60 protein-coding genes and 1 tRNA gene (1 of these 61 running past the window's edge) are annotated in these 54,341 nt (G+C 65.4%); 43 read left to right on the top strand and 18 right to left on the bottom strand.

Annotated features, from left to right (window positions below):
- The 3 genes from C0456_RS13965 to C0456_RS13975 all read right to left on the bottom strand — a co-directional run.
- On the bottom strand, positions 1–2,463 hold a 2,463-nt coding region (locus C0456_RS13965; RefSeq protein ID WP_291053264.1), incomplete at its 3' end, for an ankyrin repeat domain-containing protein.
- 118 nt (positions 2,464–2,581) lie between these two features.
- Complete coding sequence (locus C0456_RS13970; protein WP_291053268.1) at positions 2,582–3,199, bottom strand: hypothetical protein; 618 nt, start codon at positions 3,197–3,199, stop codon at positions 2,582–2,584.
- Positions 3,196–4,080: a ParA family protein gene (locus tag C0456_RS13975; protein ID WP_291053271.1), complete on the bottom strand. Its 885-nt coding sequence runs from the start codon at positions 4,078–4,080 to the stop codon at positions 3,196–3,198. The genes C0456_RS13970 and C0456_RS13975 overlap by 4 nt, the downstream gene beginning before the upstream one ends.
- A 290-nt stretch (positions 4,081–4,370) precedes the next feature.
- Between C0456_RS13975 and C0456_RS13980 the strand changes: the two genes are divergently transcribed.
- The 22 genes from C0456_RS13980 to C0456_RS14085 all read left to right on the top strand — a co-directional run bounded on the left by C0456_RS13980 (position 4,371) and on the right by C0456_RS14085 (position 21,884).
- Positions 4,371–5,450, top strand: a complete 1,080-nt coding sequence (locus C0456_RS13980) for a phage portal protein (protein ID WP_291053274.1) — start codon at positions 4,371–4,373, stop codon at positions 5,448–5,450.
- Positions 5,447–5,680, top strand: a complete 234-nt coding sequence (locus C0456_RS13985; RefSeq protein WP_291053277.1) for a hypothetical protein — start codon at positions 5,447–5,449, stop codon at positions 5,678–5,680. Before C0456_RS13980 ends, C0456_RS13985 begins: the two co-directional genes overlap by 4 nt.
- Positions 5,670–6,089 carry an HK97 family phage prohead protease gene (locus tag C0456_RS13990; protein WP_291053280.1) on the top strand — a complete coding sequence of 140 codons (420 nt, stop codon included), beginning with the start codon at positions 5,670–5,672 and terminating at the stop codon, positions 6,087–6,089. The genes C0456_RS13985 and C0456_RS13990 overlap by 11 nt, the downstream gene beginning before the upstream one ends.
- A gap of 42 nt (positions 6,090–6,131) precedes the next feature.
- The gene (locus tag C0456_RS13995) at positions 6,132–7,298 is read left to right on the top strand and encodes a phage major capsid protein (protein ID WP_291053283.1); all 1,167 of its coding nucleotides are present in this window, start codon (positions 6,132–6,134) and stop codon (positions 7,296–7,298) included.
- Between the two features lie 124 nt (positions 7,299–7,422).
- The gene (locus C0456_RS14000) at positions 7,423–7,626 is read left to right on the top strand and encodes a hypothetical protein (RefSeq protein WP_291053286.1); all 204 of its coding nucleotides are present in this window, start codon (positions 7,423–7,425) and stop codon (positions 7,624–7,626) included.
- Between the two features lie 66 nt (positions 7,627–7,692).
- Positions 7,693–8,250, top strand: a complete 558-nt coding sequence (locus C0456_RS14005) for a phage head-tail connector protein (protein ID WP_291053289.1) — start codon at positions 7,693–7,695, stop codon at positions 8,248–8,250.
- Complete coding sequence (locus tag C0456_RS14010) at positions 8,247–8,660, top strand: DUF3168 domain-containing protein (protein WP_291053292.1); 414 nt, start codon at positions 8,247–8,249, stop codon at positions 8,658–8,660. Before C0456_RS14005 ends, C0456_RS14010 begins: the two co-directional genes overlap by 4 nt.
- The gene (locus C0456_RS14015) at positions 8,660–9,073 is read left to right on the top strand and encodes a phage major tail protein, TP901-1 family (RefSeq protein ID WP_291053295.1); all 414 of its coding nucleotides are present in this window, start codon (positions 8,660–8,662) and stop codon (positions 9,071–9,073) included. The genes C0456_RS14010 and C0456_RS14015 overlap by 1 nt, the downstream gene beginning before the upstream one ends.
- Complete coding sequence (locus C0456_RS14020) at positions 9,070–9,363, top strand: GTA-gp10 family protein (protein ID WP_291053298.1); 294 nt, start codon at positions 9,070–9,072, stop codon at positions 9,361–9,363. The genes C0456_RS14015 and C0456_RS14020 overlap by 4 nt, the downstream gene beginning before the upstream one ends.
- Positions 9,363–9,548 (top strand): phage tail assembly chaperone, encoded by a 186-nt coding sequence (locus C0456_RS14025; RefSeq protein ID WP_291053439.1) that lies wholly within the window; start codon positions 9,363–9,365, stop codon positions 9,546–9,548. The genes C0456_RS14020 and C0456_RS14025 overlap by 1 nt, the downstream gene beginning before the upstream one ends.
- Positions 9,535–9,906 (top strand): phage tail tape measure C-terminal domain-containing protein, encoded by a 372-nt coding sequence (locus C0456_RS14030; RefSeq protein WP_291053301.1) that lies wholly within the window; start codon positions 9,535–9,537, stop codon positions 9,904–9,906. Before C0456_RS14025 ends, C0456_RS14030 begins: the two co-directional genes overlap by 14 nt.
- Positions 9,903–10,520 (top strand): DUF2460 domain-containing protein, encoded by a 618-nt coding sequence (locus C0456_RS14035; RefSeq protein ID WP_291053304.1) that lies wholly within the window; start codon positions 9,903–9,905, stop codon positions 10,518–10,520. The genes C0456_RS14030 and C0456_RS14035 overlap by 4 nt, the downstream gene beginning before the upstream one ends.
- A gap of 4 nt (positions 10,521–10,524) precedes the next feature.
- A complete protein-coding gene (locus C0456_RS14040; protein WP_291053307.1) occupies positions 10,525–11,172 on the top strand; it encodes a DUF2163 domain-containing protein in 648 nt (215 codons plus the stop codon).
- On the top strand, positions 11,169–11,600 hold the full coding sequence (locus tag C0456_RS14045) for an NlpC/P60 family protein (protein WP_291053310.1): 432 nt from the start codon (positions 11,169–11,171) through the stop codon (positions 11,598–11,600). The genes C0456_RS14040 and C0456_RS14045 overlap by 4 nt, the downstream gene beginning before the upstream one ends.
- A 3-nt stretch (positions 11,601–11,603) precedes the next feature.
- A complete protein-coding gene (locus C0456_RS14050) occupies positions 11,604–15,227 on the top strand; it encodes a glycoside hydrolase/phage tail family protein (protein ID WP_291053313.1) in 3,624 nt (1,207 codons plus the stop codon).
- Between the two features lie 38 nt (positions 15,228–15,265).
- On the top strand, positions 15,266–16,135 hold the full coding sequence (locus C0456_RS14055; RefSeq protein WP_291053316.1) for a DnaJ C-terminal domain-containing protein: 870 nt from the start codon (positions 15,266–15,268) through the stop codon (positions 16,133–16,135).
- A 123-nt stretch (positions 16,136–16,258) separates the two neighbouring features.
- A complete protein-coding gene (locus C0456_RS14060; RefSeq protein WP_291053319.1) occupies positions 16,259–16,585 on the top strand; it encodes a PepSY domain-containing protein in 327 nt (108 codons plus the stop codon).
- Positions 16,586–16,614: 29 nt separating this feature from the next.
- Positions 16,615–17,298: a response regulator transcription factor gene (locus tag C0456_RS14065; protein ID WP_011646324.1), complete on the top strand. Its 684-nt coding sequence runs from the start codon at positions 16,615–16,617 to the stop codon at positions 17,296–17,298.
- Positions 17,299–17,323: 25 nt separating this feature from the next.
- Positions 17,324–18,751 carry an ATP-binding protein gene (locus C0456_RS14070; protein WP_291053326.1) on the top strand — a complete coding sequence of 476 codons (1,428 nt, stop codon included), beginning with the start codon at positions 17,324–17,326 and terminating at the stop codon, positions 18,749–18,751.
- Positions 18,748–19,332, top strand: coding sequence for a tetratricopeptide repeat protein (locus C0456_RS14075; RefSeq protein WP_291053329.1), 585 nt, complete (start codon positions 18,748–18,750; stop codon positions 19,330–19,332). The genes C0456_RS14070 and C0456_RS14075 overlap by 4 nt, the downstream gene beginning before the upstream one ends.
- Before the next feature lie 222 nt (positions 19,333–19,554).
- Positions 19,555–19,980 carry a cytochrome c maturation protein CcmE gene (locus C0456_RS14080; RefSeq protein WP_291053331.1) on the top strand — a complete coding sequence of 142 codons (426 nt, stop codon included), beginning with the start codon at positions 19,555–19,557 and terminating at the stop codon, positions 19,978–19,980.
- Positions 19,977–21,884, top strand: a complete 1,908-nt coding sequence (locus C0456_RS14085) for a heme lyase CcmF/NrfE family subunit (RefSeq protein ID WP_291053333.1) — start codon at positions 19,977–19,979, stop codon at positions 21,882–21,884. The genes C0456_RS14080 and C0456_RS14085 overlap by 4 nt, the downstream gene beginning before the upstream one ends.
- On the opposite strand, the gene C0456_RS14090 is transcribed toward C0456_RS14085, so the two are convergent.
- From C0456_RS14090 to C0456_RS14110, 5 genes are all read right to left on the bottom strand, one after another.
- A complete protein-coding gene (locus C0456_RS14090) occupies positions 21,859–23,412 on the bottom strand; it encodes a HAMP domain-containing sensor histidine kinase (RefSeq protein WP_291053336.1) in 1,554 nt (517 codons plus the stop codon). The genes C0456_RS14085 and C0456_RS14090 overlap by 26 nt on opposite strands.
- Positions 23,413–23,445: 33 nt before the next feature.
- Entirely contained in the window at positions 23,446–24,174 is a 729-nt protein-coding gene (locus C0456_RS14095; protein WP_290920383.1) for a response regulator transcription factor, read from the bottom strand.
- Positions 24,175–24,184: 10 nt separating this feature from the next.
- Positions 24,185–25,723 (bottom strand): Do family serine endopeptidase, encoded by a 1,539-nt coding sequence (locus C0456_RS14100; protein WP_291053339.1) that lies wholly within the window; start codon positions 25,721–25,723, stop codon positions 24,185–24,187.
- 154 nt (positions 25,724–25,877) lie between these two features.
- On the bottom strand, positions 25,878–26,276 hold the full coding sequence (locus C0456_RS14105; protein ID WP_291053342.1) for a cytochrome c-type biogenesis protein CcmH: 399 nt from the start codon (positions 26,274–26,276) through the stop codon (positions 25,878–25,880).
- A 78-nt stretch (positions 26,277–26,354) separates the two neighbouring features.
- Entirely contained in the window at positions 26,355–26,786 is a 432-nt protein-coding gene (locus C0456_RS14110) for a hypothetical protein (protein WP_291053344.1), read from the bottom strand.
- A 147-nt stretch (positions 26,787–26,933) separates the two neighbouring features.
- Between C0456_RS14110 and C0456_RS14115 the strand changes: the two genes are divergently transcribed.
- The 5 genes from C0456_RS14115 to C0456_RS14135 all read left to right on the top strand — a co-directional run bounded on the left by C0456_RS14115 (position 26,934) and on the right by C0456_RS14135 (position 31,926).
- A complete protein-coding gene (locus tag C0456_RS14115) occupies positions 26,934–29,645 on the top strand; it encodes a bifunctional [glutamine synthetase] adenylyltransferase/[glutamine synthetase]-adenylyl-L-tyrosine phosphorylase (protein ID WP_291053347.1) in 2,712 nt (903 codons plus the stop codon).
- A 47-nt stretch (positions 29,646–29,692) separates the two neighbouring features.
- Positions 29,693–30,292 (top strand): EF-hand domain-containing protein, encoded by a 600-nt coding sequence (locus C0456_RS14120; protein WP_291053350.1) that lies wholly within the window; start codon positions 29,693–29,695, stop codon positions 30,290–30,292.
- A 103-nt stretch (positions 30,293–30,395) separates the two neighbouring features.
- Positions 30,396–30,938, top strand: a complete 543-nt coding sequence (locus C0456_RS14125; protein WP_291053353.1) for an RNA polymerase sigma factor — start codon at positions 30,396–30,398, stop codon at positions 30,936–30,938.
- Complete coding sequence (locus C0456_RS14130; protein ID WP_291053355.1) at positions 30,938–31,393, top strand: hypothetical protein; 456 nt, start codon at positions 30,938–30,940, stop codon at positions 31,391–31,393. The genes C0456_RS14125 and C0456_RS14130 overlap by 1 nt, the downstream gene beginning before the upstream one ends.
- On the top strand, positions 31,390–31,926 hold the full coding sequence (locus tag C0456_RS14135) for a periplasmic heavy metal sensor (RefSeq protein WP_291053358.1): 537 nt from the start codon (positions 31,390–31,392) through the stop codon (positions 31,924–31,926). Before C0456_RS14130 ends, C0456_RS14135 begins: the two co-directional genes overlap by 4 nt.
- On the opposite strand, the gene C0456_RS14140 is transcribed toward C0456_RS14135, so the two are convergent.
- On the bottom strand, positions 31,923–32,357 hold the full coding sequence (locus C0456_RS14140; protein ID WP_291053361.1) for a GFA family protein: 435 nt from the start codon (positions 32,355–32,357) through the stop codon (positions 31,923–31,925). The two genes, C0456_RS14135 and C0456_RS14140, sit on opposite strands and share 4 nt — an antisense overlap.
- Entirely contained in the window at positions 32,321–33,769 is a 1,449-nt protein-coding gene (locus C0456_RS14145) for an amidase (protein ID WP_291053363.1), read from the bottom strand. Before C0456_RS14145 ends, C0456_RS14140 begins: the two co-directional genes overlap by 37 nt.
- Positions 33,770–34,011: 242 nt before the next feature.
- Here C0456_RS14145 and C0456_RS14150 point away from each other — a divergent pair, with 242 nt between their 5' ends.
- The gene (locus C0456_RS14150; RefSeq protein WP_291053366.1) at positions 34,012–35,385 is read left to right on the top strand and encodes a TrkH family potassium uptake protein; all 1,374 of its coding nucleotides are present in this window, start codon (positions 34,012–34,014) and stop codon (positions 35,383–35,385) included.
- Between the two features lie 6 nt (positions 35,386–35,391).
- On the opposite strand, the gene C0456_RS14155 is transcribed toward C0456_RS14150, so the two are convergent.
- Genes C0456_RS14155 through C0456_RS14170 form a run of 4 tightly spaced genes read right to left on the bottom strand, consistent with a single transcriptional unit; the run spans position 35,392 to position 40,212 of the window.
- Entirely contained in the window at positions 35,392–35,796 is a 405-nt protein-coding gene (locus tag C0456_RS14155; RefSeq protein WP_291053369.1) for a metallopeptidase family protein, read from the bottom strand.
- Positions 35,793–36,113, bottom strand: a complete 321-nt coding sequence (locus C0456_RS14160) for a YbjQ family protein (RefSeq protein WP_291053371.1) — start codon at positions 36,111–36,113, stop codon at positions 35,793–35,795. The genes C0456_RS14155 and C0456_RS14160 overlap by 4 nt, the downstream gene beginning before the upstream one ends.
- 20 nt (positions 36,114–36,133) lie before the next feature.
- Positions 36,134–38,296, bottom strand: coding sequence for a methylmalonyl-CoA mutase (gene scpA, locus C0456_RS14165; RefSeq protein WP_291053374.1), 2,163 nt, complete (start codon positions 38,294–38,296; stop codon positions 36,134–36,136).
- A complete protein-coding gene (locus tag C0456_RS14170; protein ID WP_291053376.1) occupies positions 38,293–40,212 on the bottom strand; it encodes a methylmalonyl-CoA mutase family protein in 1,920 nt (639 codons plus the stop codon). The genes scpA and C0456_RS14170 overlap by 4 nt, the downstream gene beginning before the upstream one ends.
- 232 nt (positions 40,213–40,444) lie before the next feature.
- Here C0456_RS14170 and C0456_RS14175 point away from each other — a divergent pair, with 232 nt between their 5' ends.
- From C0456_RS14175 to C0456_RS14190, 4 genes are all read left to right on the top strand, one after another.
- Positions 40,445–40,666 (top strand): hypothetical protein, encoded by a 222-nt coding sequence (locus C0456_RS14175; RefSeq protein ID WP_291053379.1) that lies wholly within the window; start codon positions 40,445–40,447, stop codon positions 40,664–40,666.
- Positions 40,667–41,114: 448 nt separating this feature from the next.
- Positions 41,115–42,113, top strand: a complete 999-nt coding sequence (locus tag C0456_RS14180) for a nitronate monooxygenase family protein (RefSeq protein ID WP_291053382.1) — start codon at positions 41,115–41,117, stop codon at positions 42,111–42,113.
- 257 nt (positions 42,114–42,370) lie between these two features.
- Positions 42,371–42,784, top strand: a complete 414-nt coding sequence (locus C0456_RS14185) for a D-Ala-D-Ala carboxypeptidase family metallohydrolase (RefSeq protein WP_291053383.1) — start codon at positions 42,371–42,373, stop codon at positions 42,782–42,784.
- Complete coding sequence (locus C0456_RS14190) at positions 42,781–43,242, top strand: hypothetical protein (protein WP_291053386.1); 462 nt, start codon at positions 42,781–42,783, stop codon at positions 43,240–43,242. The genes C0456_RS14185 and C0456_RS14190 overlap by 4 nt, the downstream gene beginning before the upstream one ends.
- 312 nt (positions 43,243–43,554) lie before the next feature.
- On the opposite strand, the gene map is transcribed toward C0456_RS14190, so the two are convergent.
- Positions 43,555–44,346 carry a type I methionyl aminopeptidase gene (gene map / locus C0456_RS14195; protein ID WP_291053389.1) on the bottom strand — a complete coding sequence of 264 codons (792 nt, stop codon included), beginning with the start codon at positions 44,344–44,346 and terminating at the stop codon, positions 43,555–43,557.
- Complete coding sequence (locus tag C0456_RS14200) at positions 44,343–44,555, bottom strand: ParD-like family protein (RefSeq protein WP_291053393.1); 213 nt, start codon at positions 44,553–44,555, stop codon at positions 44,343–44,345. The genes map and C0456_RS14200 overlap by 4 nt, the downstream gene beginning before the upstream one ends.
- A gap of 121 nt (positions 44,556–44,676) precedes the next feature.
- Here C0456_RS14200 and C0456_RS14205 point away from each other — a divergent pair, with 121 nt between their 5' ends.
- The 7 genes from C0456_RS14205 to C0456_RS14235 all read left to right on the top strand — a co-directional run bounded on the left by C0456_RS14205 (position 44,677) and on the right by C0456_RS14235 (position 50,383).
- Positions 44,677–46,041, top strand: a complete 1,365-nt coding sequence (locus tag C0456_RS14205) for an amidase family protein (protein ID WP_291053396.1) — start codon at positions 44,677–44,679, stop codon at positions 46,039–46,041.
- 28 nt (positions 46,042–46,069) lie between these two features.
- The gene (glpK, locus tag C0456_RS14210) at positions 46,070–47,551 is read left to right on the top strand and encodes a glycerol kinase GlpK (RefSeq protein WP_291053399.1); all 1,482 of its coding nucleotides are present in this window, start codon (positions 46,070–46,072) and stop codon (positions 47,549–47,551) included.
- 3 nt (positions 47,552–47,554) lie between these two features.
- Positions 47,555–48,874 (top strand): APC family permease, encoded by a 1,320-nt coding sequence (locus tag C0456_RS14215; protein ID WP_291053401.1) that lies wholly within the window; start codon positions 47,555–47,557, stop codon positions 48,872–48,874.
- Between the two features lie 95 nt (positions 48,875–48,969).
- On the top strand, positions 48,970–49,200 hold the full coding sequence (locus tag C0456_RS14220) for a hypothetical protein (protein ID WP_291053404.1): 231 nt from the start codon (positions 48,970–48,972) through the stop codon (positions 49,198–49,200).
- Entirely contained in the window at positions 49,200–49,523 is a 324-nt protein-coding gene (locus C0456_RS14225; protein WP_291053407.1) for an HPF/RaiA family ribosome-associated protein, read from the top strand. The genes C0456_RS14220 and C0456_RS14225 overlap by 1 nt, the downstream gene beginning before the upstream one ends.
- Positions 49,524–49,704: 181 nt before the next feature.
- A complete protein-coding gene (locus C0456_RS14230; protein ID WP_291053410.1) occupies positions 49,705–49,968 on the top strand; it encodes a helix-turn-helix transcriptional regulator in 264 nt (87 codons plus the stop codon).
- A gap of 37 nt (positions 49,969–50,005) precedes the next feature.
- The gene (locus C0456_RS14235; protein WP_291053413.1) at positions 50,006–50,383 is read left to right on the top strand and encodes a hypothetical protein; all 378 of its coding nucleotides are present in this window, start codon (positions 50,006–50,008) and stop codon (positions 50,381–50,383) included.
- 17 nt (positions 50,384–50,400) lie between these two features.
- Here C0456_RS14235 and C0456_RS14240 read toward each other — a convergent pair.
- Positions 50,401–50,475: transfer RNA gene (locus C0456_RS14240), tRNA-Thr, on the bottom strand.
- A 68-nt stretch (positions 50,476–50,543) separates the two neighbouring features.
- Here C0456_RS14240 and C0456_RS14245 point away from each other — a divergent pair.
- The 3 genes from C0456_RS14245 (at position 50,544) to C0456_RS14255 (ending at position 52,734) form a co-directional block, all read left to right on the top strand.
- Positions 50,544–50,690, top strand: a complete 147-nt coding sequence (locus C0456_RS14245) for a hypothetical protein (protein ID WP_291053416.1) — start codon at positions 50,544–50,546, stop codon at positions 50,688–50,690.
- A gap of 102 nt (positions 50,691–50,792) precedes the next feature.
- Complete coding sequence (gene murA, locus C0456_RS14250) at positions 50,793–52,073, top strand: UDP-N-acetylglucosamine 1-carboxyvinyltransferase (RefSeq protein ID WP_291053418.1); 1,281 nt, start codon at positions 50,793–50,795, stop codon at positions 52,071–52,073.
- A gap of 166 nt (positions 52,074–52,239) precedes the next feature.
- Positions 52,240–52,734 (top strand): DUF2948 family protein, encoded by a 495-nt coding sequence (locus C0456_RS14255; protein WP_291053421.1) that lies wholly within the window; start codon positions 52,240–52,242, stop codon positions 52,732–52,734.
- Between the two features lie 99 nt (positions 52,735–52,833).
- Here the strand turns inward: C0456_RS14255 and C0456_RS14260 are convergent, their stop codons facing one another.
- On the bottom strand, positions 52,834–53,535 hold the full coding sequence (locus C0456_RS14260) for a dienelactone hydrolase family protein (protein ID WP_291053424.1): 702 nt from the start codon (positions 53,533–53,535) through the stop codon (positions 52,834–52,836).
- A 141-nt stretch (positions 53,536–53,676) separates the two neighbouring features.
- Between C0456_RS14260 and C0456_RS14265 the strand changes: the two genes are divergently transcribed.
- Positions 53,677–54,341: the 5' portion of a phasin family protein gene (locus tag C0456_RS14265; RefSeq protein ID WP_291053426.1), read on the top strand. Its footprint extends 157 nt past the window's final position; only the first 665 of its 822 coding nucleotides appear in the window; it begins with the start codon at positions 53,677–53,679; its stop codon lies beyond the right edge, outside the window.

The following is a 54,341-nucleotide window of genomic DNA, read 5'->3' on the forward strand; positions in this document are numbered from 1 at the left end:
GAAGGTACCGTTGCTTTGGTTTTCCCTGTTTGGGTCAGCGCCTTTGTCCAGGAGGGCCGCGACGATGTCCCCATGGCCGTTCTGAGCGGCAAACAGGAGGGGAAAGGCGCCATTGCCGTGGGTGGTTTCCGGATCGGCGCCGAGTTCCAGGAGCTTTTTTGCGAGGCCGGAGAGGCCGTAATAGGCAGCTGCGTTCAGGTCGATTTTACGGGCGGTTTCCGGCGGCATGTCTATCGGGATGGCGGATGCCAGGCGGCGGAAGGTTTTTGAGATGCCGAGGTCGGTGCGGTCTTCGGCGAGGCGGACGAGGAAGGCGAAGGCCGATTGGGCGTCCAGCCGCCAGGCATCCGTGCAGAGCTGTTCACACTCCCTTTCGCTGGGCTCCAGCCAGTCGATCATATACTCGCCCAGAAGATCGGGCACGCGGGCCAGAAGCGGCGCTTGCCGGCCGGCGCGTGAGGCGGCGGGGTCTACGACATAGCCGAGCGTGGTCCAGGCGCGCTTGCGGGTTTCAAGATCGTCGGGCTGGTAAAATGCTTCATCCAGATCTGCGTTCGGAATGTCGAGCTGGCCCAGCATTGTGGCGAGGATCGCTTGCCGGGCGGCCGGCCGGGTTGGAAAGCCATCGGGCGGGAAAATCTTCGACCAGGACCGCGCCTGTTCGTCTTCCAGCAGAAAGCTCAGGGCATTCCCGATCGTGGTGTCCCTGCCAGAGGCTCCGTCCAGAATGGCGTCTGCAATCAACATTGCCAGCAGGGGACGCCAGGCGCGCCGCCGCGTGGAATCCCACGCTGTTTTATTCAGCGCGGCGATGATCCTGTTCAGGTCTTCGGGGGCCGGTTCGGCCTTGCCCCGGTATTTCCGCCAGCTGATGATCACATGGCGCATGGCCTCTTCACTCAAGGGCGTCAGATGCAGCGGAAGGGGCGCATGCATTGCGCCGCTGATGCTGGTATTGTCGCCGGTTGCGCAGAAGGGTGCATACCACATGGCGGGGGGCGCTTCGTCTTCGGTTGCGTAGGGAGACCGCTCCACGATCAGCAGCCGGAACGGCTGGAGGATGCCGGTATTCCAGTCCGCATACGCCTCACTCCGGCGCTTGAGCAGGGTGACCAGTCCGGTGGCAACGGCCTTGGCTTTCTCCGGGGCGCCCACATAATCGACCACGCAGAGGGTCGGGCGATTGATGGGCAGGGTTGTCCAGGGGATGTCGTGGATACTGCCGGATTTGAGGAAGCCGGCATGCCAGCCATTGCGCGCGGCTTCCTGAATGAGTTCGAGGGCGATGCGGCTTTTGCCCTGGCCTCCATCGCCGGATACCTGCCACCAGAGGATGGGGGCATCGGCGCCGAGGAACGCTCTGAGCTGCTCCATCTCGCCGCCCCGCCCGACGAACTCGGTATTCTGCTTGGAATAGACGTAATCAATGAAACGATCCCCGGACTGACTGTGTTTGTCGGCGCCGAGGGGGTCGAGCTGGAGCCGGGAGGCTTCGAGCGCCTTGAGGATGCTGGTGAGGTGAGCGGAAAGGTCGTCGAACCTTTTGTGGAAATCATCCGACATCCCCTCGACCAGGCCCTGAAGCAGCCGGCTGTAGGTCAGGATTTCCCTGCCCTGCAACAATCCTTCGGATGTGAAGTTCAGGAGGATGCGCTGAAACTCATCCGTACGCTGCGTATCGCTCAGTCTTTGTTTCAGGCGGTAGCGATAGGTTGCGATCCATCCTGTGGCCGGGTCGTCAAAGCGGGCGAGGAAGTGGGCCAGGGCATTGCGGCTTTCCGTGGCCGGGCCTTCGGCGACGCGCTGGCGGAAGGGCACGGGTTTCCTGCCCGCGACGCGGGCGTCCAGTTCGAGGAGCAGCGTCTCTGCGGCGATGCTGGAGGTCAGCCGGAAGAGGTCTGACCGGATGGCCTCGGCATCGTGCGCGCCGGGCTGGTTCTGAATTTCGCGGGACAGGGCGGCGTCAAGCTGTTGCACCAGCAGCCGGTCACTCTCGCTGAACGCCGCGATCTCCGGCGATTTGGCCGAGATGCTGGTCAGAAGCCAGGTGACGCACTTTTCAAACCGGCTTGGCTCTCCCGGCCGTTCGGCGTCGCGGGCATCGACACGGCGCGCAATCTTCTGCCTGGAGAGCTCATCTGCGGTGTCCACGAGATTTGCCAAAGGCGGGGTCTTGGCCGAATAGGGTGTCGGATCGCGGTCAATCTCGGCCAGAATGTCGAGCAGTGCCTGCCATTTGACCTCGTGAACCAGCTGCAGAAGCAGGTGATTGCTTTCGAGCGGGGGGCGCAGCAGTTTGCTTGTGGCCTGGAGCGCCGGAGAGAGGGATTTCGCTGCGGCGAAAGTGGCGGCCGTTGCCCCGCAATCAATGCCCAGCGACACGGCGCATGCCAGGAACACCTGATCATGATCTTCGATCGCAGCCCTGACCATATTGCCCAGCTGCGCAGAGAGATTGCCCAATTCGATCGCTCCCCAGGATCAGCGCCCGCCTAATCAATCTCAGGCGCTGCCCCAAAAGCAATAGCTATCCAGAAAATTGTTGGGCGTGCTCTTTCAGGTCGCGCGCTGCAGGGCCTGATCAGGTGCGGAAGGATTTGCGGCCGAAATAGGCGCTGCCGGGGGGCGGCGGTGGGGGCGGGCTGGTGGAGTCCGTTCCGGTGGCTTCCGGCTGCGCGGTTTCGGTGTCGTCTGTCAGGCTGAGCGCCGGGGTGGCCCAAGGGTCTTTTTTCTCTTCGGGCTTTGCTGCTTCAGCCTCTTCAGCCGGGGCCTCTTCTGCGGGAGCCTCTGCCGTTTCTTCCGGGGCGGCTGTTTCGACGTCGAGGGTCTCTACGGGCTCAGGCTCGGGCTCAGCTTCGGGCTCGGGCGGTTTCACGGCGGCGAGAAGCTTGCGCACATGGGCGGCGGCGGCGCTGGCGGTGGAGACTTCAAAGTCCGGCACGCGCTTGTCGAGGCGGCGGGCGAGCTGGCGGGCCTGGTGGTGGGTGAGGGATTTGAGCTGGACGTTGAACGCCTCTTCGCCGATGGCGGCGCGCACAAGGGCGAGGGTTTCCGGCGTCTGCCCGGCCGAGAGCAGCAGCTTCTTGGCGATCATGCCGGCGGCGGCGGCCCAGTCCTTGTCGGAGACGCCGAGCGTTTCCTGAAGGCCGAGAAGGGCGTTGACCGCCTGGATGCCGGACACCTCGCCTTCGGCGGTCATGCAACCTTCTCCCGGACTTCCGAGAGCAGCTGCTCGATGATCTGCAGCGCTTCGCCCGACCATTTGGCCTGCAGCGTCGGCTCCGGCCCCAGCTCGATGGGGTTGGAGGCAAAGCCCGGCTTCATCGGGATCACGGTCTTGAACATCGCGAATTCGGTTTCCGCTGCATTGGACGCTTCCCGCATCGCGCCGAGGACGACCTGCTGATGGGAGGAGCCATCATAGCGGGTGGCCAGGACAACCGGGAGGGTTTCAATATCCCGGTTACGCAGATTCTTCATGATGTCGCCAGTGAAGAGGTCGAGCCCCAGCGTGGACATGAAGTCCGGGATCGTGGGCACGATGATCAGATGGCTGGCGGCGAGGACCGATTCGGTCATCACCGAGATGCCGGGCGGGCAATCGAAGAGGATGACGTCATACTGCGCCTTCAGGAGGTTGAGATCATCGCGCAGGCGCTTGCCGACCTGATTCTGCAGGGCCTCCATGGCATAGCCCTTGGCGGTCAGCTCGTAGATCAGCTCGCGCTCGGTTTTCCGCAGGCGCGGCGATGACGGGATGAGATCCAGCGGCAGGGGATTGCCCTTGAAGCTGACATCGCTGGCATCGGTGATGATGAATTCCCCCAGACGGCGCTGCTCATTCGCGAAGAAGTTTTCCAGCAGCCAGTCGGAGATGGTCATGTAATCATTGATGGCTTCGAACAGGTGTTCGTCGCCATTGTTGCCGAAGATCAGCAGCGAGGCGTTGGCCTGGGTGTCGAGGTCAATCACCAGCGTGCGCATGCCAGAGGCCGCGAAGGCCTCTGCGAGGCTGACGCAGGTGGTTGTTTTGCCGACACCGCCTTTGGAATTGGCGATCGATATGACGCGGGCAGACATTTTGCGATTCTGTTCCTGTCTTTGGCGGAGCCCCGGCTCTTGCCAGATTTGGGGGGACAAGACCACCCGTTATCCCCGTAATTGAGCCAGCCTGCCGCATAAAAAAACATCAATGATTCAGAAGGGCAGCTCCCGGAATGGCGAAATTCTGTGCCTGCCAATCCGGCGGGGGTGGGGGGAGTCCAGAATTGGCACTGTCGGAATGAGGCCGGCAGCGACCAAGGAGCGGGACATTGAACTGGAATTGGCCATTCGCAAAATCAAGCCAGGAGCTGAAATCGGCCGGCCCTATGGCGTGGCCGCTGGTGGCGCTGAGCGAGCCGCGCGCCGCCAGCTGGGGCAGCCGCGAGGCCGGGGCGCTGACACGCGACGGGTATATGAAGAACGCCGTGGCCTATCGCTGTGTGCGTATGGTGGCCGAAGCGGCCGCCTCCATTCCGCTGAAATCTGCGCATGAGGGCGTGGCGCGCCTGATGCGCCAGCCGATGCCCGAAGCGGCGACGGCAGGTTTCCTGGAGGCGGTGTATACGGAGCTTCTGCTGACGGGGAATGCTTTTGTGGAGGCTGTGCGCCTGCCCGGCGAGCGCGCTGTGGCGGCGCTCTATCCCATTCGCACGGGCCGCGTGCGCCCTGTGAAGGATGGCCGAGGCTGGGTGGCGGCCTGGGCGGTGAAAGGCCAGGGCAGCGAGCGGCGCGTGGGGCGCGAGGCGGGCGGATGGTGCCCGCTGATGCAGGTGAAGCTCTATAACCCGGCCGATGAGGCGATGGGCCTGCCGCCGCTGGCGGCCGCGCGCCGGGCGCTGGACCTGCACAATGCGGGGGCCGACTGGGCCAAATCTCTGATCGACAATGCGGCCAAGCCTTCGGGCGCGCTGGTTTATGGCGGGGGCGGGCGGATACCGGCCGACCAGTTTGACCGGCTGAAGGAAGAACTCGCGCAGAGCTTTTCCGGGGCGGGCAATGCCGGGCGGCCGATGCTGCTGGAAGGCGGCCTGCAATGGCAGGCGCTGTCGCTCTCGCCCGCCGAAATGGATTTTCAGGAGACGCGGGCAGCGGCGGCAAGAGAGATCGCGCTGGCGCTCGGCGTGCCGCCGATGCTGCTGGGGATGCCGGGAGACAATACGTATGCGAATTATCGTGAGGCGAATGCGGCTTTCTGGCGGATGACCGTTCTGCCTCTGGCGCAGCGCTTTGCCGGGGCGCTTTCCGGCTGGCTGGACGAGCCGTTTGGCGAGGACATCGACGTGCGCCTTGATCTTGACGCTGTGCCGGCGCTGTCGGCCGAGCGGGAGGCGCTGTGGGCGCGGATCGCGGCGGCGGATTTTCTGAGCCTTGAGGAGAAGCGGGCGCTGGCGGGGGTGAGCGCATGAGGATCGAGGGCAAGGTGACGATTGCGCTGGTGCTCGCCATTCTGCTGCAGGGGGCGGGCGTGATGTTCTGGGCGGGCGCGGCAGCCGAGCGGATTTCGGCGCTGGAAACGGCGGCGGCCACATCGCGGCCCGTGGCCGAACGCCTGGCGCGGCTGGAGGCGGAAGTGACTGCCGTGCGCGCGCAGCTCGACCGGATTGAACGGACGCTGGAGGCAAAGGATGCGCGCTGAGCCGCTCTTGATTGAAGGCTATGCGAGCCTGTTTGGCGTGGCCGATTCCGGCGGCGATGTTGTGCGGGCGGGCGCGTTTGCGCGCAGCCTGCGCCGGGCGGGACATGGTGTGGAGATGCTGATCCAGCACCGGGACGGCGCGCGCGCCGGGCGCTGGACGCGCGTGATCGAGGATGGGCGCGGATTGTATGTGCGCGGACTGGTGGAGGCGCCCGGGGCGCTGGCGCTGGTGGGGCGCGGCCTCAGCGGGCTTTCCATCGGGTTCCGGCCGTCGCTGTGGCGCCCGCGCCTGAGCGGTGGACGTGAGCTGATCGAGGTGGACCTTGTGGAAGTGTCCCTCGTGCAGGCGCCGATGCTGAGCGGCGCAAGATTTTCCGTTCCCGGATGGGGCGTGAGGCAGGCGGCGTGAAACGCCGGATGTAAGTGGAATATGGTCAACAAAGGAGACACCATGACCAGGGAAACCAAAATGGCAAAGGCCGACACAGCGGAGATGATGGCTGTGTTCGAGGCTTACCGGCAGGCGAATGATGCCCGCCTTGCCGAGATCGAGAAGAAGGGAGAGGCTGATCCGCTTTCGGATGAAAAGCTCGCCCGGATTGACCGGCGGCTGGAGGCGCTCAGCGTCAAGATGGCGCGGCCGGAGGCGGGCGGCGGGGCCGACCCGGCCGAGGATGAGCAGCGCGAGGGCTGGACGCGCTATCTGCGCACCGGGGACGACAGCGCCATTGTGGGCCGCGAGCTGAAATCGCTGAATACCGGGACGGGCAGCGAGGGCGGGCATGTGGCGCCCGCTGAACTCGACCGGCTGATCGAGGCGCGCCTGATGGTGGCGAGCCCGATGCGCCAGATTGCAACGGTGCGGCAGACATCTGCCGGTGTGTACAAGAAGCCGGTGGGCCTCGGCGCAGCGGCGCAATGGGTGGGCGAGGAAGCGGCGCGGCCGGCGACGGCGGTGACGGGGCTGGACCTGCTGGAATTTCCCGCCGGGGAGCTTTACGCCATGCCGGCGGCGACGCAGGCCCTCCTGGAAGATGCGTATGCCGACATTGATGCGTGGCTCGCCGATGAGGTGGAGATTGCGTTTGCCGCCCAGGAGTCTGCGGCCTTCGTCAGCGGCAATGGCACGGCCAAGCCCAAGGGGTTTCTTGCCTATGACATCGTGGCCGAAAGCGCGCATGTGTGGGGGAAGATCGGCTCTGTGGCTGGGGATTTTGCCGAGGCCGGCGCGGCCGATCAGCTGATTGACCTCATCTATGCGCCCAGGAGCCAGTTCCGGGCGAATGGCCGCTTTGTGATGAACCGGCGCACGGTATCGGCCGTCCGCAAGCTGAAGGATGGCGATGGGCGTTACCTCTGGCAGCCGGGCAGCGGCGGCGAGGCGGCGACCGTGATGGGCTATCCCGTCACCGAGATGGAAGACATGCCCGACATTGGCGAGGGCAATGCCGCCATCGCCTTTGGCGACTTCAAGCGGTTTTACCTGATTGCCGACCGGCAGGGCGCGCGGGTCTTGCGTGATCCGTACTCGGCCAAACCCTACGTGCTGTTCTACACGACGAAACGCGTGGGCGGCGGCGTGCAGAACTTCGACGCTGTGAAGGTGATGGTGTTCTGAAGATTGCTCACGCGGAGTTTTTTGAATTGCTCGTATGCTGTTCCGGGCTCCGCCCGGGCATCCTGCGCCTGCGCTTTGCTTGTGTGGGTGACCTACTGAGATGTTTGTTCAAGGAGAAATGGAAATGCTGGAATCTGTGATTGTGGGGATCATTCGTCAGGCGGCGCTGCTGACCAAGCCGCAGCAGGAGGAGTTTACCACCAAGGCGGCCGAGGCCGTGGCGGCGCTCGTCAAAGGCACCGCCAGCGGCATCGATAATGAGCTGCTGAAACAGGTGGGCCTGCCGATGGGCGGGCAGGTGATCACCAAACTTCAGGCGCTGATCTAAGCGTCTCTCCGGGCCGCCTGCGCGGTGTGGGCGGCCCGCTTTTATCTTGATCCAAGGAATAATCAGATGTCGGACCTGACGGTGATAACGCCGCCAGCAGGAGAGCCTGTGTCTCTCGATGCGGCGAAGGAATTCCTGCGGCTGGCAACGGACGCAGAGGACGGGCTGGTGGCGCGTCTCATCGCGTCGGCGCGGGCGCAGATCGAGGCTGCGAGCGGACTGGCGCTGGTGTCGCGGACCTGCAGACGGACCTGGCGGCGCTGGCCGTGGGCGATTGTGCATGGCGGTACGCGGCTGCGGCCGGGACCGGCGGGGGCGCTGGTCTCCGTGGCCCGCTTTGATGCTGTGGGCACGGAGGAGCCGCTGACCGGGCGGTTTGAGATCTGCGGCGGGAAGCTGCGGCTGAAGGCCGGGGAGGCTGTGCCGGGGATAGCGCCGGGCGGGCGCGTGGAGGTGACGTTCGAGGCGGGCTTTGGCGCGGCCGGCGATGTGCCTGAAGATCTTCAGCATGCGGTGAAACTTTATGTGCAGGCGGCTTATTTGCGCGGGTCTGAGCGGCCGCTTTCGGGCGTGCCGGAGGATGTGCAGGCGATCCTGGATGCGCGGCGGGAGTGGGCGATATGAGCGGGGAGGTGGCGGTGCAGGCGGCGCTGATGGCGGCGCTGCGCGAGGATACGGGCGTGCAGGCGATCTTTGGGGCCAATGCCCGCATTTATGATGACGAGACCGAGGCGCCGGCCTTCCCCTATGCGCGGCTGGAGCGGCATGAATGCCGGCCGGCGGGCGCAAGCGGGGGCGAGGCGAGCGAGCATGGCATCACGTTGGCGGTGCTTTCCCGGTACGGCGGATTACGCGAGGCGAAGGCGGCGCTGGCGGCGCTGCGCGCGGCGTTTGACGGCGCGGACTGGAGCGGGGCGGGGCGGCAGATCGTGCTGGCCTACACCACCTATTCCGACGTGATGCGCCAGTTCGACCGGCGGGCGTTTCGCGGGGTTATCCGTTTCCGGATCATTTCAGAAGAGGAGGCCGCGTGATGGCGGGGCAAAGGGGCAGGGACATCCTGCTGAAGATCAGCGATGGCGCTGGGGCGTTTGTGACCGTGGCCGGTGTACGGGCGAGCCGGATTGAGCTCAGTGCCGGGATGGTGGACGCGACGGGGATGGATTCGCCGGACGCATGGCGCGAGCTGATTGCCGGGGCGGGGACGAAGACGGCGCGCGTGACCGGGCGGGGCGTGTTTCGCGACGCGGCTTCCGACGCGCGGATGCGGGCGGTGTTCTTTGGCGGGGAGGCGCCGGGCTGGCAGCTGGTGTTGCCGCATTTTGGCGTGCTGGAAGGCGCGTTCCAGATCACGCACCTTTCCTGGAGCGGGACGCATGAGGGGGAGGCGGAGTTTTCCGTGACGCTGGAGAGCGCGGGGGCGCTAGGATTTGAGGTGATCGCATGATCGCGGCGCGGGGGGAGACAGTATTGACCGTGGACGGACGGGCGCGGCGGGTGTGCCTGACGCTGGGGGCGCTGGCGGAGATTGAGGGCGCACTCGGATGCCGGACGATGGCGGAGCTGGAATTGCGGATGCGGGCACTGTCGGCAGCGGATTTGATGATCGTGATTGCGGCGCTGCTGCGCGGGGGCGGGGAAGCAGATGCGGCAGCGCGCATTGGCGAGCTGGATGTGGCGCCCGGCGCGGCGGCGCGGGCGGTGGCCGAGGCGTTCCGGCTGGGGCTGGCGGGGTGATGCTGCCCTGGGGCGAGATGTTGCGGGCGGCGCTCGCGCTGGGGATCGGGCCGGAGGCGTTCTGGCGGCTCAGCCTGCGCGAATGGCGGTGGCTGGCGCGGGGCGGAGAGGCGCCCTCACGCGGAGAGCTTATGGCGATGATGGCGGATCATCCGGATACGGGAGACAGAAATGAACGAGTTTGAACGGGAACTGGGCGCGGCGGGGGATGCCTTGCGGGCCCTGAGCGACGGACCGGGGCGGGAAGCCGCCGAGGCGTTGGGCGCGGCGTTTGATGGGGCGGGGCAGCGGATTGAGGCGGCGCTTTCTCAGGCGGCGCGGACGGGGGAGATGGACTTCCGCCGCATGGCCGATGGCATCCTTCGGGAGCTGGCGCGGGTGGCAGCTGAAGCGGTGATCCTGCGCGGGCAGGGTGGCGGCGGGGGCGTCAATGCGACGTTCAATTTTGCGCCGGGGGCGGATGAACGCGGCGCGGCGGGGAGCGCGGCGGGGGTGTCTGCGCTGCTGGCGCGGATGGTTCAGGCGGGAGGGCGGTTTTCATGAGTCTGGCGCTTTTTCATGAAGTGAGCCTGCCGATCCCCCTGGCGCTGGCCGCATCGGGCGGACCGGAGCGGCGGGTGGAGACGGTGATGCTGGCCAGTGGACAGGAAGCGCGCAATGCCGCCTGGGCAGGATCGCGGCGGCGGTGGGATATTGGCAGCGCGGCGGCGCGCGTGGAGACGCTGCAGGTGCTGATTGCCTTCTTCGAGGCGCGGGGCGGGCGGCTGCACGGGTTTCGCTTTCGGGACATGCTGGATGACCGGTCCGGCCTTCCGGGGGCGGAGGTTTCGCCGCTGGATCAGGCGATTGGCGAGGGGGATGGGGCGCAGGCGGCGTTTGCGCTGGTGAAGCATTATGGCGGCTGGGCGCGGCGGATATGGAAGCCAGTGAGCGGGAGCGTGCGTGTGGCGGTGGACGGGGTGGAGGGCGCGTTCAGCGTGGATACGGTGACGGGGATCGTGACGCTGGCTGAGGCGCCTGCGGCGGGGGCGGCTGTGACGGCGGGGTTCCGGTTTGATTGCCCGGTGCGGTTTGACGCCGAGCGGCTGGATGTGACGATGGAAGGGTTTGGCGCGGGGCGGGTGATCCGTGTACCGCTGGTTGAGATTATCGGGTGAGGCGATGCGGGAGATAAGCGAAGGTTTTGCGGCGCGGCTGGAAGGCGGCGTGACGACGACGTGTCTCTGCTGGGAGATTGCGCGGAGCGATGGGTTTGTCTTGCGGCTGACCGAGCATGATGGGCCGCTGGTGGTGACGGGCGACACCTATCTGCCGGGCGCGGGGCTGGAGGGGGCGGAGTTTGTGCAGACGGCGAGCCTGGCGCCGGGGCGGGCGGCGGCGCGCGGAGCGCTGAGCCATGATGCGATCACGGAGGAAGACCTGGAGACAGGGCTTTGGGATGGCGCGCGGGTGAATGTGTGGCGGGTGGACTGGCAGGCGCCGGAGCACCGCGCGCATGTATGGGCCGGGCGGATTTCTGAGGTGGCGCGGGGCGCACTGGGCTTTGAGGCGGCGCTCGTCTCACTGAAGGCGGATCTGGAGCGGCCGGTGGGGCGGCTTTATGCGCGCCGGTGTGACGCTGTGCTGGGGGATGCGCGCTGCGGGGTGGATGTGAGCGCGTTTCCGGGCGTGAGTTGCGATCACCGGTTTGAAACGTGCCGGGGCGTGTTTGGCAATGGCGAGAACTTCCGGGGATTTCCGCACCTTCCGGGGGCGGATTTTGTGCTGGCGGGACCCGCAGCGGCGGGGAATGATGGGGGCAGGCGATGAGGCGGGCAGAGATTGTGGCGGCGGCAAGGGGATGGATCGGCACGCCCTACCGGCATCAGGCGAGCCTGAAGGGGGCGGGGTGTGACTGCCTTGGCCTCGTGCGCGGCGTTTGGCGTGAGGTGATCGGGCCGGAGCCTGAGGCGGCCCCGCCCTATACGCCGAACTGGGCCGAGGCGTTGGGGCACGAGACGCTGCTGGAGGCGGCGCGGCGGCAGATGGCCGAGATTGCGCCGGGGGCGGCGCGGGTCGGGGATGTTCTGATCTTCCGTATGGGGATGGGCGTGCCGGCCAAGCATTGCGCGATTGTGAGCGGCGAGGGGCGCATGCTGCATGCCTATTGGGGGCGGGCGGTGGTGGAAACGCGGCTGACGGACTGGTGGGCGCGGCGGGTGGCGGGGGCGTTTGCGTTTCCGGGTGTGGAGGACTAAAGCATGGCACAGATTGCATTTGCGGAGATTGGCGCGGCGGTGGGCACGCGGCTGCTGCCGGCGGGGCTGAACGTGGCGGGGCGGGCGATTTCGGGCGCAGCGATTGGCCGGGCGGCGGGGGCGATGGCGGGGCGCGCGCTGAGCCATTATCTGGCAGGGCCAGCCGAGGGGCCGCGCCTCAAGGCGCTGCATGTGATGGAGGCGAGCGAGGGGGCGGGGGTTCCTTCCGTCTACGGCCGGATGCGGGTTTCCGGACAGCTGATCTGGGCGGCGCGGTTCCGCGAGCGGCGCACGACGCGGAGCGCGGGCGGCAAGGGCGGGCCGAAGGTCAATGAGTACAGCTATTCGGTGAGCTTTGCCGTGGCGATGGGCGAGGGGCCCGGTGTGCGCGTGGTGCGGGCCTGGGCGAATGGGGAGGCGTTTGATCTCTCCGGCACGGTGCATCGCCTTTATGATGGCGGCGAGGGGCAGGTGCCCGATCCGCTGATTGAGATGATTGAAGGCACGGCGCCGGCCTATCGCGGGACGGCGTATATCGTGTTTGAGGATCTGCCGCTGGACGCGTTTGGCAACCGGCTGCCGCAGCTATCGTTCGAGATTGTGCGTGTACCGCCCGGTGACGCCGAGCCGAGACTGCGCGACAGCGTGACGGGGGTGAATATCATTCCGGCCTCGGGCGAGTTTGTGTATGCGACCGAGATTGTGCGCGAGCAGTTTGCGCCGGGGCGAGAGCGGGCGATCAATGCCAATTCGGGGGAGGCGCGGGCGGATTTCCTCGTCTCGCTGGACCAGATGCGCGAGGGGCTGGCGCGCGTCAGCCATGTGGCGCTGACGGTGGGGTGGTTCGGGTCGAGCCTGGCGGCGGGAGAGTGCGTGATCCGGCCGGGGGTGGAGATGCGGGACCGGGCGACCGTGCCGCAGGCCTGGAGCGTGGCGGGCGAGGGGCGCGCGAGCGCGTATCTGATTTCGCGGGACGAGGCGGGGAATGCCAATTATGGCGGCACGCCGTCTGATGCGTCCATTGTGCAGGCAATCCGTGAGCTGAAGGCGCGCGGATATGCCGTGACGCTGACGCCGTTTCTGATGATGGATGCGCCGGGCTTTCCCTGGCGGGGGCGGATTGGGGTGTCTGCGGACGGGACGGCGGGCGCGCGGGCGGAGATTGAGGCATTTGTGGAAGGCGCGCAGGGGTATCGCCGGTTTATCCTGCATCATGCGGCGCTGGCCGCCGAGGCGGGCGGCGTTGAGGCGTTTCTGGTGGGCAGTGAGATGCGCGGGTTGACGCGCGTGCGGGATGAAACTGGGGCGTTTCCCTTTGTGGAGGCGCTGTGCGCGCTGGCCGCCGAAGTGAAGACGATGCTGCCGTCTGCGAAGGTTTCGTATGCGGCGGACTGGACGGAGTATGGCGCCTATGTGCCCGGCGATGGGAGCGGGGACGTTCTGTTTCCGCTGGACACGCTGTGGGCGCATGCGGCGGTGGATTTCGTGGGGATCGACTGGTATCCGCCGCTGGGGGACTGGCGCGCGGGGGTTGGGCATCTCGATGCGCTGGCGGGCTTTGGCGCGGCCGATGACCCAGAGTATCTTCGGAGCCAGATTGAGGGCGGGGAAGGGTTTGACTGGTATTATGCCGATGACGCTGCGCGCAGCGGCCAGGTGCGTACACAGATCATTGACACCGCGCATGGGGAGAGCTGGATCTTTCGCGTGAAGGATCTGAGCGGGTGGCATGGCAACTCCCATTATCCGAGGCCGGAGGGTGCGCGCGCGGGCGCGCCGACGGGGTGGACGCCGGGGATGAAGCCGGTGCGGCTTTCCGAGATTGGCTTTGCGGCGGTGGACAAGGGCGGCAATGCGCCCAATGTTTTCTTTGATCCCAAGAGCAGCGAGAGTGCGTTGCCGCCCTTCTCCACGGGCGAGCGGGATGATGTGTTCCAGAAGCGGGCGCTGGGCGTGGCGCTGGCGCATTTTGAGGCGGGCCCTCTGGTGGAGGCGGCGCATGTGTGGGCCTGGGACGCGCGGCCGTATCCGGCCTGGCCGATGCGCGGGGACATCTGGGGCGATGGCGACAATTGGAACCGGGGGCACTGGCTGAACGGGCGCGAGGGGCTGACATCGCTGGCAGCGGTGGTGGGCGACATCTGCGCGCGGGGCGGCGTGTTGGCGGATGTGCGCGGGCTGGACGGGGTGATTGAGGGCTATGGTCTCGACGGGGTGCATTCTGTGCGCGCGGCGCTGGAGCCGCTGAAGGCCGCGTTCGGGTTTGAGGGGGTGGAGCGGCCGGAGGGCCTTGTGTTTCATATGGGCGACGCGGTGGTGGTTCAGCTGTCCGGCGAAGCCCTGGCGGAGCCGGGATTGCTGGCAACGCGGCAGTTGATGGACAAGGCGCCCGAGCGGTTGCGCCTTGCCTATATTGATCCGGACCGGGACTATCAGCCGGGCATTGCCGAGGCGCGGCGGGGGAGCGGGGATGCGCGGCTGGTGAGCGATGTGGCGTTGCCGCTGGTGCTTTCTGCGGGGCGGGCGGAAGCGGTGGCGGGCGCGCTGCTGGCGGAGGCGGCGCGGGAGGGGACGGCGGAGATTACGCTGGCGCTGTCGGGGCTGGCGTTTGAGCCGGGCGACCGGGTGCGCGTGGATGGCGGGCCGGTGTGGCGTGTGGTGGAGGCGCGGGAGGAGGGCGCGCGGCGGGCGCTGGCGCTGGTGAGGGAAACGGCGCGCGTGGTGCCAGCGCGCGATAGCGGGACAGTGGCGGCGCCCGAGCCTGCGCCGGTGTTTGCCGGGATTGATCTGGTGGTGATGGACGCGCCGTCTTTGCCGGGGGAAGCCGGGACGGGGCCGCTGGTGGCCGCCTATGCGAGCCCGTGGCCGGGGGAGGTGGCGGTGCTGGCCGGGCCGGCGGCGGATGACCTCAGTGAGCGGGCGCGGCTGGTGCGGCCGGCGGTGATCGGGCGGCTTGTGGCGGGCGTGGCATCTGGGCCGGTGGGACGGTGGGACCGGGCGAGTGTGATTGAGGTGGAGGCGCCGGGGGGTGAGTTTGCCTCGGCGAGCGCGGCGGTGGTGCTGGCCGGGGGGAATGCGGCGCTGCTGGAGACGGGGGCGGGCTGGGAGCTGGTGCAGTTTCAGAGCGCCGAGCTGGTGGGGGCAGAGCGCTGGCGGCTCTCGGGATTGCTGCGCGGGCAGGGCGGGCGCCCGAGCGGGGCAGCGGAGACCGGCGCGCGGCTGGTGCTGCTGGATGAGGCCGTGGTGCGGGCGAGCGTCTCCGGGCTGGAGGCGGGGCTGGCGCTGCTGTGGCGGGCAGCGGGCTTGGGTGAGGCGGCAGAGGCCGTGTTCGAGGACCGGGCGGGCCTGCCCTGGCGGCCGGTGAGGCTGGCGGCGCCGGCGGGGACCGTGCGCTGGGCGCGGCGTGGGCGGGATGTGCCGGACAATTGGGACCTGCCGGACCCGGCGCGGGCGGTGACGTTTGCTGTGGAAGCCGATTTCGGGGCGGGGTTTGGCGGGCGTGCGGAAACCGCGCTGGCCGAAGCGGCGTGGCCTGCGGGGGCGCTGGCGGTGCGCATCGCCGAGATCGGGACAGACGGACGCATCGGGGAATGGCTTTCAATCCCGGCCGGATCATCTTACCTGTAAGCGCTGGAACAGTTTTTAGCGTTTGGAAGGAGCCCTCTGTGGCGCTCGATCCTTACAAGGTGCTCGGTGTGCCGCGAACGGCGACCGAGGCCGAGATCAAGAAGGCATACCGCGCCAAGGCCAAGGCGCTGCACCCCGACCTGCACCCGAATGACGAGAAGAAGTCGGAGGAGTTCAAACAGGCTTCCGCCGCCTTCGCCATTCTGGGCGACAAGGAGCAGAGGGCGAAGTTTGACCGGGGCGAGATCGACGGGGACGGCAATCCGCGCGGCTTTGCCGGGGGCGGGGCGGGCGAAGGCTTTCCGGGCGGCGGCGGATTTCGCTGGGAATCGCGCAGCGGCGGGGCGCAGGGCGATCCGTTCGAGGACATTCTCTCCGGCATGTTCGGCGGCGGCGGGCGGCGGCGCAATCCCGGCCCGATCAAGGGGCGCGATGTGCGCTACCGGGTGGAGATCGCCTTCGAGGACGCGGTGACCGGCGCGCGCCGGCGCATGACGATGGCTGATGGCAGCGCGCTGGACGTGAACATTCCGGCCGGGATCACCACCGGCCAGGTGCTGCGCCTGAAAAGCCAGGGCCAGCCCTCACCCACCGAAGGCCCGCCGGGCGACGCGCTGCTGGAAGTGGAAGTGGCGGGCAGCCCGGTCTGGACCCGGGAGGGCAACAATCTGCGCATGAGCGTGCCGGTGGACCTGAAAAAGGCCGTGCTGGGCGGCAATGTGGACGTGAAGACGCCTTCGGGCACGGTGTCGCTGAAGGTGCCGGCGGGGTCGAATACGGGCGCGCAGCTGCGCCTGAAGGGTAAGGGCGTGCAGGTGAGCCCGCCGGGGGACCTCTATGTGCGGCTGGAAATCGTGCTGGCCGACCCGAAGGATGAGGGGCTGAAACGCTGGGCGGAGGGGCGGTAGGCACCCGGTTTTCTGCCGGATGTGGCTTATCCTCAGCAGGAGTGGCAATCTGTGGGGAAAATGGAAAAACACCTAACCGCACATTCACTTCGCGTTCAGAGCTGGCGCGTCATACGGGGCCTCATGAAACGCATTCTGGTGACTCTCGCCCTTTCGGCCCTGGCCGTTGCCCCCGGCGCCCTGGCGCAGCAGGGGGGCAATCCCTGGGCGAACCAGTTTTCCCCCGGACAGGCCCGCGAGGCCGTGCGCGAGGGCAAAACCGTGCCGCTGAGCAAGATATTCCAGCAGCTGAAACGCGAATATGGCGGCTATCAGCTGGGCGCGGAGCTTTACTCCCGCGATGACGGCACCACTTTCTACGAAATCGACTGGATGACGGAAGACGGCCGCAAGGCGCATTTCACCGTGGACGCGCAGAGCGGCTCGGTTATGAACCGCCGCGGCGGCTGACCGTTTGAAGGACTTGCTGGAGAAGACACATGCGTATCCTGGTTGTTGAAGACGATGCAGACCTCCGCCGGCAGCTGGCCGATGTGCTGTCCCAGTCGGGCTATGCCGTAGACCTGGCTGCCGATGGTGAGGACGGGCAGTTCCTGGGTGAGACCGAGCCTTATGACGCGGTCGTGCTGGACCTTGGCCTGCCGAAGATTGACGGGGTGAGCGTGCTGAAAAGCTGGCGCAAGGAGGGCAAGACCTTCCCGGTGCTGATCCTCACCGCGCGCGACCAGTGGAGCGAGAAGGTATCTGGCTTTGATGCCGGGGCCGATGACTATCTGACCAAGCCCTTCATCACCGAGGAGCTGCTGGCACGCCTGCGGGCGCTGCTGCGCCGGGCGGCGGGGCATTCGGCCGCGACGATCGAGTGCGGCAAGCTGATGGTGGATACCCGTGCGGCGCGCGCAACGGTGAATGGCGAGCCGATCAAGCTGACGGCGCATGAATACCGCGTGCTGTCTTACCTGATGCATCATCAGGGCCGCGTGGTGCCGCGCACGGAGCTGGTCGAGCATATCTATGATCAGGATTTCGACCGCGACTCCAACACGATCGAGGTGTTCATCGGGCGCCTTCGCCGCAAGATCGGCCAGGACCGGATCCAGACCGAGCGGGGCCTTGGCTACCGTCTGATCGTGCCTGAGGACGAAGCACGCGTTGCAGGCTGACGCCGAACGCGGCTAGAGCTCGCTGATGAGTGAGGTCTCCGCCCCGAAACGCAGCCTGATTGACCGCTGGTCCAGCGTCTCGCTGGCCCGGCGTGTCATGATTGCGGCGCTGGTCTGGGGGCTGCTGGTGCTGATTGGTGGGGCTGTGGCGCTGTCGGCGATCTACCGCGCGCAGACGCTTTCCCTGATCGAGGACGACCTTGAGCAGACGCTGGTGACGCTCTCGCGCGAGCTGACGCGGGAGGATGCGTTTCTGGCCGATGGCCGGGTGACTGACACCAATCGCAACTTCTTCTCCAATGATGCGCGGTTTCAGACGCAGTATTCCGGGCATTACTGGGCGGTGGTGGGGCTCACCCCAGAGGGGGAGATTGCCGGGGATTTCCGCTCGCGCAGCCTGTGGGATGAGGCCGTGCCGGTGACGCCGGAGCTGATTGCGCGCGCCGTGGAGCTGCCGGGTGTTGCGCGGTATGCGAACTATCCGGGGCCGCTGGACCAGGTGTCCCGCGTGGGGGCGATGGCGATCATCGTGGAAAACCGTGCCACGCCGCTGGTGCTGATTGCGGCGGCTGACCGCACGCCGAACGACGCGGCCGCGACGCGGTTCCGGGACATGCTGCTGGCGACGATGATTGCCCTGTTCGGCGGCGTGTTTGCGGCGATGGTGGTGGCCGTGCGCTATTCTCTGAACCCTTTGCGCCGGCTGGAAACGGATGTGGCGAAGGTGCGCGAGGGGGAGACGCTGAAGCTGGCCGGTGATTACCCGGAGGAGGTTCGTCCGCTGACGGAGGAGCTTAACAAGCTGATCGAGCATAACCGCGAGGTGGTGGAGCGGGCGCGCACGCATGTGGGCAACCTTGCCCATGCGCTGAAGACGCCGCTGGCGGTGTTGCGCAATGAGGCCAAGGGCGGATCGCAGCTGGATGATGTGGTGCGCCGGCAGGCCGAGGCGATGCAGACCAATGTGGAGCATTACCTGAAGCGCGCGCGCATGGCGGCGCGGGCCGAGGCGATTGGCGCACGGACGGATGTGCGCCCGGTGCTGGACGGGCTGGCGCGGATGCTGAACCGATTGTTCGATGCGCGCGGGATTGAGGTGACGGTGACCGGCGCAGACACGGCCATCTTCCGGGGCGAGCAGCAGGATTTCGAGGAGATGGCCGGAAACCTGATGGAAAACGCCTGCAAGTGGGCGGCCAGCGAGGTGCTAGTGACGGTCCGCGACAGCGGGCGCGAACTTGTGATCACTGTTGAGGATGATGGCCCCGGCCTGACGCCCGAGCAGCGGGCCGGCGCGATGAAGCGCGGGGTGCGGCTAGATGAAACAACGCCGGGGACTGGGCTTGGCCTCTCGATTGTTACAGAATTGGCGGAGCTGCATAAGGGCAGCTTCGAACTCGGCGATGCTGCGCTTGGCGGCCTCAAGGCAACCCTCAGATTTCCCAGGCCATGAAAGCTTTGAACCTCATCATCCTCGGCGGCAGTCTCGCGCTCGGCGTGGGGGGCTATCTGCTGATTGGCAAGCCCGGTATGGCGGACCAGCCCATGGCCGAGAGGCAGGCGGCGCTGGCAGAGAAGGTGCGGGTGGACCCCCAATCACTGACCGAGGGCGAGATGCTGTCGCGGCTGGAACAGGCGGTGATTGACAAGCCGGACGATCCGCAGCCGCATTATTTCATCGGCGAGATGCTGCGCACGCAGGGGCGGACGGAAGACGCCGTGCGGGCGTATCAGTCGGCGCTGCGGCGGGATCAGGACTTTGTGCCGGCGCTGATCGGGCTGGCCGATGTGCTGACCCAGCTTGCCGAAGGGGGCATCGGGCCGGATGCGACGCGGCTATATGCGCGGGCCTATCAGCTGGACGAGACGCAGGTGAGCGCGGGCATGCGCGCGGCCATGGGCGCGGCGCAGGCGGGCGACCAGGAAAAGGCCGAGCAGGCGATGCGCTACATCTATTCCCGCCTGCCGGAGGATGATCCGCGGCGAGAGCGCTTCCGCCCGATGATCGAGGCGATCGGGCAGGGGCCGGAGTAAGCCCCAAACACCCGGTTCAAAGCCCCTTCTCCCCTTGGGAGAAGGGGTTGGGGATGAGGGGGGCGCAGGTCTTACCCTCAAGCCTCACATTTGCGGAGAAGTCGTCCCCCCTTACCCTCGGCCCCTCTCCCGGAGGGAGAGGGGAGAAGAAGGCGCCCGCCCTCCACCGCGCCGCATCTGCCGCACTCCCCAAGGGGCACGGGTCAGCCTATAAACCCTTGCATGCGCGCACGTACCCGACGCCTCTATACTTTCGGCATTGCCGCCCTGCTCGTGATTGCGGCGGCGGCACTGGCTTTCTTTGCCCTGCGTGAGAACGCTAATCTCTTCTACACACCTGAAATCCTTGCGGAAAAAGGCCTGCCCAAAGAGGGGCGGGAGGTGAAGGTGGGCGGCTGGGTCGAGCCGGGCTCGCTGACCTATGCCGATGGCGGGGCGACGATGCGCTTCACCGTCATCGATAACAGCCCGAATACGATCACGGTGAGCTTTACCGGCGTGGCGCCAGACCTCTTCCGCGAGGGGCAGGGCGTGGTGGCGACCGGCCGGTTCAGCCCCGAGGGCGAGTTCACCGCGCGACAGCTGCTGGCCAAGCATGACGAGAATTACCAGCCGCGCGAGCTGAAACCGCTCGAGGCGGGCGGATGATCGAGCTTGGCCATTTTGCGGCCTTCCTGGCGCTCGGACTTTCTTTGGCGCAGGCGGTGTTCGGCCTGAAGGGCGAGCGGCGTCTGGCCGGGCTGGCAGCGGTGACCGGCTTTGGCGTGATGGCACTGTCCTTCCTGATCCTGATCTTTGCCTTCATGCGCTCGGATTTCTCCGTGGCGCTGGTGGCCAACAACTCCCACACCCTCAAACCCATGGTCTACAAGATCGCCGGGGCGTGGGGAAACCATGAAGGCTCGATGGCGCTCTGGTGCCTCGTGACCATCGGCTTTGGCGCGATTGCCGCGGCCACGATGCGCACGGGGCGGGAAACATTCGAGGCGCGCGCGCTGGGCGTGCAGGGGATGCTGGCATTTGGCTCGCTGGCGTATCTGCTGTTTGCTTCTTCCCCCTTCCTGCGGCTCGATCCGGCGCCGTTTCAGGGCGCGGGGCTGAACCCGCTGCTGCAGGACCCCGCGCTCGCGCTGCACCCGCCGATGCTCTACCTCGGCTATGTCGGCTATTCCTTCGTGTTCGCGCTGGCGGCCGCTGGTCTGATGGAGGGGCGGATTGACCGGGTGTGGGCGAAGGAAGCGCGCATCTGGTCGTTGGCAGCCTTTGCGCCGCTGACCCTTGGCATCGCGCTCGGTTCCTACTGGGCTTATTACGAGCTTGGCTGGGGCGGCTGGTGGTTCTGGGACCCCGTGGAGAATGCGTCGCTGATGCCCTGGCTGATCGGGGCGGCGCTGCTGCATTCGGTGATCGTGACGGAGAAGCGCGAGAGCTTTGCGGCCTGGACGGCGCTGCTAGCGGTGCTTTCCTTCCTGTTCTCGATCCTGGGCGCGTTCCTTGTGCGCTCCGGCGTTCTGACCTCCGTACATGCCTTTGCGGTGGACCCTGAGCGCGGCACGCTGCTGCTGCTGGGGCTGCTGGCCTATGGCGGCTTTGCGCTCGGCCTCTTTGCGATGCGCGCGCCCGCGCTGACCGGGGGCAAGCCGTGGCAATTGTTCAGCCGCGAAGGCGCGCTGATGGCGAACAATGTGGTGTTGATCGTCGCAACACTGACGGTTCTGCTGGGCACGCTGTTCCCGCTGATCGCCGAGGCGTTCGGGCGGACCATTTCAGTGGGCGAGCCCTATTTCAACCTGACTTTCGTGCCGATCCTGGTGCTTATCCTGATCCTCTTGCCGGTGGTGCAGGCCTGGGCCTGGGGCAAGGCGGACCTGAAGACCTGGACACGCTGGGCCATGGGCGGGGCCGCGTTGACGGCGGTGTTCCTGCTGCTGGGCGTTGGCGTGATGAGCATTCCGCTGGGCGCGGCCTTTGGCGTGGCGGTGGGCGTGTGGCTGGTGTTTGGCGGCGTGTGGGAAATGAAGCGGCGGGCGATGACGCTCGGCCGTGTGTTCAAGATGCCGGCGCGCGTCTGGGCGATGACGCTGGCGCATGTGGGCCTCGGCCTGTTTGTGATCGGCGCGGTGATCGAAACCAGCGGGCGCTATGAGGCGACGCTTGCGCTCGCCGAGGGCGGCACGGGCACGGTCGCGGGCTGGGAAATCACGCTGAAGGAAGTGCGCGCGATCGAGGGGCCGAACTGGTATGCCGACAAGGCCGTGCTGACCGCGTGCAAGGGCGGGGCGAGCGCCGAGCTGTTGCCGATGAAGCGTTTCTATCCGGCCGCGATGATGCCGACGACGGAAACCGCGATCCACAAGACGGGCACCGGCGATCTCTATGTGGCGCTGGGCGAACAGCGCGAAGTGGATGGGCAGGCGCGCTGGGTGTTCCGGGTCTATTACAACCCGATGGTGGACCTTCTGTATTTCGGTGTCGTGCTGATCGGCCTTGGCGGGCTGCTGGCGATGTGGCCGGAGAAGCGCGGGCTCAAGCCCTCGGAAGGCGCAGCGTAGCTTTCAGGCCGGGCTGTTCGGGCGGTCCATTTCCGCTGTCGAGGATCAGCTCGCCCCGGTGCAGCTCTGCCACCGATTCCACCAGCGCGAGGCCAAGGCCGGAGCCGGGCAGGGTACGCGCCGAATCGAGGCGGTGGAAACGCTGGGTGACCTTGCCGCGCTCTTCCGGCGGGATACCTGGGCCGGAATCGATGACCGTCAGGTCGATCATGCCTTCCGGCGTGCGGCTGGCGGAGAAGCTGATGCTGCCGCCTTCGGGGGTGTATTTCACCGCATTGTCGAGCAGGTTGGCGAGGGCCTGGCCGATCAGGTCCTTGTCGCCAAGGATGACGAGGTTCTTCGCGATCTGGCTCTTGAAGGAGAGGTTTGCCTCCTCGCAGGCGGGATCGAACAGCTCGGCCAGTTCTTCGGCGAGCGCGCTGAGGTCCATCCGGGCGAGGGTGCCCTCCGAGCCGGCATCGAGGCGGGCAAGGCGCAGGATGGCGTTGAACGTGTCGAGCACGCGGTCGACTTCCTGAAGCGTGATGCCGAGGGTTTCGTTCGCCGCTTCCTCAGACAGGGGCTGGCTGAGGGAGATTTCCAGACGGTTGCGCAGGCGCGTGAGGGGGGAACGCAGGTCGTGGGCGATGGCGTTGCCGGTGTGGCGGGAGGATTCCACCAGCTTCTGGATCTGGTCGAGCATCGCGTTGAGGCGCTGGGCGAGGCGGTCGAACTCGTCGCCGGTGCCGCGCACGGGCATGCGCCGGCCAAGCTCGCCGCCCATGACGGCTTCGGTGGTCTTGGCGAGTTCATCGGCGCGCTTGGCTGCGCCGCGGGAGATGAGCAGGCCGCCCGCCAGTGACAGGATCAGCGCGATGGGCAGGGCGACGTAGACCGCGTTACGGATACGGCCGACGATGACCGTCTGCTGGGCGGTGTCGAATGCCACCATCAGGGCGCCGCCATTGTCGCGCAGGCGCACGATGCGGCCGGCGGCGGGGCGCAGCGATGTGGTGCCATCGGCCTGGGGCAGCTCGAAATCGAAATAGACGGTTTTCATGCCGGCGGCCGGCGGCTCGGCCGGCAGGCGGGGGAAATGCCCGGCGATCTTCCGGCCCGAGGAGTCTTCCAGATAGTAGAAGAATTGCGAGCCCGAGAGCGTCATCCGCTCGAACACCGACTGGCTGAGGCGTTCCATGCCGCCGGTATAATAGGCGTTGGCGAGCTGTTCGAATTCCACCGTGATGCGGTTTTCGGACTCGGCGCGGATATAGTAAACCGTTGAATAATAGAGATAAACCAGCAGCGCGCCGGAGAAGGCCGCGATGATGGCCGAATAGAGGATCGTCAGCTTGAAGGTGGTGGTGCGCGCAAAGGCGGGCATCGCCTTCTTGATCTGCGCCATGAAGGGCAGGCTCGACCAGGCTTTGCCGATGCCCCGCCAGCCAGCGCGCAGACCTTTGCCCACAATCCGCAAGGGACGCAGGACCTGCGCCCGGTCAGGCACCCTCGGGGCCAGCCATGCGGGAAGTTGGAGCGGCGTTTTCATGGCGCGTTAGGTGCCAGCGCCGCTCCAAAAGGTCTAGCCCTGGCTCTGCAGCCGGTAGCCGGCGCCGCGAACGGTCTGGAGCAGCGGTTCGGCGAACTCCTTGTCGATCTTGGCGCGCAGGCGGGAGATGTGAACATCGATGACGTTGGTTTGGGGGTCGAAGTTATAGTCCCACACCTTTTCCAGCAGCATGGTGCGCGTCACCACCTGACCGGCATGGCGCATCAGATATTCCAGCAGGCGGAACTCGCGCGGCTGAAGGTCGATCTTCTTGCCCGCGCGGGTGACCTTGCGGGTGAGGAGGTTCATTTCCAGGTCGCCGGCCTTGAGCACGGTCACCGGCGGCTCGGCGCTGGTCTGGCGGCGGCCGAGGGCTTCGACGCGGGCGGCGAGTTCTGCCGGGGCAAAGGGCTTGGCGAGGTAGTCCTCAGCGCCGGCCCGCAGGCCCTGCACCTTGTTCTGAACATCGCCGAGCGCGGAGAGGAAGAGGGCGGGCGTTGTGCCGCCGGCTGCGCGGAATTCCTGCAGCAGGGTCAGCCCGTCCTTTTCCGGAAGCATCCGGTCCACGATCAGGGCATCGAACTCCGACGCCCTGGCCCGCGCGAGGCCGGAGGCGCCATCAGCGACGCGCTCCACCTTGTGCCCGGCATCGGCGAGCACCTTTTCAATGAAGCTCGCCATTTCGTTATCGTCCTCAATCACGAGAACTTTCAGCGATGCTGTGGATTCTGTCTCGACCATGCTGGTCTCCATCAACGTCATGTGGGCTCCTTCAGCCTGCCGGCAAATCTACAGTGCGGTAAATCGTGGCCTGCCCGACGCGGACGGCCAGGAGGATTTTCGACCGTCTGGCCGCTTTGGCTTCCTTCACGGTGTTCTCGAAGGCCTCGACGGTCGGCACGGGCTGGCCGTTGGCTTCCAGAATGACCAGGTCCTTTTCGAAGCCCGCCTTGGCGAAGATTCCGTCCGGGGTCACTTCCGTGATCGTCAATCCGGTATCGTTCGGGCGGAGGCCAAGCCGCTGGCGTATTTCCTCCGTCATCGGAAGCATCCGCACGCCAAAGTCGCTCAGGAGCTTGCCGGGCACGCCGGACGACTGCCCGCCGCGGCCGGTGCCGGGCGAGGAGGGGTTGTTGACGCTTGCGGCCGGATCATCCGGGCGCTCGCCCACGGTGACGTTGAGCGTCTGGCGTTTGCCATTGCGGATGATCTCGAACTTATTCGAGCTGTTGGCGATGAGACGGCCCACGATCCGCGTGGTGGAGGTCGCGTCGGTGACCTTCTGGCCGTTGACGGACAGAATGATGTCGTTGCGCAGGAGACCGGCTTTTTCAGCCGGGCTGCCAACCGTCACATCGGCGATCAGCGCGCCTTTGGTGTCCGCGATGCCGAGAGCTTCGGCAAATTCAGGCGTCAGATCGCCGATCTGCACGCCAAGCCAGCCGCGCGAGACGCGGCCATCCTTGATCAGCGTGTCAGTCACTTCCTTGGCCAGCTCTGCGGGAATCGCAAAGCCGATGCCGACCGAGCCGCCGGTGGGCGAGAGGATCTGCGAGTTCACGCCGATGACGTTGCCTTGCAGGTCAAAGGTCGGGCCGCCGGAGTTGCCCCGGTTGATCGGGGCGTCGATCTGGATAAAGTCCGTATACGGGCTGCTGGCGCCAAGCTCGCGCCCATCGGCCGAGAGGATGCCTGCAGTGGCGGTGCCGCCGAGGCCGAAGGGGTTACCCAGGGCGACGACCCAATCCCCCTTGCGGACGGCTTTCGAGCTGCCGAACTTCACGAAAGGGTATTTGCCTTTTTGCTTCACGCGCAGGACTGCGAGGTCTGTCTGGCGGTCGGTGCCGACAAGTTCGGCTTCCAGTTCCTTGCCGTCAGAGGTGACGATCTGGATCTGGGTGGCGCGGTCGATGACGTGGTGGTTGGTGACGACGAGGCCGTCTTCGGAAATGAAGAAGCCTGAGCCGAGCGAGCGCGATTCGCGCTGGCGGGGTGTTTCCTGCGGGGCGGGGCGCTGCTGGAAGAATTCTTCCAGGCCGGGCACGCCGCGGAATTGTTCAAGGAAGCCTTCCATATCCTGAAGGCGCCCAACATCCTGGGTGGCAATCACGTTTACGCTGACGACCGCCGGTTCTACTTTCTCAATCAGGTCCGCGAAGCTCAGCGGCGCGCCAGGCGGGGCCTGGATCGCAATGGGCTGAGCGCCGGCTTCGGGCGCGATAAGTTTCGGTACCGAGATCGCGCTCCCCATGATTGCAGCTCCGAAGGCAGCAGCTACGAGTGCCTGGGCCGAAATCCCGAATTTGCGCATCTATCTCTCCAGATCGCTGTTTTTGCGCCAGTATCAGCGCAAGACCAAAACATAAACATGCCACACCCAGAGTGGGCATTAAAAGACAGTTAGGTGTAATCACGGCAGCTTGAAGGCTGCTGGCCGGTTAAAATGGCGGCCCGGCGAACGCTTTTCAGACGCCTTCGGCTTCTACTTCACCGGTTTTTCGCTTCGCATTCATGGCGAGGACGACGCCAATCACCGCCCCGGCGCCGAGGAGGAAGAAAGGAAAGCCCCATAGAAGCCAGCTGGCCAGATCCCGTGCCGGGGGGCGGAACAGCACGAATTCACCATAACGGCTGACGAACCAGTCCCGGATCTCCGCGTCGGAAGCGCCTTCGGCCACCATCTCGCGGATGCGGGCGCGCATGTCTTCGGCGATGGGGGCGGAGGACTGGGAGACAGGCTCATTCTCGCACGCCACGCAGCGCACTTCCCGCATCAGCGCCTGGGCCCGCATTTCCTGTGCAGGGTCTTCCAGCGGCGCGCTGGCAGCAAAGGCAATCAGGATGGAGGCGAGAAGCGCTTTCATATCGGGAGCAGCCTAGCAGACGCAGGCGTGCGGGGGAAAGGCGCAGCGATGTCTCAGGCTGGGCCCTGGCGCGCCGGCTCAGATCACGCCGTCGCGGCGCATCACGGCCTCTTCGGATTCGTGCGAGATGTAGGCGAGGATTTGCGGCTTGCCGGCGGTTTTCACCATATAGGTGATGTCGAATAGGGAGGTGACATGGCCTGACTTCGCCCTGGCGAAGGCCATCTTCCAGCGGGCCCGCACCATATAGTGCAGCGGCGCGACTTCTTCGGTGGATGCGAGGTCCACATCCAGCGCCTCCAGCCCAAGCTGCTGGCGCAGCATGGTGTGGCGTTCCGCCAGCGCCTTGCGATACTGGGCGTCGACCTTCCAGGCGGCAAAGGTGTCCGGCGAGGTTTCGATATAGGTCGGCGCGTAGGACGCCGCGATGGTCTCGGTATCTCCCTCCAGAGATGCCTTGGCATACTGCTGAAAGAAGCGTCGAAGCGTCTCTTCGCGAGTTTCGGCCATCTAAGGCGCTCCATGTTTTCAAGGGGTGCCATAGCAAGGCTTTGCTAAGGTTCTGCGTCCGGGATGTAATAAGTCCAAGACGCATGACCTCGCGAAAGGTTGCGAACGGGTTTGTCGCCGCCGGGCGCCTCGGCTAAGTCTTTGGGTATGCTCACTATCCGTCCGATTCAGTCGACCCCCGAAGCGGCCCTGGCAGCGGCGGCGGAGTATGCGCCCTATCTTCGCCGGCTGGCCGATCGCGGGGCGGGGCTCGACTTCGGCGCCGCCCTGACACGGGCAACCACGCTGCCGCGGGATATGCCGGTGGCGGAGGTGATGACGGCGCTGCGCCAGGCGAAAGCCTCGGCCCACCTGTCGCTGGCGGCGGCAGACCTTGCCGGAACCATGGATGTGATGGAGGTGACCCGTCACCTGACCGAGTTTGCCGGGGGAAGCCTTGAAACGGCGCTGCAGTCTGCGCTGGCGGCGCGGGGGCTGAAATCTGACGGCATCTTCGTCATTGCGCTGGGCAAGATGGGCGCGTTCGAGCTCAACTATTCGAGCGACATAGACGTGTGCGCCTTTTATGAGCGCAGCCGGTTTGATGGCGGCGACCGGGATCCGGGGGACGCGGCCCAGCGGGTGATCCGCGAGATGGTGCGGATCATGGAGGAGATCACGGCGGCCGGTTATGTGTTCCGGACCGATCTGCGGCTGCGGCCTGACCCTGGCTCGACACCGGTGGCCGTTTCGACCGACATGGCGGACGTCTATTATGAAAGCCAGGGCCAGAACTGGGAACGGATGGTCTGGATCAAGGGCCGGCCCACGGCGGGGGATATTCCGGCAGCGGAGCGTTTCCAGAAGCGGCTGGAGCCCTATGTCTGGCGCCGCAATCTGGACTATTGGGCCATCGGCGACATCCAGGCCATCAAGCGGATGATCAACACCAAGGTCGGCGATGACGGATTTGCTTCGGTTTCTCCCGATGTGAAACTGTCGCCGGGCGGGATCCGCGAGATCGAATTCTTTGTGCAGACCCAGCAGCTGATCCTCGGCGGGCGGGAACCGGCGCTGCGGGACAATTCCACGCTGGGCGCGATGGAGGCCCTGCGCGCGGCGGGGGTGGTTTCCGACAAGACAGCGGCGGAGCTGACGACCGCTTACCGGGCGCTGCGCAATGTCGAGCACCGTATCCAGATGCGGCAGGATGAGCAGACCCATACCGTGCCGGCAGATCCGGCAGAGCGCGAGGCGGTTGCCTGGCTCTGCGGCTATGGCAACCTTGCCGACTTTGACCGCGATCTTCTGGAAACCCGCCGTATCGTGCAGTCTGCCTATGACGCGCTGTTCGCGCAGGAAGACCGGGCCGCCGAAAGCCATGGGCTGGGCAATCTTGTCTTCACCGGCGTGGATGATGATCCGGGTACGGTGAAAACGCTGAGCGATCTGGGCTTCTCCGATCCGTCTTCGGCCATTGATACGATCCGCAACTGGCACCGCGGGCGCGTGCCGGCCACCCGTACCGGGCGTGGCCGGGAAATCCTCACCTCCATCCTGCCGGGCTTGCTGAAGGCCATGGGCGCGACGGGTGAGCCCGATGAGGCGTTCCGCTGGTTTTCACGCTTCTTCGAGGGGCTTTCTTCGGGCGTGCAGACGCTGTCGATGCTGCTGGCGCGGCCGGATTTGCTGGACGATCTCGTCTCGACGCTGGCGCTGGCGCCGCGTCTTGCACAGATCCTGGCCCGGCGGCCAGACCTTCTGGAGGCGCTGGTCTCCAACGCCATTCCGCGCGCGCCGGAGCTTTCGGATGAAGTGAGTTTCGATGCGGCGATGGACGCGTGGCGGCGGTATCACCGGGAGCAGAGTTTCCTGATCGGCCACCGCCTGCTGCATGGCCTGCTGCCCACCGATCAGGCGGCCGAAGCCTGGACCAGCCTTGCCGATGAGACCATCCGCCAGATGGCGGGCGCAGCCGCCGCCGAAACCACCCGCCGCAATGGCGCGGTTCCAGGGCGCTGGGCGGTGTTCGCGATGGGCAAGCTGGGCGGGGGGGAGCTGACGGCCGGCTCTGATCTCGACATCATCCTGATTTATGATTCGCAGGCGGACGATGCGCAGACCTGGTTCACGCGGCTCACCCAGCGCCTGATCACGGCGCTGACGGCGCCCACCGCAGAGGGCGCGCTCTATGAAGTGGACATGCGGCTGCGCCCCTCCGGGCGGGCAGGGCCTGTTGCCGTGAGCCTGCCAGCCTTCCGGCATTATCAGACGGAAGAGGCGTGGACCTGGGAACATATGGCGCTGACGCGGATGCGGTTTGTGTCCGGCGATGCCAGCCTGGGCACCGAAGTGCTGGGCATTGCGGCCGATGCGATCTCCGCGCGCGCGCGGAGCGACCGCCGCAAGGCGATCCCCGGTGATGTGGCCGACATGCGCGCCACACTTTACCGCGAGAAGCCGGGCAAGGGGCTCTGGGATCTGAAGACCGCCGAGGGCGGGCTGATCGACATCGAATTCATGGCGCAGAAGGAAATGTTGCTCCGTGCCCGTCCCGATCTTATCCGGCCCGCAACGGCGCTCGCCCTGTCGGGGCTGGCAGAAGCCGATGAGAGTGAGCATCCGGCCGAGGCGGAGGACTGGTATTTCCTGCGCGCGGCGCTGCATCTTCTTTCTTCAATGCAGCAGATCCAGCGTCTGGCGCTGGGCGATGAGGAGGCGGAAGACGCGGCCATCCCTGAGGGCTTGAAAAACCGGTTCTGCCGCGCCGCCGCCGAGGAAGAGGGATTTGACGTGCTCGAAGACCGTCTCAGACAGGTAAAAAATCGCGTACATTCAATGGCGCGTGAAAAACTGCAGCTGAAAACGACGGAATCCTGACAGCCCCCCGTTTCATTGTCGCTGGGAGATGAAACTGGAGACCAGAGATGAAACGTTCGACACTCGCGTTTGCAAGCATTGCCGCAATTGCGCTCGCCATGCCGCTCGCCGCTCAGGCCGGCCCCGGCAAAGGACATCGCGGCCATGCTGGCCATCTGATGCAGATGGATGCCAACGCTGACGGAAACATTACCCGCGCCGAGGCAGAAGCCGGCCTCGCGGCCCGCTTCGCCGAGATTGATGACAATTCAGACGGCTTTGTCACCCAGGATGAGATGAAAGCTCATCATGAGGCCAAGCGCGCTGAAATGAAGGCGAACTGGGAAACCAGGAAAGCTGACCGCCCCGCCGAAGGCAAACCGCCCCGCGAAGGCAGGATGAAGGGCGACAAAGACCCCGCCAAGGCGGCTGAATGGCAAGCCAAGCGCGCTGAAAAGGCCGCTGAACACTGGGCAGCCATGGATACCGATGGCGATGGCCGCCTGAGCGTGGCTGAATTCACCGCCGAGCACATCAAGTTCTTCGACAAGCTGGATGCCGATGGCAACGGCACCATCACGAAGGCTGAGCTGGATGCGGCCAAAGCCAACAAGAAGGAGCGTCGCGGCGAATGGCGCGACAAGAAGAAAGCCCCCGCTGGCGAATAAGGTCTGAGATGGGAACGGGCCGGAGCATCCTTGAGACAATCAAATCACCCCCCCTGCGATTGTCACTCGGGACTCCGGCCCGGACTCGGCTAAACATCCTGCCGTGGCGTTTACATCGGACCTCGACCAGATCACACGCGCCGCGGCCGGAGACGCCGCGGCCATTCGTGCGCTCGTCAACCGCTACAGCCCCGGCGTGTTGGCGCTCGCCACGCGCATGCTGGGCGATTCCGCAGAGGCCGAAGACGTGACCCAGGAAACCTTCATCCGCGCCTGGAAAGCGCTTCCCAGCTGGGAGCCGCGGGCGAAATTCTCCACCTGGCTGCACCGGGTGGCGCTGAACCTCTGCTATGACCGGCTGCGCAAGCGGCGGGAGCTGTTGCCGGACGAACTGCCCGACCGCGCCGATACGGCGCTTGGGCCGCAGGACCGGCTCGACCAGAGCCAGCGGGTCAAGGCCGTGGAGGCCGCGATTTCCCGTCTGCCCGAACGCCAATCTGCTGCCTTGACCTTGTGCGCGCTGCAGGGACACTCGCAGACCGAAGCGGCGGAAATCATGGATGTCAGCGTGGAGGCCCTGGAAAGCCTGCTGGCGCGCGCGCGGCGAACGCTGCGTGCAGAATTGCTCGAAGGAAGGAATGCCTGATGACCCACAGCATGACCGATGACCGCCTGATCGAGCTGATCGAAATCTGGGGCGCAGACCCTGCGTCCTGGCCGGCGGCCGAGCGCGCCGCTGGCGAAATCCTGCTGCGGGCAAATCCTGAACGCTTTGCCGGCGCGCTGGCCGAGGCGCGCGCGCTGGACCTGATGCTGGAAGCCCTGCCAGAGCCGGCGATGCCGCGCGCCCTCACCGAAGCGATTGTTGCGGCAGCTCCGCGCCCGAAAGCGGCGCGCAAAGAAGCGCAGCGGTGGTTTGGCCTCAAGACCCCCTGGGCCCCGGCCAGCGGCTTTGCCGCCGTGGCACTCGGCCTGTTCATGGGACTGACGGTCGCGCCGGTGGCAAGCGCGGACGATGAAATGACCGTTGAGGTTCAGGAGCTTGTCGTGTCGGCCCTTGGCTTCGACACGGCGACCTATGCTGTGGAGGACGTGGAATGAGCGGACTGCCAAACTGGCTGACCCCGGCGGCGCTGGGCGTCTCCCTGCTCGTGAACCTGGCGCTGGGCGGCTATGTCGCTGGCCAGCATCTGCGCCCCGAACCGCCCAAGCCGGATGGCGCGGGCCGCCCCGTATTCGAGCGCCCTGAAGGTATTCCTCAACTTTCCCGTGATGACCGCCGGGAAGTGCGCGCGCTGATGCGGCGCGGGTTTGAAGCCTCGCAGGCAGAGCTGGCTGCGCGCCGTGAGGCTGAAAAACACTTTGCGGAAGTTCTTGCTGCCGATCCTTTCGATCCTGCTGCTGCGGAAGCGGCCCTGCGGGAACTGCGCGATGCCGACGTGATGCTCCGTGACCGGATTGGCATCGAAGTTCTGGGGGGGATTACTGAACTCTCCGCCGAACAGCGCGCCTGGGTGGCGTGGATCTTGTCCGGGCCGAAAGAAAACGCCCGCGGAAAGCACAGGAATAATAAGGACAGGGATGACCCGGCGCCCCCGCCGGAAGACGGCCCGCCGCCGCCGCCGCCGCGTTAGCCCTTGGACTTGTGGGCCAGGCGCGCGGCATTGGCTTCCCAGTTCTGCCCGTCAAACGGAACCACCGTCACTTTCAGATCCATCCAATCGTCCAGCGCCCGCCAGGTGACGGCGAAGCCATCGGGGTTGGACCGCGGGATATAGAAGCTCTTGATGCCGCAGGTCTTGCAGAAGAGGTGTTTTGCCGTGCCTGTATTGAAGGTGTACTGGCTGAGATTGTCCTTGCCCTGAAGAAGCCGGAACCGGCTTCCGGGCACGATGACATGGATATTCCCGCTCATCGCACACATGGTGCAGTTGCAGTCTTCCACCTCGAACGCGTCCGGCAGGGCCACCTCAAACCGCACGGCGCGGCAATGACAGCCGCCCTGATGCCATTTGAAGTTATCTTCCGTCAGCCGGTCCAGACCGGCGGTTTCCTGTGTGCCCATGGTGCGGCGCGCTCCAACTGTCCTGCCAGCGACAGCAGCAGGTCTTCGCGGCCATAGCGCGCGCCGAACATCATGCCAAGTGGCAGGCCGCCCGGCGCTGTTGCTGTCGGCTTCGTCCAGTGCAGCGGCACCGTCATGGCCGGGCAGCCGGTCTGGTTGAAGAGGGCGCAGTGGGGCGCAAAGCCGGCCACCGCCGCGCCCATGGCGGCAGGGTCTGCGGTCAGCGCCATGGTGCCCAGCAGGTCCGGCGCGCGGTGGAGGGTGGGGGAGAGCGTCATGTCGAACTGGCCGGCATCGAGGAAGTGCTCATAGATGATGGCCGCCGTGATGAAGGCGTTGTTCGCCTTGGCGAGTTCCACCATCGGCACTGTCCGCCCGAGGCGCACCATCGAGGCGGTGATGGGTTCGAGTTCATCATCGGTAACCGGAGACCCGCGCGCGAGGCTTCGCTCCTCTACCAGCGCGGCAATATTCGCCGAGATGGTAAACAGCCCGGCCTTGGCCAGCGCTTCGCCATCGATCAGGGGCGCGGCCTCCACCACGGTATGGCCGAGGCTTTCCAGCAGCTTCACCGTGTTGGCGAGGCCTTCGGCCGCGTCGGCATCCGGCTTCGTGCCATTCGGCGCCACCGGCCAGAAGGCGATGCGCAAGGGGCGGGGATCGCGCTCAAGTTCGGAGAGGTAGGACAGCGCCGGGGCGGGCGCGCCATAGCGGCTGCCGGTTTCGGGGCCGTGGGTCGCGTCCAGCAGCGCGGCCGTATCGCGCACCGTGCGGCTGACCACGCCGACCGTGGAGAGGCCATTCCAGCCTTCTGTCTTGGCGGGCCCCATCGGCATACGTCCGCGAGAGGCTTTGAGGCCAAAGAGGCCGCAGCAGGCTGCGGGTATACGGATGGATCCGCCGCCATCGCTGGCATGGGCCACCGGCAGCACGCCTGCTGCCACTGCGGCTGCTGCACCGCCGGAGGAGCCGCCTGTGGTCCGCGTCGTGTCCCATGGATTCCGGGTTTGTCCGTAGAGGGTCGATTCTGTTGTCAGTGTCAGGCCGAATTCAGGCGTGGTGGTGGACCCAAAGAATACGAGCCCAGCCTTGCGGAAGCGCTCCACCAGCGTCGAATCCCGGCTGGCGACATTGCCTTTGAAGGCGCGGCTGCCCGATGTCACCGGCGCGCCTTTCACCTCGACGCCCAGATCCTTCACGACAAAGGGCACGCCGGCATAGGGGCCGTCCAGGCCTCCGGCCTTGATCTGCTCGCGTGCCAGATCAGGGTAGAGCGCGGCGAAACAGTTGATCTGGCTTTGGGCGGCCTCTGCGCGGTTGATAGCATCTTCCAGCAATTCTGCGGGGGAGGCCTGCCGTGTGCGAACAAGCCCGGCGAGCCCCAGTCCGTCCTGTTCCGAATGGCGCGCCATGCTGCTGATCTCCCCAGTTTGTTTATCATGATTGGTATGCGCTGTCCTTTGTACGGGATTGTGTGGGGCGCGCAAACGGGAAGGGGGCTGGAAAGCCATGAAAAACGGTGCTATTGCCCTGCACCATCAGCCGAAGGGCGGCGCAGGCTGCAGCGGTGCTGAAAAAGGAACGGACTGACTGATCTGGCGCGCCCGCGCCGTAGTTTCCCAACCCACCCCCCTCATCATTTGAAGGTTTCATCATGCGCGTTCCGCGAGTGATCGGGGCCATCCGCAAGCTTCTTGCGGTTGCCTCTCTGCATGCCCATCGCTTCATGCGCCGGTTTCATCCGGCAAAGCTCATTTTTGCCGGCTATGCGTTCTACATGACGCTCGGCTGGGCGCTCCTGTGCCTGCCTGTCTCGCAGGCCGCCAGCGTAGCGCCGCTGGATAACCTCTTCACCGCCGTCTCTGCCGTATCCACCACGGGCCTTGTCACGGTTGACCCCGGAACCTCTTATTCATTCTTCGGAGAATTGGTGATCCTTCTGCTGATTCAGGCGGGCGGGATCGGGTATATGACGCTCGGCTCCTTCGTCATGATGGCCACGGCCCAGCATCTTTCGCCGCTCCGCGAACGGCTCGCCCGCACGGCCTTCACCCTGCCCGAAGATGTCAGTGTCGGGAGCTTCATACGTACGGTTGTCCTGTATACGCTGATTGTGGAAATCGCCGGCGCAGCCTTGCTGTATATCCAGTTCTCGGGCAGCGGCGTGGAGAACCCCGTATGGAGTTCGATTTTCCATTCCGTGTCGGCTTTCTGCACGGCGGGCTTCAGCCTGAATGCCAACAGCCTGGAGAGTTTTCGCGGAGATGTGTGGGTGAACGCCACCATTTCGGCGTTGGCGATCCTTGGCGCCATGGGCTTTCTCATTGCCTGGGATGCGTGGCGGGGCCTGACACGCCGCAGCTTTGTGCTGAGCTTTACCAGCAAGGTCATCCTGAAGCTGACCGGCGCCTTTCTGCTGGTGGGCACGGCCATCCTCTTTGTAACCGAACCGGGGATCGTTGAGCTTCCCGCCGGGGAACGCCTTCTGGCATCTTTCTTCCAGACGATGACGGCAACCACAACGGTGGGCTTCAACACTCATCCGATCAGTACGCTGACACCCGCCATTGTCGTGTTGCTTTTCTTCCTGATGGCTATTGGGGCTTCGCCTTCCGGCACCGGTGGCGGCCTCAAGACGACAACCTTTGCAGCGATGATCGGGCTCGTCCGGTCCACCGTGCGCCGGCGCCGGGAGATCACCTTCTTCAACCGCGCCATCTCGCCTGTGCGGCTGCAGCTGGCGATGGCCTCATCGGCCTACTTCGTGATGCTGATGACGCCCGCAGTCTTCATTCTCTGCCTCACAGAGCCGGGCAAGGATTTTCAGGCTTTGCTGTTTGAAGCCTTTTCCGCCATCGGAACGGTCGGCCTGTCCATGGGCGTTACCGGCACGCTGAGCGAGATGGGGAAGCTGATGATCATCCTGCTGATGTTTGCGGGGCGCGTTGGAATTCTCACCTTCGGCATCGCGCTTGCCTCGAAGGATGAGGGGCCCGAAGAGCGGCGGCAGGAGGATCTTCTTGTCTGATCCGGCCTAATCATCTTCCTCGAGCTTGGCGTCCATTTCTTCGTCGGACCAGCCGAAATGGTGGCCAAGCTCATGGATGAACACATGAGTTACCAGCTCCTCGACCGTCACATCCCCGCGCGCCGCCCATTCGAACAGGATTGGCAGGCGGTAGAGATAGACAAGCGGTCTGTATTCGGAGGGGTTGGTGACGCTTTCGATGGTGAGCGGGACGCCGGCATAGAGGCCGGTCAGTTCCAGCGCGTCTTCGATGCCCATCTCGTCAAGCGTTTCGTCCTCGGCATAATCCATCACGATGATGCGGACATCGCCGGCGGCCTTGCGCATGAAGTCTGGCAGGTCGGCGAAGCATTTCTCCGCCGTCAGATACATCTCGTCCAGGCTGGGCGCGATGGCGGTCAGCGCGCTCATGTCAGCGTCACGGCCGTGCCGGATACCGCCACCATCATCATCGAGCCGCCCTGGCCGATGACGCTGTAATCGAACTTCACGCCCACGATGGCGTGCGCGCCGAGGCGGGTTGCCTCTTCGATCATCTCGGCCAGCGCGCCGTCGCGCGTTTCGCGCAGGGTGCTCTCATAGGCGTTCGACCGCCCGCCGACGAGATTGGTAAAGCCCGCCAGAATATCCTTGCCGAGATGCGCGCCGATCACGACCTCCCCGCACACGATGCCCTTATACTCCCGGATATCCCGGCCCTGAACAGTGTGTGTGGTGGTGAGGATCATGACTGTCTCTCCGTAGATGGCTACTCCGCCGCCGTCCGCGCCGGATCGTCCGTACCCAGCAGAAGCTCCAGCATCCGGATGGCACTGTCGGCAATGACGGTGCCCGGAGGGAAGATCGCAGAGGCGCCCGCTGCCCGCAAGGCATCGAAATCCTGCGGCGGGATCACGCCGCCCACGATGATCTGGGCGTTGGCCGCGCCTTCATTGCCGAGCGCGCGTTTGAGCTCCGGCACCAGCGTCAGGTGGCCTGCGGCAAGAGACGAGGCCGCCACGATGTCCACCCCGGCCTTGCGGGCGTCGCGCGCGGCTTCTTCCGGTGTCTGGAAGAGGGGGCCGATCTCGACGTCCCAGCCAAGGTCCATCAGCGCAGAGGCGACAACCTTCTGTCCACGGTCATGTCCGTCCTGGCCCATCTTGGCGATGTAGATCTTCGGCTTGCGGCCGGTCTTCTTCATGAACGCTTGAGCGAGGCTTTCGGCTTCATTCGCCTTGTCGGTGCCCTTCACACCGCTGCCATAGACGCCCTTGATGGAGCGGATGACGGCCTGGTGGCGGCCCTGGCTGCGCTCGACCGCTTCGGAAATCTCGCCCACGGTCGCCTTGGCGCGGGCGGCATCCACGGCAAGGGCGAGCAGGTTGCCCTTCGTGCCGGCGGCGGCTTCGGCAATGGCGTCGAGCTTGGCGGTGACTTCGGCTTCGTTGCGCTCAGATTTGAGGCGCGCGAGCTTTTCAAGCTGCATCCGGCGCACGGCGGCGTTGTCAACCTTCAGGACGGGCACGTCTTCGTCCTCGTCCAGCAGGAACTTGTTGACGCCCACCACGGTCTGCGTGCCGCTGTCGATACGCGCCTGGGTATTGGCGGCGGCTTCTTCGATGCGGAGTTTCGGCAGGCCTTCCTCGATGGCTTTCGCCATGCCGCCCATCGCTTCGACTTCCTCGATATGCTTGAGGGCCTTGGCGGCGAGATCATGCGTCAGGCGTTCGACATAATAGCTGCCGCCGAACAGGTCGATCGACTGGCAGGCGCCGGCCTCCTGCTGGAGCAGGATCTGCGTGTTGCGCGCGATGCGGGCGGAGAAGTCCGTCGGCAGGGCGAGGGCTTCGTCGAAACTGTTGGTGTGCAGGCTCTGGGTCTGTCCGCCGGAAGCCGCGATGGCCTCCAGGCAGGTGCGGATGACGTTGTTGTAAACGTCCTGAGCGGTAAGGCTCCAGCCGGAGGTTTGAGAGTGTGTCCGCAGGCTGAGGGATTTGTCAGACTTCGGATTGAAATTTTCTTTCACGAGCTTTGCCCAGATGAGGCGCGCGGCCCGCATCTTGGCGACTTCCATGAAAGTGTTCATGCCGATCGCCCAGAAGAAGGAAAGGCGCGGCGCGAAAGCGTCCACATCCAGCCCGGCGGCAACACCGGCGCGGATATATTCGATGCCGTCGGCGAGCGTGTAGGCAAGTTCCAGGTCAGCCGTCGCGCCCGCTTCCTGCATGTGATAGCCGGAAATCGAGATGGAGTTGAACTTCGGCATCTTTTCCGAGGTGAAGGCGAAAATGTCGGAGATGATCCGCATTGAGGGCTTGGGTGGATAGATATAGGTGTTCCGCACCATGAACTCTTTCAGAATGTCGTTCTGAATGGTCCCGGCCAGTTTCTCCGGCGGCACGCCCTGTTCTTCGGCAGCCACGATATAGAGCGCAAGGATTGGCAGAACGGCGCCGTTCATCGTCATCGAGACCGACATCTGATCGAGCGGAATGCCGGAGAACAGCGTGCGCATGTCGAGGATGGAGTCGATGGCAACGCCCGCCATGCCCACATCGCCGGTCACGCGCGGGTGATCGGAATCATAGCCCCGGTGGGTGGCCAGGTCGAAGGCAACCGAGAGGCCCTTCTGTCCGGCGGCCAGGTTGCGGCGATAGAAAGCGTTGGAGTCTTCGGCCGTGGAAAAGCCCGCATACTGACGGATCGTCCAGGGCTGGTTGGTATACATGGTCGGGTAGGGGCCACGGCCAAAGGGCGTGAGACCCGGATAATCATCCAGGAAGTCCAGCCCCGCGCGGTCTGCGGCGGTGTAGGCGGACTGGACCGCAATGCCTTCGGGCGTTTCCCAGGCTTCGCCGAGTTTCGGCTTGCTTGCTTTCGCGTGCGGCGTGCCAAGGTCGAGTTTGGTGAAATCGGGGAACTTGGTCATTTGGAAACTCCCAGCTCGGCATGGGCAAGCTGGAGCGCGTGGAGCACGTCACAGCCTGCGAAGATGTTGAGGTCGATGCCGGGCGCTTCGGCTTTTCCGGCGAGCCAGACGCTTTGTGCGCCAGCCTTCTTCAGGGCGTCCGCAGCTTCGGCCGCGCCTGCTTCATAGGCCTTGTCTGTGCCGCAGATGACGGCGAGGCGGCAGCCCGACGCCTTGAACGCAGCGGCGAGTTCTGCAGCGTCGCGCGGTGGCACAACCGCTTCTTTCGGTGCGATGCCGCCTGCAGCCAGCATGTTGCGGGCAAAGTCCGCACGCGGGGTAAATTCGGCGAGCGCGCCAAGCGTGGCAATGAACACTTCCGGCCGCCTGGGCGCGCGGGCAGCCGCGTCGCGCAGCGTTTCAAAAGCGGCGGCGAGGCGGATGGGGGCAAGCGCTTCGGCGGTGGCATCTGCGCCCGAGGCGAGCTGCCCTTTGACCAGCGCCTTGAGGCCCGCATCGGACACGCCATCGCGGGCGCGGGGCATGTCGATTTCGGCGACCGGCGCGGCAATCTCATCGAGCAGCGGATATTCCGAAACGCCCGTCAGCGGGATCTTGCGGCGGGCGATATCCTTGGCGCGCGCCTCGCGCACCGTCTTCACGCGGGCCTGGAAGGCGCCGGAGAGGAGCGAGGCTCCATAGCCGCCTTCGCCTTCAACTTTCTGGAATTCGGCCCAGGCTGCCTCGGCAAGGTCGCCGGCCAGTGTCTCGGTGAACCAGGCCCCGCCGGTCGGGTCTGCCACGCGGCCAAGCTGGCTTTCTTCCATGGCGATGATCTGCGTGTTGCGCGCAATGCGGCGGCCAAGTTCTTCCGGGCGGCCAAGCGCCTCATTGAAGGCGCGCGAGGTGACGATGTCTGCCCCGCCGGCGGCGCCCGCGAAGACGGCAGCGGTGACGCGCAGCATATTCGTCCACGGATCATATTTGGTCAGCATCCGCGCCGAGCTGACGCCCTGAAGGCGCATCGGGGCGGCGGGCAGACCCAGCGCCTCCAGGCAGCGGGCCCAGAGACGGCGGGCCGCGCGCAGCTTGGCGATGCCGATGCCGTAATTTGCGTCCAGCGAAATCGCAAAGCTCATCCGCCGGGAGAGCGCGGCAATGTCTGCTTTCCCGTCGAGGCGGCGCAGCGTGTCGATGGCCGAGGCGATCAGCGCGCCGAGTTCCTGCGCTTCGGAGCCGCCGGCTTCATGCACGCTGGTTGCGTCAATGCGGACAAGGCCTGCTTTCGGGAATTTCTCGCCCAGCGGCGCGATGATTGCGGCGAGCCGGCCGAACGCCGCGTCGAGGCCGCCCGAGAGCTTGCCGGAACGGGCAAGGGCGCCGAGCGGGTCCATGTTGAAGTCGAGGGCGAGGTCAGCCACGTTTTCCTGCTTCTCCGCCCAGAGGGCGAGCAGGGCAGAGGCGGTGACGCCCGAGGCGTTGAGATGGCAGAGCGCGACGCCGGCATAATCGGCGCGCACCCCGGCGAGGGCGGTTTCAAAGTCTTCCAGCGTGGTGATCTGAACGCCGTGCTGGCCCGTGCAGTCGAGCGCGATCTCCACCGAGGAAACGCCGCGCTCAAGGTCGCGCAGGATCTCGGCATTGGTTTCTGCTGCCGAGGGGTGGGTAAACAGCTGGCGGATGTCCCAGGGGCGCCATTTGTCGGGCGCTGCGGTCGGCCCGCGCAGATAGGGTGCCTCGCCGGGAACCCCCAGCGGGTCGGTCGCGGCGGCAAAGTCGCTTTCGCGGTAAAGCGCCTTGATGCCGATGCCGTCGGCGGTCTTGCGGGTGAGCGAGTCGGCGCTCTTGCCCTTGAGCGCCTTTTCAACGGCGCTCAGCCATTCGGCTTCGGTGGCTGCGGGGAATGCGGAACTGAAGGGGAGGATGTCATCGGCCATGCTGCCGGTTTAGGGCAATCCGGGCTGGCTTGTGAACTGCTTCCTTAAGGGTATGTGACGTTCATTCCTGCATGGGCCTTCTGCATTGCAGCAGGCGGCGGAAAAGCGCCCGCCGCCGCTGCCGATTTCCACAGGCCGGCAGGGTCAGCTTTGCCGATTGTAATGTTTGAGGGCTTGACCCTCGGCCCACAAGATGCAAATGAGAATTAGTCGCAAGACGGAGACCGAGACCATGCTCAAGGCTTTGCCATCCCACCGCGCCTCCAGCGTTTCCTCCCATGCCGAGGTGCCTCTGGCACAGCCTTGCGGCGAGCCCGCAAATGATCATGGTCCCGGTCTCTTTCTCGACGGCCTGATCGCCAATGGCGATCCGGGCGACCTGATTTCCCTCCTGCACCGGCAGGCGGCCTGGCGGGGCCTCCTGTCGCACGGCCACCCACCCTCTCACGGGTAGCCAGACTTCCGCGTAGTTCTGCGGGTGGATGTCTGCTTTCGTCGCTGACAGCATATCCACACCCTTCCGGTGCGTGGGAAGGGGCAGGCTCCGGTGCGGGCAGGGAAACTCAGGTCTGCTCCTTTTTGTATCTGTAGAGCTGCTGAGCTCCGCCTTGACCACTCCTGACCTGAAAGGGCCGGGGGTGGCTTTTTGTCAGGGGCCGGCGAGAACGAGGGCCTGCGAATCGCAAACGCCCTGAATGATCGTTAAGCTGAGTGCGCCAAACGCATGTGATTTGACGGGGCGAGGGGCGTTCATATATCGGAATGATATCGTGTTCTGCGCGGAGGGCCCGGATTTAGCAGCCGGAAAACAAGGCTCTGTCCGGCTTCCTCAAGGTCATGCTTGCCGCACCTCGCCGTCCATATAAGTTCCTCCGCAGAACCATTCTGGGAGAGAACAGCCGATGTCCGTGCCGCCTATTTTCAACAAGATGCGCCTGCCGGTGATCGCATCGCCGCTTTTCATCATTTCCGGTCCGGAGCTGGTCATCGCCCAGTGCAAGGCCGGCATTGTCGGCAGCTTCCCGGCGCTGAACGCCCGGCCCGGCCCGGTTCTGCATGAGTGGCTGGACAAGATCACCAACGAGCTGGGCGAACACAACGTCAAGCATCCGGACCGTCCGGCCGCGCCCTTTGCGGTCAACCAGATCGTCCACAAGACCAACAACCGCCTCGACCACGACATGGAAGCCTGCGTGAAGTACAAGGTGCCCTTTGTGATCACGTCTCTGGGCGCGCGGCAGGATGTGAATGATGCCATCCATTCGTATGGCGGCATCGTCATGCATGACGTGATCGATACCTGGTTTGCGAAGAAGGCGCTGGAGAAGGGCGCTGACGGCCTGATCGCCGTGTGCACCGGCGCAGGCGGGCATGCCGGGCGCCTCTCGCCGTTTGCGCTGATCCAGGAAATCCGGGAATTCTTTGATGGCCCGCTGGCGCTGTCTGGCTCCATTGCCAATGGCGGGGCGATTGCGGCTGCGCTCGCAATGGGGGCGGATTTTGCCTATATGGGCTCGGCCTTCATCGCCTGCGACGAAGCCAATGCCGTGGATGGCTACAAGGATGCCATCGTCAATTACGGCGCCGAAGACATTGTTTATTCAAACCTTTTCACCGGCGTTCATGGCAACTACCTGCGCCCCTCCATCGTGGCGGCGGGGCTGGACCCGGACAATCTGCCCGAAAGCGACCCCTCCAAGATGAACTTCGGTTCCGGCGGCAATACCGAGGCCAAGGCCTGGAAGGACATCTGGGGCTGCGGCCAGGGCATTGGCGCGGTGAAAAAGCGTGGTCCTGTAAGCGAATATGTCGATCAGCTGGAGCGCGAGTATAATGACGCCCGCGCGGCGCTGGCCAAGGGGCTTGCCTTCTCGCGCACCTCGCCGGTGCCTGCCGAGTAAACCGCGCTTCCTTTTCCGCAAACAGCAACGCCCTGTCATCCCCATGACAGGGCGTGACTTTTTGAGGACAATTCCGGACAGCCAGGTGACAGGTCCGGACACTTCCGGACAAATCCGGACAGTTTCGGACAAGGTTTGCGGCGCGCCGCGCGGGCGGGGTACAGCGCCGGCCCTGTCCCGCACGCTTCCTGTTGTGGCTGCTGGAAATCGGCCCCTTCCAATTCGCCGGGGTCAGGCGCGGGGGCACACTTCGCCCCATGCTTTACTCATCTTACAGAGACGTTTCGCGCGCCAACTGGCGCTGGCCCCACTTCAGACCCGATGAGCTTGCCTGCCGGTGTGGCGGGCGCGGCTGCCGGGGCGCTTACTGGCATGATGCCGATTTCCTCGACGCGCTGGAAGCCCTGCGCGCCGAAATGGGCCGTCCCATCAAGATCAATTCGGGCCATCGCTGCGCCATCTGGAACGCCGTGGTTGGCGGCGTGCCGAATTCCCAGCACCGGCGCATCGCGGTGGACATTGCCTTCCAGAAGCATGACCGGCGCGCGATGGTGGCGGCCGCTGAGCGCCTCGGCTTCACCGGCATCGGTATCGCCAAATCCTTCCTGCATCTGGACCGGCGGGAGACCCCGGCGCGCTGGACCTATCCGGGGGCGGAGGACTTCTCATGAGCGACATTATCGGACTGGCGGCCAGCGCGGCCGGCGGCGGCGCCTTCGGCCTGATCGGCACGGTGATCGGCCGCGTGGCGGGCCTGATCGAGCGGCGGCAGGACAACACCCAGGAACGCGCCCGCTGGGCCCATGACGCGGCGATGCAGGCAGCGCGGATGCGCGAGATGGCGGTAGCGACCGAAGCGCAGATCAAGCTCGCCGATGCGGCCGGCGCCTGGCGCGGCCTCGCCGCATCGATGGAGGCCGAAGCGAGCATCGGCGACAGCTATCGCTGGGTGAACGCCGTGCGCGCGCTGACCCGGCCTTTGCTGACGCTGTTGCTCTGGGTCATCACCGGCCTCGTCTATCTCGGCGCCAGCGCCGAAGCGCGCGTCGGGATTGTGGAAACCGCGACCTTTGCAGCGACCGCCGCCACGCTCTGGTGGTTTGGGGATAGGGGGCAGAAGGGACGGTGAGGGGCGCTTCTTCTCAGCCGTCATCCCGGTTTCGCCGCAGGCGAAGACCGGGAGCCAGAGAGGATGCGTTGCGAAGGCTAGGTCCCGGACATTTGCTGCGCAAATTCCGGGATGACGGGGGGGAGGGGTTTGGGTTTCTTCCACGCTCTTCGTTCTGTCGTCACACTCGATGGCCGCAGGCCATCTGAGTGCCCATCTCGTGCACTCTCCGCTGTGGCGAACGGCGAGAGCGCAGGAGATAGGCTCTCAGACCGGCTGCGCCGGTCGAGAGTGACGAGGTTGCGTTATGGGGGTGGCGGGTTACGCCTTCGGCTAACCCGCCCTACGGGCTGCTTCCTTCACCAGATGCGCCTCTTCCGGCCGCAATGTCAGCACATCCACGCCGCGCTCTGTCACGGCGACTGTATGCTCGAACTGGGCGGAGAGTTTCCCGTCTTCGGTGCGGACGGTCCAGCCATCATCTTCTGTGTACGAACTGCGTTTGCCTTCGTTGACCATCGGCTCGATCGTGAAGGTCATGCCGGGGCGCAGCCGCAGGCCGGTGCCGGGCTTGCCGAAGTGGAGCACGGAGGGCTCCTCATGCATTTCCCGGCCGATGCCGTGGCCGCAGAAATCGCGGACGATGGAATAGCCCCCCTGTTTCGCATGGCGCTCGATGGCGTGGCCGATATCGCCCAGCGTGGCGCCGGGGCGGACGGCGCGGATGCCTTTCCATAGGGCTTCGTAGGTGGTGCGCACCAGGCGCCGGGCAGGCGTGGCGACAGTGCCGACAAGGTAAGTCTTGCTGGAATCGGCGATATAGCCGTTCTTCTCCAGCGTGATGTCGAAATTCACGATGTCGCCATCGCTCAGGATGTCTTTCGCCGAAGGGATGCCATGGCAGATCACATCGTTCACGGATGAATTGAGGACGTATTCGAAGCCATACTGGCCAAGGCTAGCCGGGCGGGATTTAAGATCCTCCCGGATGAAGCGCTCCACCCGGTCATTGACCTCCAGCGTGCTCATGCCAATCAGAGGCATCTGGTCGATCAGCCCGAAGACAGAGGCGAGCAGGCGGCCCGATTCGGCCATCCGCGCCAGTTCGTCGGCGCTCTTGATCATGCCGCGTCGGCGCGCAGGGGATCGGGCGTCATCCCGGCGGCGGCCATCTCCCGCTGCATGATCTCGTTGAAGGAGAGGGCGGGGTTCATCTCGGCGAGCTTGCCGATGCGGATCCACCAGGCCGCCTGCGCATTGATCGAGCGGCAGGACACCGCGCTCGCCTTGCGGACCTGATCGTGCAACTCGTCGTCTATATTCACAATGCCCATGGCGGCCTCACTATCTGAAACGTATATGATTCGTATATGAACCGGATGCGCCGCGCAAGCGGCCATATGCGTTGAGCTTCTCTGCCCGCGTGCTAGGCTCGCCGGCAAAAGGGAGGACAAGATGGCCGCAAAGACGAGTTCCGATCTCGCAAGGGCCGGCGCGCTGGAAACGGCAGAGGCCGTGCGCGCCGGGGAGATCACGGCATTGGAGGCGGCCGAGGCGGCCATCGCGCGCATCGAGGCGGTGGACGGGGCGATCAACGCCGTGGTGGTGCGCGATTTCGAGCGCGCGCGGGCGGCGGCCAGAGCGGTGGACGCGAGCCGCAAGCCAGGTGACCCGCGCCGCTTCCTGGGCGTGCCGATGACGGTGAAGGAATCCAATGACGTGGCAGGCCTGCCCTCCACCTGGGGCTTCGAGCAGTTCAGGGATCTGAAGGCGGCGCGGGACGCTGTTGTGGTGGAGCGCCTGAAGGCCGAAGGTGCGATCATCCTTGGAAAGACGAATGTGCCCGTGGCGCTGGGCGACTGGCAGAGCGTGAACCCTGTCTATGGGCGCACGGTGAACCCGTTTGACCATGCCCGCTCGCCCGGTGGCTCCTCCGGCGGGGCGGCGGCCGCGCTGGCCACTGGAATGGTGCCGCTGGAGATCGGCTCGGACATTGGCGGGTCCATCCGCTTTCCGGCGCATATGTGCGGCGTGTTCGGGCACAAGCCCACCTATGGCATCGTGCCCCAGCGAGGCCACCTTTTTCCGGGAACGGACGGGTGTGACGCGCCCCTCGCCGTGGTCGGCCCGATGGCGCGGAATGTGGGCGACCTTGTGGCAGCGCTGGAGGTGATTGCCGGGCCGGAGGCAGGCGGCGGATACCGGCTGGACCTGCCGGCAGCCCGCGCCGGGGCGCTTAAAGGTTTCCGCGTCCGCGTGATTGCCGAGATGCCGGACGTACCCGTGGACGGCGATACGCGCGCGGGGCTCGCGCGGCTGGTGGACGCGCTGCGCGCAGAGGGGGCGGCGGTGAACGAGGGGGCGGCGGGGATGCCGGACCTCGCCGAAATGGTGTCCAGCTATGTGCGTATGCTGATGACGGTGATTTCGCGCGGAGACCCGGCGGCGGCGCCCATCAGCGCGCATGACTGGATGAACCTGCAGGATTATCAGCTCGCCATCACGCGGCAATGGGCGGCCTTCTTCGAGGATGTGGACATTCTCTTGTCGCCGGCCTTCTCCACGCCCGCCTTTCCGCACAAGGACGAGCCCGACTGGGGCAAGCGGACCATCGAGATCGACGGCGCGGTGCTGCCCTATGGATCACAACTCGCCTGGGCCTCGATTGCGACCTTTGCCGGCCTGCCATCGACCTGCGTGCCGGTGGCCAAGAGCGCGGGCGGGCTGCCCATCGGCTTTCAGCTGATCGGCGCGCCTTATGGCGACCGCACGACGCTGCAATTTGCATCCCTGCTGGAAGCAGCCGGGCTGACGGTCTAGACGGGCGCAGAAACAGAAGGCAGGGCGAATGAGCGACTTTATTCTCGTCATCGATGAGGGCACCACCTCCACGCGGGCCATCGTGTATGACCGCGATTTCCGCGAGGTGGCCCTCGCCCAGGAAGAGGTGGCGCTGGCTTATCCGCAGGATGGCTGGGTGGAGCAGGATGGCGAGGAGATCTGGACACGGACGTTATCTGTCTGCCGGGCTGTGATCGCCAAGGCGGGCGGGGCGGCGCGCATCGCGGCCATCGGCATCACCAACCAGCGGGAAACCACCCTCGTCTGGGACCGCAAGACCGGCAAGCCGCTCGCCCCGGCCATCATCTGGCAGGACCGGCGCACGGCCGCTTTCTGTGAGGCGCTGAAAGGGAAAGGCCATGAGGCCGCTGTGCAGGCAGAGACCGGCCTGCTGCTGGATCCCTATTTCTCCGGCACCAAGATCAACTGGGTGCTGAGCAATGTGCCGGGCGCGCGGGAAAGGGCAGAGGCTGGAGAACTCGCCTTTGGTACCATCGACAGCTTCCTGCTCTGGCGCCTGACGGGCGGGAAGGTGCATGCCACCGATGTGACCAATGCCTCGCGCACGCTGCTTTACCGGCTTGGCCTTGGCGGCGAGGGCGGCTGGAGCGCGGCAATGGCGGACATGATCGGCGTTCCCGCGGCGATGCTGCCGGAGGTCAAGCCCAGCGCGGCGGATTTCGGCATGGCAGAGGCGGCGCTGTTTGGCCGGGAAATCCCGGTGGCGTCGATCCTGGGGGATCAGCAATCGGCCCTGGTGGGGCAGGGCTGCCTCAGGCCCGGCCAGGCGAAGATCACCTTCGGCACGGGCGCCTTCCTGGTGGCTAATACCGGCGCGGCGCGGCCGGTCTCGGAAAACCGCCTGTTGGGCACGGTGGGTTACGCGCTGCCGGGCGCAGACGCGATGGCGCTGGAGGGTTCCATCTTCAATGCCGGCACGGTGATCAAATGGCTGCGCGATGATCTGAAACTCATTCAGCAGGCAGATGAAAGCGCCGCCGCCGCCGCCAGCCTGAAGGATAATGGCGGGGTCTATATGGTGCCCGCCTTCACCGGCCTTGGCGCGCCGCACTGGAATGCCGAGGCGCGCGGCGTCATCGCCGGGCTGACGCGGGCGGCCACAGCGGCCCATCTCGTCCGCGCGGGGCTGGAATCAGTAGCCTATCAGACGCATGACCTTCTGGCCGCCTTTGCCGGGGACGGCGCCCCCATTGCGGAGCTGCGGGTCGATGGCGGCATGGTGGGCAATGACTGGCTGATGCAGTTCATGGCGGACGTCTGCGCGCTTCCCGTGCTGCGCCCGGATTACCGCGAGATGACAGCCCTGGGCGCAGCGGCAGCGGCGGCCATGCAGATCGGCTGGCTCAGCGCGGCAGACTGGGCCGCCCGCGAAGTGCCCGGAAAGCGCTTCGAACCGAGGATGGCCACCCCCCAGCGCGAGACCCTCCTCAAGGGTTGGCAAGCCGCCCTTGGCCGCGCGCTGGCCTGACACGTGACACACGCCTCTTCCTCTCCCGTCCGTAATCTGACGACCCGCTATGTGGTGGTGGTGACCATTGCGATGGTGGTGGGGGCGGGGATATTCAAATCCCCGGCGCTGGTGGCGGCCAATGCGGGGTCTGAGGCGGCGGTGTATCTGCTCTGGATCGCGGGCGGGCTCATCTCGCTGATGGGCGCGCTCTGCTATTCTGAGCTGGCCGCCGCCTTTCCCCATGCCGGCGGCGACTATCACTTTCTGGAGCGGGCCTGGGGGCGGCGCTTTGCCTTCCTCTTCGCCTGGGCGCGCCTGGCGGTGATCAATACCGGCGCCATCGCGCTGCTGGGCTTCGTGATCGGTGACTATATGAACCGCGTGATCGATCTTGGCCCCCACGGGCCCGCGATCTATGCCTTCGCCAGCGTCATCGGCCTCACCGCGCTGAAGCTGCGCCCCGCAGGCGAGGCGAGCGATAGCGGCCTCGTCATCATACTGATCATCGGCCTCCTGGTGCTGGTGGCGGCGGGTGCGAAGATTGCCTTTCAGGGCACCCCGCCGCTGGCGCCGGGCGCGCCTTATGTGCCCGGCCTTGGCGGGATCGGCTATGGCCTTGTCTTCGTGCTGCTGGCCTTTGGCGGGTGGACGGAGTCGGCCACCCTCTCTGCCGAGGTGAAGGACGCCCAGCGCGGCATGGTGCGGGGCCTCGTGATCGCCATCACCCTCATTACCGGGCTCTACCTGCTGACGGCCTGGGCCATGCTGCGCGGCCTCGGGCTCGACGGCCTCGCCGGGGCGCCGGCGCCAGCGGCAGACCTGATGGCCATCGCTTTCGGGGAGAAGGCCGGCGTCATCCTCGCCCTCGCCGTTGTCGCGGCGGCGGCCACCTCGGTCAACGCCACCATCCTCGTGGGCGCGCGCACCACCTATGCGGCGGCCGCGCGCCTTCCCGCGCTGAAATGGATCGGCCGCTGGGACGAGAAAGCCCGCAGCCCGCGCAACGCCATCCTCGCCCAGGGCATCATCTCGCTGCTGCTCGTCGGCTTTGGCGCGGCCTATCGCGGCTTTGAAACGCTGGTGGATTATACAGCGCCGGTCTATTGGGTGTTCCTGATCGCCAGCGGCGCCGCGCTCATCCGCCTACGCATGAAAGAGCCGGCCGCAGAGCGGCCCTTCCGCGTGCCGCTTTATCCGCTGCTGCCGCTGCTGTTCATCCTGACGAGTTCGGCGATGCTGATCTCGGCGGTGCTCTATGTGCAGGGCGGGGCGTTCTTCGGCCTTGGCGTTCTGCTGGTGGGGCTGGCGATACTGCCGCTGCTGGGCGGGCGGCGCGGATGAGGGATGCGTAACCTGCGGAACCCCGGCGCCCCTCCCGCGTTGCGTTTAAAGTGACCGCCACAAGGGCGGCATGACGCCAAAACGGGAGGCACTGCATGAGCAACTCCAGTTCATCCGGAAAAGACGAAAAAACCCAGGCCGATCACGCCCGCCATGCGCTGGAGCTGAAGCAGAAGGCTGAGCGCGAGCGCGAAAGCCAGATGCCGGCCTCGCGCACCGCCGGCGAAGGCCAGATCCAGGAAGCCCGCGCCGACGAGCCGCCGATGGGCGCGCTGGACGCCGAGGGCCATCGCCCGGTTCTCGAACGCAGCCGGAAGGTGCGCTGATGGATTTCCAGTTCAATACCGGCAACAAGGTTGACGGCGACGCGCGTATGAAAGCGCATTTTGAAACCCGCTTCCGCGAGCGGCTGGACCGGTTCGCCCCGCGCCTTTCGCGCATCGAAGTGCATGTCCGCGATACGGACGGCACCCGCCGCGAAGGGCCGGACGGCATCGAAGCCGTGATCGAAGCGCGCCCCTATAATGGCGACCCGCTGACCGCCAGCGACCGCGCCGCCACGCCTGAAGCGGCGGTCAACGCCGCGCTGCAGAAGCTCGTGGCGCGAATGGACGCTACGTTTGGCAAGGCCGACCGCGTCAGGAAATAGGAATTCCACAGCCCCCGAAAACGCAAATGCCCGGTTCCTGCAGGACCGGGCATTTCGCATTTCTTGGAGAGGAAGACGGAGTGCTTTTCAAATGGCCCGTTGGCGCCCGCCAAATTGCGATAGTGGTGACCGCAAGGAAATGGATCGTTAGAGAAATGAGGACTTCAACTTGTTTTGTGAGTTGAAACTTCGTCTAGTCGCTCTGTCCGACCTTATAAAAAATATGGGGCATCTGACCATTGTGATGACACCGGATTTTCTGAGAGAGTTCCTCAAGTCTATGGGCCTTAAACAGGCAGACTTCGGCGCCTGGCTGGCGGAGCGGCTGGGGCAGGATAGGCCCTACGCCCCAAGCGAAATCAGTACATGGGAGAAGGGTAACCGACCGGTGAGCTATGCGGTGCAGGCGGTGATTTACAAGCATCTTTGGGAAAGCTGCCGCTGAAGTCAAAATTCATACGGGGTTGACGGGCGAGTGCCTGTTGATTTCATCTGCTGCGCTCAAAGATGGAAAGGTCTGGATGATGGACGTGGTCGCATCAGTAGAAGACAAGCGCGTGCTGCGCTGGGAACGAAAACCTCTTCCTGTTCGCTATCGTGGCAGCGGTCTAGCGACTGGCAATGTTCTGATCGTGATTGCCGCCTTCATGGCGGTCTGTCCGCTTTTTTTCGGGAACGACTACGGTGCTGGCGGATCATTCGCGGCAGGGCTGTTCCTCTGGCCGTTGGCGGGTGCTGTGCTGATGATCGGTATGTGGGTGATTTCCGTTTCCCTGATCCTTCGAGAGATCCGTCTCCAGTCATTTGAAGCGGCCATTCGGGGCGGCGATCTCAAGGAGGTGCCCGCGCCTAATTTATAAAAGATAAGGGGAGGGAGTGGTGCCACCTGAGAGAATTGAACTCTCGACCTCATCATTACCAATGATGCGCTCTACCCCTGAGCTAAGGCGGCATTGCCGGTTGGGTTCCGGGGCTTTAGCGTAAGCCTGCCGATATGAAAAGACCATTTTGCCGCTGAATATGACAGACAATCCGAAGAAAACCGAACAGGAAGAACGCGAGGCCCGCCGGGCCGAGGCGCTGCGGGCGAATCTGCGCCGCCGCAAGGCCGCCGCCCGCAAGGAAGGGGCCGCTGTGCCCCCGAAATCCGGCGATTCTGGCGGGTGAGGCCCCCGCCTGCGCGCCCGGCGCCGCAAATCGGCGCGCAAAACGCATTTCCCTTCACATTCCGGCCCTTACAAAGCCGCGAAGCACGGTATATCTGCCGCCATGGATCGTCTTCACATCATTGGCGGCACGCCTCTCACCGGCCGCATTCCCGTCTCCGGCGCGAAAAACTCCGCGCTGAAACTCATGGTCGCCTGCCTGCTGACGGATCAGCCGGTGGAATTCACCAATATGCCGAATCTGGCCGATACGCGCTTCCTGGCGCAGCTGCTGGAAACCCTCGGCGTGGAGGTTTACTGGCCCAAGGGCTCGTCCACCTGCCATCTCAACGCGGCGGAGCTGAAATCCACCATCGCGCCCTATGAACAGGTGCGGAAGATGCGGGCGAGCTTCAATGTGCTCGGGCCGCTGGTGGCGCGCTCGGGCCATGCCACCGTGTCGCTGCCCGGCGGCTGCGCCATTGGCGCGCGCCCGGTGGACCTGCACCTGCAGGCGCTGGAAGCCATGGGCGCAGACCTGCGCGTCGAGCAGGGCTATGTGAAGGCCGCCGCGATTCACGGCTTGAAGGGCGCGCATATCAACTTTTCCACAGTTTCCGTCGGCGCGACCGAGCATGCGATGCTCGCCGCCACGCTGGCCAAGGGCGAAACCATCCTGGAGAACGCCGCGCGCGAGCCCGAGATCGAGGACCTTGCGAACTGCCTCAACACGATGGGCGCGCAGATCACCGGCGCGGGCACCCCGATCATCCGCATCAAGGGCGCCGAAACGCTGAAAGGCACCACCTATCCCGTGATGCCGGACCGGATCGAGGCGGGCACCTTCGCCATGGCCGCCGCTGCGGCCGGTGGGGATGTGACGCTGGAGGGCGCCCCCGTGGCGGCCCTCGGCGCGATGATTGCCAAGCTGCGCGAAGCGGGCGTGACCGTGGACGCGGACGAAGGCGCCTCCACCATCCGCATCCGCCGCAATGGCACGCCGCTGAAAGCTGTCAGCCTGTCCACCCAGCCCCATCCCGGCTTCCCGACAGACCTGCAGGCCCAGTTCATGGCGCTGATGACGCTCGCCAATGGCACCAGCATCATCCGCGAGACGATCTTCGAGAACCGCTTCATGCACGCCCCGGAGCTTGCCCGCCTCGGCGCCGACATCACCGTGCGCGGCCAGGAAGCGGTGGTGAAGGGCGTCGCCCAGCTCACCGGCGCGCCCGTGATGGCGACAGACCTGCGCGCCTCGGTCTCCCTCGTCATCGCCGGGCTTGCTGCGCAGGGTGAAACCATCGTCAACCGCATCTACCACCTCGACCGCGGCTTCGAGCGCCTGGAAGAGAAGCTGGGGGCCTGCGGCGCGAAGATCGAGCGGCGGTCTGGGGAAGAGGAATAACTCAAAGCCCCTTCTCCCTTGGGGGAGAAGGGGTTGGGGATGAGGGGGCGAGGCGCGCACGCGCATCGTTGCTGCCCCTCACCCCCAACCCCCTCTCCCCACAAGTGGGGCGAGGGGGCTTTGAACGTCTTCATCTTTCCGTTGAGCTTGCCCGGCGAATGCGGCAATGAACAAATTCAAGGCCAAAGTTCCGCTGGGAGAACCGATGACCGAGCCCAAACCCCTCCGCCTCTTCACCGAGGAAGCTGAAGACCTGAAGATCATTGCCGCTGCCGTGCGGGATTCGGTCGTGAAGGCCGGGAACCTGAAATACGAGCAGAAGCACCGCCGTTTCAGCCTGGAGATCAACCGCTATCGCTGGGAAACCGCGCCCACCCGCAAGGGCCAGCCGGGCGAGCGCGTGCGCTCCATTCTCGGCTTTGATGGCGTGATGGCGGTGAAAACGCGCGGCATCACCAAGGCAGACCCCGAGCTGATCCTCTCCCTGCTGAACATCGAATTCACCCCGGATGCCGAGCCGCCCGGCGGCAAGATCACTCTGCTCTTCGCCGGCGATGGCGAGCTTGAGCTGACGGTGGAAGCGGTGGACGCCACGCTGCTTGACAGCGATTATGTCTGGCCCACGCGAAACCTGCCCAGCCATGAGCGGCGCAAACGCTAGGCGCAGCCGGCGCGGGCTTCCAAAAACCGGCAAAGAAAAAGGCGGAAAAGCCCAAATGGGTTTTCCGCCTTTTCCGTATCCGGACTATCGGGTGAAGGCTCAGCCGAAGAGTTCGGCCAGGAAGGTCTTCAGATAGGCAAAGCTGCGGCGGTCGGCATCGGCATTGTAAACCGTACCCATCTCCGGATTATTGGCGCCCACCGTCGTGAACGAGTGGTAGGAATGGCCATGCACATGGGCCTGCCAGTCAGCGCCCGCAAACTCCTTGGAGATCGCCAGGAAGTCTTCCGGCGTCGCCATCGGGTCCAGCCAGCCATGCTCGATCAGCACCTTGGATTTGATCTTCGGCTGCGGGATATTCTCCGCCGGGCGGAAGAGGCCATGGAAAGACGCCACGCCCAGCACATCCTGGCCCGCGCGCGCCATGTCCAGCACGCAGAGCCCGCCAAAGCAGAAGCCGATGGCGGCCGCCTTCGACCCGTCCACGCCCGCTTGGGCCTTCGCCGCAGCCAGCCCGCCCGCAAGCCGCTTCTGCAGCTCGGCCCGGTCGCCCACCAGCGGGTTCATAAGCGCCTGGCATTCTTCCACCGTCTCGCCGCGCTTGCCCTTGCCGTAAACATCCATGGCGAAAGCGGCATAGCCAAACTCCTTGGCGATGATCCCGGCCTTCTGTTTCTCATTGTCGGTAAGGCCGCCCCAGGCATGGGCGATCACCACCACAGGGGCGTTCGTCTTGCCTTCGGGTTTCACCAGCCAGCCTTCATAGGTCTTGCCGTCCACCTGGTAATCAACTGCGCTCATGGGAGGTCTCCTCTGATTGTCTGCCCCAGTGGATAGAGGGCTTCCCCGAGGGGATTCAAGCGCCGGGCCGCGATTAGTATGCGCTTTCTAGACTTTTTCCCTACATCCGGCGTCATGAACCAAGCCGCCAGGGAGATACTCATGGCCAAGAAGACCACCCAAACCGCCGCCCGCGCCAAGGCAAAGGCCGCTGGCAAGGCAATCGAGACCCATTCCACCGAGATGGCCTACAAGATCTGGCTCGCCGGCGTCGGCGCCTATGGCAAAGCCTACGACTCCGCTCTTGCCGGCGCCACCGTCGTCAACAAGCAGTCGGCCGAAGTGTTTGAAGACCTCGTCAAGCGCGGCGCCGAAATCGAGCAGGACGTCCGCGCCCGCCTCGCCGGCAATGAAGGCTTCACCAAAGCCTCCGGCAATGTCGCCAAGGCGGTCGAATCCGCCCGCGAGTTCCAGTCGAAAGCCCAGACCCAGTTTGAAGCCCGCATGGAGCGCATGCGTGACCTGCTCGGCGTCAAGGGTTTCGGCACCGCCCGCGAAGCCTTCGCCCGCCGCGTTGAAAAGCTCGAAGATGAAGTTGCCAGCGTCACCGCCAAGGCCCGCACCAAGGCCAGCGACCTGCACCTGAAGGAGCGCATCGCCCGTCTCACCGCCGAGATCGAAGCGGTTGCTTCGGAAACCGGCGCTGATGTTGCCAAGACCGCCAAACGTGTCGCCACGCGGGCCAGCAAGGCCGTCAAAGCTGCGATGGAGCCCATCGAAGCGGAAGTCGCGGATGATCTGACGCAGATCACCGGCGTCGGCCCGGC

This window comes from Hyphomonas sp., from assembly GCF_013823385.1.
Lineage (GTDB): Bacteria > Pseudomonadota > Alphaproteobacteria > Caulobacterales > Hyphomonadaceae > Hyphomonas.

Excerpts from the sequence above, each read along its gene's own strand:
- C0456_RS14095 (WP_290920383.1), bottom strand. The coding sequence starts at position 24,174 with ATGACGTTGATGGAGACCAGCATGGTCGAGACAGAATCCACAGCATCG.
- C0456_RS14185 (WP_291053383.1), top strand. The coding sequence starts at position 42,371 with ATGCTTTACTCATCTTACAGAGACGTTTCGCGCGCCAACTGGCGCTGG.
- C0456_RS14080 (WP_291053331.1), top strand. The coding sequence starts at position 19,555 with ATGCGCGCACGTACCCGACGCCTCTATACTTTCGGCATTGCCGCCCTG.
- C0456_RS14130 (WP_291053355.1), top strand. The coding sequence starts at position 30,938 with ATGACCCACAGCATGACCGATGACCGCCTGATCGAGCTGATCGAAATC.
- C0456_RS14010 (WP_291053292.1), top strand. The coding sequence starts at position 8,247 with ATGAGCGGGGAGGTGGCGGTGCAGGCGGCGCTGATGGCGGCGCTGCGC.
- C0456_RS14220 (WP_291053404.1), top strand. The coding sequence starts at position 48,970 with ATGAGCAACTCCAGTTCATCCGGAAAAGACGAAAAAACCCAGGCCGAT.
- C0456_RS14045 (WP_291053310.1), top strand. The coding sequence starts at position 11,169 with ATGAGGCGGGCAGAGATTGTGGCGGCGGCAAGGGGATGGATCGGCACG.
- C0456_RS14180 (WP_291053382.1), top strand. The coding sequence starts at position 41,115 with ATGTCCGTGCCGCCTATTTTCAACAAGATGCGCCTGCCGGTGATCGCA.
- C0456_RS14205 (WP_291053396.1), top strand. The coding sequence starts at position 44,677 with ATGGCCGCAAAGACGAGTTCCGATCTCGCAAGGGCCGGCGCGCTGGAA.
- C0456_RS14245 (WP_291053416.1), top strand. The coding sequence starts at position 50,544 with ATGACAGACAATCCGAAGAAAACCGAACAGGAAGAACGCGAGGCCCGC.
- C0456_RS14025 (WP_291053439.1), top strand. The coding sequence starts at position 9,363 with ATGCTGCCCTGGGGCGAGATGTTGCGGGCGGCGCTCGCGCTGGGGATC.
- C0456_RS14030 (WP_291053301.1), top strand. The coding sequence starts at position 9,535 with ATGAACGAGTTTGAACGGGAACTGGGCGCGGCGGGGGATGCCTTGCGG.
- glpK (WP_291053399.1), top strand. The coding sequence starts at position 46,070 with ATGAGCGACTTTATTCTCGTCATCGATGAGGGCACCACCTCCACGCGG.
- C0456_RS14260 (WP_291053424.1), bottom strand. The coding sequence starts at position 53,535 with ATGAGCGCAGTTGATTACCAGGTGGACGGCAAGACCTATGAAGGCTGG.
- C0456_RS13980 (WP_291053274.1), top strand. The coding sequence starts at position 4,371 with ATGGCGTGGCCGCTGGTGGCGCTGAGCGAGCCGCGCGCCGCCAGCTGG.
- C0456_RS14050 (WP_291053313.1), top strand. The coding sequence starts at position 11,604 with ATGGCACAGATTGCATTTGCGGAGATTGGCGCGGCGGTGGGCACGCGG.
- C0456_RS14075 (WP_291053329.1), top strand. The coding sequence starts at position 18,748 with ATGAAAGCTTTGAACCTCATCATCCTCGGCGGCAGTCTCGCGCTCGGC.
- C0456_RS14140 (WP_291053361.1), bottom strand. The coding sequence starts at position 32,357 with ATGGGCACACAGGAAACCGCCGGTCTGGACCGGCTGACGGAAGATAAC.
- C0456_RS14135 (WP_291053358.1), top strand. The coding sequence starts at position 31,390 with ATGAGCGGACTGCCAAACTGGCTGACCCCGGCGGCGCTGGGCGTCTCC.
- scpA (WP_291053374.1), bottom strand. The coding sequence starts at position 38,296 with ATGACCAAGTTCCCCGATTTCACCAAACTCGACCTTGGCACGCCGCAC.
- C0456_RS13970 (WP_291053268.1), bottom strand. The coding sequence starts at position 3,199 with ATGACCGCCGAAGGCGAGGTGTCCGGCATCCAGGCGGTCAACGCCCTT.
- C0456_RS14225 (WP_291053407.1), top strand. The coding sequence starts at position 49,200 with ATGGATTTCCAGTTCAATACCGGCAACAAGGTTGACGGCGACGCGCGT.
- C0456_RS14175 (WP_291053379.1), top strand. The coding sequence starts at position 40,445 with ATGCTCAAGGCTTTGCCATCCCACCGCGCCTCCAGCGTTTCCTCCCAT.
- C0456_RS14020 (WP_291053298.1), top strand. The coding sequence starts at position 9,070 with ATGATCGCGGCGCGGGGGGAGACAGTATTGACCGTGGACGGACGGGCG.
- C0456_RS14100 (WP_291053339.1), bottom strand. The coding sequence starts at position 25,723 with ATGCGCAAATTCGGGATTTCGGCCCAGGCACTCGTAGCTGCTGCCTTC.
- C0456_RS14160 (WP_291053371.1), bottom strand. The coding sequence starts at position 36,113 with ATGATCCTCACCACCACACACACTGTTCAGGGCCGGGATATCCGGGAG.
- C0456_RS14145 (WP_291053363.1), bottom strand. The coding sequence starts at position 33,769 with ATGGCGCGCCATTCGGAACAGGACGGACTGGGGCTCGCCGGGCTTGTT.
- C0456_RS14005 (WP_291053289.1), top strand. The coding sequence starts at position 7,693 with ATGTCGGACCTGACGGTGATAACGCCGCCAGCAGGAGAGCCTGTGTCT.
- C0456_RS14120 (WP_291053350.1), top strand. The coding sequence starts at position 29,693 with ATGAAACGTTCGACACTCGCGTTTGCAAGCATTGCCGCAATTGCGCTC.
- C0456_RS14155 (WP_291053369.1), bottom strand. The coding sequence starts at position 35,796 with ATGAGCGCGCTGACCGCCATCGCGCCCAGCCTGGACGAGATGTATCTG.
- C0456_RS14065 (WP_011646324.1), top strand. The coding sequence starts at position 16,615 with ATGCGTATCCTGGTTGTTGAAGACGATGCAGACCTCCGCCGGCAGCTG.
- C0456_RS14085 (WP_291053333.1), top strand. The coding sequence starts at position 19,977 with ATGATCGAGCTTGGCCATTTTGCGGCCTTCCTGGCGCTCGGACTTTCT.
- C0456_RS14090 (WP_291053336.1), bottom strand. The coding sequence starts at position 23,412 with ATGAAAACGCCGCTCCAACTTCCCGCATGGCTGGCCCCGAGGGTGCCT.
- C0456_RS13985 (WP_291053277.1), top strand. The coding sequence starts at position 5,447 with ATGAGGATCGAGGGCAAGGTGACGATTGCGCTGGTGCTCGCCATTCTG.
- murA (WP_291053418.1), top strand. The coding sequence starts at position 50,793 with ATGGATCGTCTTCACATCATTGGCGGCACGCCTCTCACCGGCCGCATT.
- C0456_RS14170 (WP_291053376.1), bottom strand. The coding sequence starts at position 40,212 with ATGGCCGATGACATCCTCCCCTTCAGTTCCGCATTCCCCGCAGCCACC.
- C0456_RS14200 (WP_291053393.1), bottom strand. The coding sequence starts at position 44,555 with ATGGGCATTGTGAATATAGACGACGAGTTGCACGATCAGGTCCGCAAG.
- C0456_RS14000 (WP_291053286.1), top strand. The coding sequence starts at position 7,423 with ATGCTGGAATCTGTGATTGTGGGGATCATTCGTCAGGCGGCGCTGCTG.
- C0456_RS14070 (WP_291053326.1), top strand. The coding sequence starts at position 17,324 with ATGAGTGAGGTCTCCGCCCCGAAACGCAGCCTGATTGACCGCTGGTCC.
- C0456_RS14150 (WP_291053366.1), top strand. The coding sequence starts at position 34,012 with ATGCGCGTTCCGCGAGTGATCGGGGCCATCCGCAAGCTTCTTGCGGTT.
- C0456_RS13975 (WP_291053271.1), bottom strand. The coding sequence starts at position 4,080 with ATGTCTGCCCGCGTCATATCGATCGCCAATTCCAAAGGCGGTGTCGGC.
- C0456_RS14060 (WP_291053319.1), top strand. The coding sequence starts at position 16,259 with ATGAAACGCATTCTGGTGACTCTCGCCCTTTCGGCCCTGGCCGTTGCC.
- C0456_RS13995 (WP_291053283.1), top strand. The coding sequence starts at position 6,132 with ATGACCAGGGAAACCAAAATGGCAAAGGCCGACACAGCGGAGATGATG.
- C0456_RS14110 (WP_291053344.1), bottom strand. The coding sequence starts at position 26,786 with ATGGCCGAAACTCGCGAAGAGACGCTTCGACGCTTCTTTCAGCAGTAT.
- C0456_RS14105 (WP_291053342.1), bottom strand. The coding sequence starts at position 26,276 with ATGAAAGCGCTTCTCGCCTCCATCCTGATTGCCTTTGCTGCCAGCGCG.
- C0456_RS14255 (WP_291053421.1), top strand. The coding sequence starts at position 52,240 with ATGAACAAATTCAAGGCCAAAGTTCCGCTGGGAGAACCGATGACCGAG.
- C0456_RS14040 (WP_291053307.1), top strand. The coding sequence starts at position 10,525 with ATGCGGGAGATAAGCGAAGGTTTTGCGGCGCGGCTGGAAGGCGGCGTG.
- C0456_RS14015 (WP_291053295.1), top strand. The coding sequence starts at position 8,660 with ATGGCGGGGCAAAGGGGCAGGGACATCCTGCTGAAGATCAGCGATGGC.
- map (WP_291053389.1), bottom strand. The coding sequence starts at position 44,346 with ATGATCAAGAGCGCCGACGAACTGGCGCGGATGGCCGAATCGGGCCGC.
- C0456_RS14115 (WP_291053347.1), top strand. The coding sequence starts at position 26,934 with ATGCTCACTATCCGTCCGATTCAGTCGACCCCCGAAGCGGCCCTGGCA.
- C0456_RS13990 (WP_291053280.1), top strand. The coding sequence starts at position 5,670 with ATGCGCGCTGAGCCGCTCTTGATTGAAGGCTATGCGAGCCTGTTTGGC.
- C0456_RS14035 (WP_291053304.1), top strand. The coding sequence starts at position 9,903 with ATGAGTCTGGCGCTTTTTCATGAAGTGAGCCTGCCGATCCCCCTGGCG.
- C0456_RS14190 (WP_291053386.1), top strand. The coding sequence starts at position 42,781 with ATGAGCGACATTATCGGACTGGCGGCCAGCGCGGCCGGCGGCGGCGCC.